Raw genomic sequence first — 56,157 nt, 5'->3', positions numbered from 1 at the left:
AGGTGCGCCAGCCCGCGGGCGAACTGCTCCGTGAGCGCACCCAGCGGCCCACCCCGGTCCCGTCCCGTCGGCGCATCATCCGGCGCGGCCCGGTGAAGCGCGGTCAGAAAGCCCGCCAGCGCCTCGCCCCCGCCACGCGTGATCGGCGCCCGATCCGCCGGCACCCCCGGCACCCAGGTCGTGACCAGCCACGGCCGCGGAAACAACACCGACGGCTCCCCGAACCGCTGCGGCACCGGAACCGGCAGCGTCAACCGCGGCGCGATCCCCGGCACCCAGGCGAACTCCTTGCGCAGCAGCCCGTCCGCCCCCTCGGTCGCCCACGGCAGCCGTACCGCCAGCTCGTCCCCGAGCCGCCACAGCTGGTTGTCCCACCCCCGCGCCCCGAGCCGCACCGGCAGCCCCGCAAGATCCGCATGCTGCTCGCGCACCAGCCCACGCACCAGTTCCGCGGTTATCTCCATGCCCCGGAACCCTAGCCTCGGCAGAACCCCGTGGGCCGACCTGCGGGGTTCGGAAGACTCCGCTTGCCTCCCGGCATCGGAGCCGGTTTCCGCTGTGGCCGGGACAAGCGCGCGAGTCCCGCTGGGCCTGCGGCCGACCATCTAACCTGCTATTTCACGAAATTTCGGGCAGCAGCTGCGCGGAGGGTCGCGTCCTGGGCGGGGCGGGAGATCGGTAAATGGCGGTCCAGGCGTCCTACCCGCATTGAGGACGCCTGGACCGCCGGTGGGATTTACAGGCCGGTGCGGCGGCGGTGGCGGCGGGGGCGGAGCGGGACCGCCATACCGCCGGGGCGCTGGCTGCCGGAACGGGGCGCGGGCGTGCGCGGGGTCGGGGGCAGGACGGCCGGGAGGACCAGGTCGGGGTCGGCGGCGAGGATGCGGCGGTGGGCGGCCTGGAGCGCGGCGCCGGGGTCGATGCCGAGCTCGTCCGCGAGGAGCAGGCGGACGTGCTGGTAGACCGCGAGCGCGTCGGCCTGGCGGCCGGCCTGGTAGAGCGCGAGCATGAGCAGCTCGTGCACGCGCTCGCGCAGCGGGTGCTCGTCGGCCAGTGCCATCAGCTCGGGGATGGCCTCGTCGGCGTGCCCGAGCTCGACCTCGGCGGCCAGCAGGTCGATGCGCGCGCCCAGGATCTGCTGTTCGAGGCGGGTGCGCTGGGCGTCGGCGTAGGGTCCGCCGGCGCCGGAGAGCGGGCGGCCCCGGTGCAGGACGACCGCGGCGCGCAGCGACTCGGCGGCCTCGGCCGTGTCACCGCGGCGGCGGGCGTCGCGCGCTTCGCTCACCTGATCGAAGAAAACGGTTACATCGATCGCCTCACGATCGACGGGAAGCGCGTAGCCACCGCCGATGGACACGATCGTGGCCGCGTCGCGCAGCAGCGTGCGCAGCCGCGACAGGTAGGTGCGGACGGTGTTGACGGCGCTGCGCGGCGGTTCGTCCCCCCAGACGGCCGCCACGAGCTCGTCCACGGTCACCATGGCGCCCTCGCGCAGCAGCAGCGCGGCCAGCACGGTCCGCTGTTGAGGCGAGCCGAGCGGCAGCTCGACGGCGCCGTCCCAGGCGCGCACCGGCCCGAGCAGAGCGAAACGTATCCCCCCAGATGCCATTTTGTCTGTATCCCCCCAAATCCCACACGATGTGTGTCCACCGGTAGTCCGGTGGACGTTATGCACGTTAAGGGGATGGACAGGTCAACCACTGAGCAAAAACTGAACGCGCCGCTCAGGGCGTACAGATCATGGGGTTGTCATGCGATCGTCGATCGGCCGATGGTGGTTTGAGGGTCATGACCATCCCGGCCGCACCGGCTCGCTCCGCCGACATCCTGACGGCTGTCCTGTCCAACGACTCGCACGCCGTCGCGTTACGGTTCGGCGATCGCGGCTGGACGTGGCGTGCGTTCGCGGCCCGGGTGCGGGCGGCCGCCGGCATGCTGGACACGCTCGGCGTGCGGCCCGGCGACCGGGTGGCGCACCTGTCCGGCAACGCCCCGGCCGTGGTGGAGATCGCGCTGGCCTGTGCCTGGATCGGCGCGGTCTACGTGCCGATCGGCGGGCGCGCGACCGAGGGCCAGGCCGCCTACATCGTGGACGACTGCGCCGCGCCGGTCCTGCTGTGCGGCGACGGGCGGGCGGACCGGATGCGGCGCGTGCGCGTGCTGATGCCGCACCTGCGCGAGCTGGTCGACATGGAGCGCAGCTACGAGATGCTGCTGGCCGACGCGCCCCCGGTCACCCACCGCGCCATGGTGACCGGCCGGGAGCCGTTCTGCCAGCTGTACGCGTCCGGCCGCAACGGCTTCCCGCGCGGCGCCGTGATCACGCACGCGTCGATGGCCGCGGTCTGCGACGCGCTCGCGGACGCGATCGGCCTGGACTCCACCGGCGTCAGCCTCATCGCCGCGCCGATGTCCCGGGTGGCCGCGTTCTCACAGGCCCTGATGGGGGTACGCCACGGCGCGCAGACCGTGATCCTGCCCGCGCCGCGCGCCGCCGCGGTGCTGGACGCGATCGAGGAGTCCCGGGTCACCCACACGTTCGTGGTGCCGACGCTGCTGGCCGCGATGGCCGCCGAGCCGGGCGTCACCGAGCGTGACCTGAGCAGCGTGGCGAACGTGGCGTACGGCGGCGCGCCCATGCCACCGTCCATGATCCGCGCCTGCGCGTCGGTGCTGCGCGTGCCGTTGCTGCAGGTCTACGGCCTGACCGAGGCCGCGGGCGCGACGACCGTGCTGGCCCCGGCCGACCACCTCGACGACACCCGGGTCGGTTCGGTCGGGCGGCCGCTGCCCGGCGTACGGCTGCGGATCGTCGACGGTGAGGTGCAGGTGTCCACGCCGCGCGCGATGACGTCCTACTGGCGCCAGCCGGAGGAGACGGCCACGGTGCTGACCGGAGACGGCTGGCTACGTACCGGTGACACCGGGCATCTGGACGCGGACGGGTACCTGTACCTCGTGTGATTTTCGGCGGTTCGGTGGGGTCCATCCGGTCCACACAGGACTTAAGATCACGTCCGCGGCCGATGTGCGACCGCGGACGAGTGCTTACGGAGGATCTCGGTGGAACGTCGTGACGAGGAAGCTCGCGGGCTCGACCTGCGGACCGACCGGGCGCACGGCGCGCGGATCTACGACTACATCCTGGGTGGCAAGGACAACTTCGCGGTCGACCGCGAGGCCGGCGAGAACTCGCTGAAGATCTGGCCCTCGCTCAAGCCGCACATGCAGGCCAACCGCGCGTTCATGCACCGGGTGGCCCGCTACCTGGCCACCGAGCACGGCATCCGCCAGTTCCTCGACATCGGCACCGGCCTGCCCACCCCGCCGAACCTGCACCAGATCGTGCAGGAGGTCGACCCGACCGCGCAGGTCGTCTACACGGACAACGACCCGCTGGTGCTGGCGCACGCGCGCGCCCTGATGCTGGGCACGACCGAGGGCCGCACGGCGTACATCGACGCGGACATGCGCGACCCCCAGACGATCATCTCCGCGCCCGAGTTCCAGGGCACGCTGGACCTGAACAAGCCGGTCGGCCTGCTGCTCATCGCGATCGTGCACTTCATCGAGGACGACGAGGAGGCCCTGCGCGTCGTCCGCCAGGTGCTCGACGTGCTGCCGTCCGGCAGCTTCCTGGCCATGTCGATCGCCACCGACGAGTTCGACCCGATCCCGCTGGCCCAGGTCCAGCGCGAGTACAACCGGCTCGGCGAGACGCTGATCTTCCGCAACCGCGACACCGCGCTGCGCTTCTTCGACGGCCTGGAGATCGTCGAGCCCGGCCTGGTCCAGGTGCACAAGTGGCGCCCGGACGGCACCGAGCCCGAGGGCGTCCGCGACAGCGACATCGCGATGTACGGGGCGATCGCCCGCAAGCCCTAGGCGTTGATGGACTGCGATATAACGGGGTGTATGTCACACCCCGTCACCATCGCGGTCACCTCCGACGACGACGACCGCCGTGACCTCCACCGGTGGTTGCGGCGCGAGCCGGAGCTACGCGGCCGCGTCCGTGAGCAGCCCGGATCGCCACGGCCCGGCACCATGGGCACCGGCGTCGAGCTGCTGCTCGTCGCGCTCGGCAGCGGCGGCGCGATCGCGGTGCTGATCCAGTCCGTGGCCGGCTGGCTCAACGCCCGCCGGCCGGACGTCACCGTGCGCATCGAGGTCACCGACCGCTGGTCCGTCGAGCTGGACGTGGCCCGCGCCCGCGACGAACGGCAGGTCGCCGCGCTCATCGAGTCCGTGCTGGCCCGCCTCGACGACCCACCGGCGCCGTGACCAGGCCGGACCCGGCACGGTCGGTCGCGGTCCTGATCGGGACCGCCACCCACCGGGCGCCGGAGCTGCCGCCGCTGGCCGCGGTCGGGAACAACCTGACCGAGCTGGCCCGGGTCCTGTCCGGGCCGGCGGTCGGCCTGGTCACCGCGGACGGCATCGCGGAGCTGCTGGACGCGGCAAGCCCGCAGGAGGCCGCGACCGCGCTGCTCGACCGCGCGGAGGAGGCGGAGGATCTGCTGCTCGTCTACTTCGCCGGGCACGGGCTGCTCGACGAGAACGGCGACCTCCACCTCGCGCTGCACGGCACCGACCCGCGGCCGGAACGGCTGGGCATCACGGCGCTGCCGTTCGCGATGGTCAACCGGGCGATCCGGGAGAGCCCGGCGCGTACCCGCGTGCTGATCCTGGACTGTTGCTTCTCCGGGCTGGCCGTGGCCGCGATGTCCAGCGCGGAGGCCGAGTCGCTGGTCGCGGACAGCACGCGGGTCGAGGGCACCTACACGCTGACGGCCACGGCGGGGAACGCGCTGGCGCTGGCCCCGCCCGGCGAGTACTACACGGCGTTCACCGGTGAGCTGATCCGGCTGCTGCGGGACACCGCGGCCACGGAGGATCTGACGCTGGCCGGGGCGTACCGGCATCTCGCCGCCGTGCTGCCCGCGCACGGGCATCCGCGTCCGCAGCAGCGCAACACCAACGGCGCCGGCGACCTCGTGCTACGGCCCGGGGAGCCGGAGGCGCCGGCGCCGGAAGACGCCCCCGTCCCCGCCGTGATCGCCGCGCCGGAGCCGCCGCCGGACGAGCTGCGCCGTCCCCGGAACCCGCTGCATCCGCTGCACTTCCGGCGTCAGGCCCTGCGCTGGTTGTGGTGTGTGCTGCCGCTGGTCGCGATCTGGGTCCTCTGGGCCGGTCTCACCATGGGCGAACAGTCCCCGCGTCTCTGGGCCGCCGAGCTCGTCGTGCTGGTCGTGCTGTTCCTGGCCGCGCTGGGGTTCATGCTGCGGACCGGCGAGACCGACGTCGCGACCAGGTTCTTCTGGGGCGTGCTGGGTTTCGGCGCCGTCGCGTTCTACGTCGCGCCGATCGTCGTGCCGCCGTTCGCGCTGCTGCTCATCAGCGCCGTGGCCTGGTTCTACGCGGTCGGCGGCCTCGCCCGCGCCTACCGCCGTCAGGTGCTGCGCCGCTTCGTGATCCGCCTCGACCGGCACGGCCTCCGGGTCACCGAGGGGCGCGACGAGTACTACCTGCCCTGGCACCGCCTCGAACGGGTGTGGACGGAACGGAACCGGCTCTGCGTCTCGTTCCGCCCCGGCTACCCCGCGATCGACGAGATCACCTACTCCTCCCGGCTGGGCGGCTACGTGCTCGCCGACCTGCGCATGTTCACCGTGCCCGCGGACCGGATCGATCTCGCGCTGGCCCACTTCGCCGGCCCCGCCTTCCGCCGCGCCGGGCGTTAGGCGCCCTGGCGGCGGGTGGCGGTGAGTGACCAGACCGGCACCAGGACCCGGCCGTGCGCGTCCGCGGTGAGCGTTCCGGAGGTGGGCCCGTCCGCCGCCTGCCCGAGGATCGCGGCGGCGCGGACGCGCAGCTCGTCGACGGTGTCCGTGGTGGTGTAGAGCGCGTTCTCGAGCCGGTCGACGGTCCAGTGCGGCGCGAGCGTGTCCCGCAGGTTCGCCTCGGTGACCAGGTATTGCGTCGGGAACAGGCCGCGCGCCTCCGGGGAGAAGCACAGCACGTGCAGCCGGGCGCCGGGCCGGGTCGCGCCGTGCAGCGTGGCCGCGTACCGCCGGCGGTCCTCGTCGCCCAGGCAGTGGTAGAGCGCGCAGTCGAGCACCGTGTCGTAGCGGGCCTCGCGCGCATCCAGCGTCAACGCGTCCGCGACGTCGAACGGGACCTCCGGCGCCCTGGTCCGCGCCTGCACGATCGCGGACGGCGCGAGATCGAGCCCGATCACCCGCACCCCACGCGACGCGAGAAACACCGTGTTCCCACCGAGCCCGCACCCGATGTCGGCCACGTCGCCGCTGAACCCGCCCGCCTCCGCCAGCCGGACCACCTCCGGCTGCGGCCCGCCGATGTCCCACGGCATCGGCGGCGCGCCCACCACGTCGTACATCCGCTCGAACGACTCCCGCCCGATCGTCATGCCCCCACCCCGTCCCTCGGGCCGCACGAGCGTCCATCGTAGACCGGCAGCCCGCCTACCAGGGGAAAGTCGTCACATTCCAATGCAAAAGATCTATATATTCCCACTTCGCGGTGGTTGCGGTCCGCACGCTCCCGCGGGCACCGGTCGTCGCTGGCGCTCCTCCCTTCCGCTCCCGCGCCACACCGGTTTCACGCAAAGACCCGCCCGGGGCCGTTCAGCGCACCATCAGGTCATCGTGCGCGGCGAGGTCGGCTTCGAGGATGTGGCCGGCGGTGCGGATGAAGAGGCGGCTGCCGCGCGCGCTGATCACACGGAAATCCTCCACCGGGCGCCCGGCCGGATCGGTCAGCGGCACGGGGCCGTGCGGGACGACGGCGTCGCCCCGGAGGCGGCACTCGGTCAGCTGGGACTGCTTCCCGTGCCCGCTGACGTAGACGACCACGTCGTCCTGGACGAGCACGGCGCGGATGCGGCTGATCGGCGCGGGCCGGTACGCCCGTACCCGGGTGTCCGTGATCCGGACCAGCGGGTAGTACGGGAAGTAGCAGGTCCAGACCGTGCGGTCGCCGACGTTCAGCGCGTAGCAGTCGGCCATGTCGGCGAGTCCGCTCGACGGCCAATGTGACCACAGCCGCCGGCCGTACTCGTCGAAGCGGGTGATCCCGCCCGCGCTCAACGGGTCCCCGCTGTAGATGCCCTCGTCGATGTATCCGGCCCAGATGGTACCCGGCGCGTCGACGAGGAGGTGGCCGATGCCGTCACCGAGCCGGAACGCGCGCAGCGGCCGACCGGCATCGTCGAACACCTGCGCGTTTTCGCGCGGCGCCTGAAACGGCGGGGTGATGCAGCGCGACTGGGCCAGCAGGAGTTCCGCTCCCGGCAGCAGGTCCACCCGGCTGGGCGCGATCGTCACCCCGTCCAGCGGGATCTCGCGCCAGCCGTCCGCGGCGGAGTGCAGGTGGACCCGCGCCCGTGGCTCCCGGAGCCGGGCGGACGGCGCCGAGACCGCGACCAGTTCACCGTGGACGGTCGCGTTGAGCGCGACGAGTTCCTCCCCCTCCGGTGAGGCGGGCAGGGCGACGCGTCGGTGGCATCGCAACGTACGCATCATGATCTTGTACCACGCCCGGGACCACGACGGCTCGGGAGGCAGGGTTCCGCTCGCACACCACACAGGCCCGGAACGCAGACCCGTGCGCAGGTGGTGGCCGGCGGGGAGAGGCTCGATGTCGTAGACGTCGAGGGCGGCACCGGCGCTGACCCGCGCGTTCACCCGCCGCGAGGGGACGAGCCCCGGCGCGTGGAGAGCGGGGCGCCCACCGGGTGCCCCGCTCCGGAACGCCTATCTGAACGTGATGTCGCTGCGGTTCACCTTGCAGTTGGCGTCGTTCCAGCCCTCGCCGAGGTAGCTCGGCTCGTCGCCCTTGCTGACGCCCTTGTACTTGCCGCAGACCGTGGCCGATCCGACGATCGTGACGCGCGTGATCGTCGCGGTGTCACCCCAGTTGCTGTTGATGCCGGCGACCATGTCGATGTCGTCCAGCAGCACGTTGTCGATCTTCACGTGCCGGGTGTACGAGCTGGTGCAGTTGCCGCAGCCCCGGTACAGCTTGCCGGAGCCCTTCAGGTAGAAGCCGCTGATGCTCACGGTGCCGTTGCCGTTGTGCTGGAACGTCTTGTCGCTGCCGTTCCGCGCGCCGCCGCCGATGACGTAGGACGTGCCGCCGCCGGTGCCCTTGAACGTCGCCGCGTCCTCGCCGATGTCGTTCCACCAGACGTTGCGCAGCGTGCAGGTGCCCTCGCAGTGCACGCCGTCGCCGGCCGGTGAGCCGAGGATGACGTTCTGCAGCGTACCCCCATTGGCGATCTTGAACATGGGGTCCTGCGACTCGCTCTGCGAGCCGTCACCGATGCAGCAGTAGGTCTTCATCCCGCCGTCGAACGTGCCGGACACGCTGACCGTCCCGGAGATGCTCACCGACCCCTGCGACGACGGCCACGAGCCGGTCGGTGTGCCGGATCCGCCGGTGGGGGTCGGGGTCGGCGCCGATGTGGTCGGCCCGCCGGTCGGGTTCGAGGTGCCGCCCGCGTAGGTCTCGAACTCCGCGATCCGCGGCGCGCCGGACGCGCCGGTGATGTCCAGCGTGACCTTCTTCAGCGACGCCGAGGAGAACGAGATCGTGCTCGGGCTGCCGCTGCCGCTGGTCAGCACGGATCCGCTGTCCGCGTTGAGCAGCCGCCACGCGCTGATCGACCCGCCGCCGGACGCCTGCTGGATGACGACGCTGCTGATCGTCGTCGCGCTGCTCCACTTGACCGAGATCTGCCCCGTCGACCCGTCCGGCGACCAGTAGGTGCTGGTGTTGCCGTCCTTGACGTTGCCGTAACTGGTGCCGCTGGCCTTGCTGGACCCGTCCGCGCCGCCGCCGAGGCTCAGGTTCGTGTCCGCGGCCCAGGCTTGCGGCAGCGACAGCATGACCGCGGCGCCCACTGCGGCGATGGCCCCTCCCGTTACCCACCGGAGGGCTACTGGTCGTCTCATCCTTGTCTCACCTTCATGATCAGGAATTGCGCCGGCGCCACACCGCTTCCAGACTGGAAAGCGCATTCCTGGGGAGAATAGATACAGCTCGATAGAAAGCGCAAGTGCTGATGCCGAGGTCGCGGGCCTGCCGGTCGCTCCGATCGCGACGGCTCGCCGCGTATCGCAGTGGAAGACCTTTTAAGGGCATATTCCCGCTTTCGCGGTGGTTCGGTTCCGCATGCTCCCGCGGGCACCGGTCGTCGCCGGCGCTCCTCCCTGCCGGGTCCGTGGGTGGCGGGGAAACCCGTACGGGCGCTCGCGTCATGCTCCCAGCCGGGCGGTCAGCAGGCTGGTCATGGCGCGGACGCCGTGGCCGATCGCGCGCTCGTCGGCGGCGAAGTCGGGGGCGTGCGGCGCGCCGTTGATCCCGGTCTCCGCGTCCGCGACGCCGAGATAGAACTGCGCCCCCGGCGCCTCGTCGAGGAACAGCGCGAAGTCCTCGCAGTTGTAGGGCCAGGACGCGCGCCCCCACAGCACCGACTCCGCCCCCAGGGCCGCGCTCAGATGCCGCCCGGCCGCGATGCTGAGCTCGGCCGAGTTCACCAGCGCCGGAAACGGATCGGCCGGGAACTCGACGCGTCCACCGGCGTCCGCGGCCAGCCGCCCGAGCCGTGCACGCAGCTCCGGGAACCGTTCCTGAGGCCAGACCCGCAGCAGCACGTTGGCGACCGGCCACCCCTCGGGCGTCCGCTCGGTCCACTGTGCGATGCCCACGGACTCCTGGATCGACGCCGCGATCCCGGGATCCAGCACCGCCCGGAAGCGCGCGTGATATTCCGCGACGCTCCGCGGGTACGCGATGGTGCCGAGCGCCGCCACCTCGGCCACGACGGCCGCGACCGTCGCGTCGTCGCTGCCCGGCAGCACCATCCGGACGTGGTCGAGCCCCGGCAGCCCGTACCCCGGCGAGACCGTGACGGTGCCCGCGGGAAACGGTGCACAGTGCAGCGCATAGAACTCACGCGGCGCGAGCCCCTGCACGATCCCGGTCCCGAGCATCGCCCGCGCGCCCCGCAGCGGCTCCTCGGCCGGCTGGAAGACGAACACGAGCCGTCCGTGTACCGGTCCGCGGGCCGGCGTCCGGGCGACACCGACGCCGATCGCGGTATGCAGGTCGTGTCCGCACAGGTGCGCGGCGCCCGGCACGCGCGAGGCGAAGCCCTCGTCGAAGGCCCGGTCGGACCTCGGGAACGGCAGTGCTCCCGTGCGTGTGTCGACCGCGTCCATGTCCGCCCGGTACGCCACCGTCGGCCCCTCCGCGGCCCCGTCGAGCACCGCGACGACCCCGTGCCCGCCGACCCCGGTCGTCACCTCGAGCCCGGCGGCCCGCAGCTGCTCCGCCACCAGCCCGGCCGTCTCCCGTTCCTCCCCGGCCGGCTCGGGGCGCCGGTGAATCTCCCGCCGCAGCGCGATCAGATCATCGTCGATATTCGTCACCGTCGAATCTTGCGCACAGCTGCCGTCCTCCCGCACCACCATTTCGGCCGGGAGGGCCGGTCAGCGGGCGCCCGGCGTCACGCCGTAGACCAGGCGCAGGATCGCGTCGGTGAGCGTGTCCAGCAGCGCGTCCTCGTCGGCGGCGCCGGGATTGGCGTAGACGTCGGCGAACATGGTGCTGCGCAGGTGGACGGCCATCTTGGCCAGCAGGTCGGCCGGGCCGTCGACGGTGAGACCGGCGCGGGCGTCCCGCCGGATGCGGGCGGCGAAGGCGGAGCAGCCCTGGTCGATCATGCGGTCGCGGACCTGCAGCACGTCGGGGCCGGGGTCGGGCGTGATGAAGGCCTCGCGCAGCCAGCGGCCGTCGACCTTCCAGCGGGCCAGGCCGGCGGCCAGGCCACGGCGCAGCGCGCCCCGGTCGAGGCCGTCGGAGGCGAGCCACTCGGCCATCTCCAGGTCGGCCTCGGCGATGTTCTGATCGACGAGCGCGGCGAGCAGCGCCTGCTTGGACTCGAAGTAGAAGTAGAAGCCGGAGCGGGCGATGCCGGCGGCCCCGGCCAGCTCGTCGACCGTGACCTGACTGATCGACTTGTCGCGGAACACGGCCCGCGCGGCGTCGACCAGGGCCTGCTCCCGCTGGTCGCCCTTGGTGGGGGCGCGGCGACTCTTGACGGCTGGCACGGCGCCGATTCTACAGGCCATCGGAAGGAATCGACGTCACATCTTTAGTTTTCGACACGGTGTTGATAATTTTCGGCGCCGGGTCTAGCTTGGGGCTCATGCCCCTCCGTACCCGCCTCGCACTACCCGTCGCCTGCTACGCCGTGCTCCTCGTCTCCGCCCTCCAGACGCTCGTCGTCCCGGTCGTCGCAGACATCCAGCACGACCTCGGCGTCTCCACCAGCGCGGCCAGCTGGGTGGTCACCGCGAACCTGCTCGCCGCTGCCGTCCTCACCCCGATGCTCGGCCGCCTCGGCGACCTCCACGGCCGCCGCCCGGTCATGCTCGGCGTCCTGACCGTGGTGCTGCTCGGCTCCGTACTGGCGGCCACCACGGAAAGCCTGCCGCTGCTGCTGGCGGCCCGCGTCGCCCAGGCCGCCAGCTTCGGACTGTTCCCGCTGGCCATCGGCGTGCTCCGCGAGGAACTACCGCCCGCGCGGCTGACCGGTGCAATGGCGCTGGTCAGCGGCATGCTCTCGGTCGGCGCCGGCTTCGGCCTGGCCGTGACCGGCCTGCTGATGCGCAACGGCGGCGACTACCACCAGCTGTTCTGGCTGGCCACCGCGCTGGTCGCGGTCGGTCTGGCCGGTGTCTGGCTGCTTCCCCGGCGCGCGGGCGCGGCCACCGGCGGCCTCGACTGGGCCGGCGCGATCCTGCTCGGCGGCGGCCTGGTCCTGCTGCTCCTGCCGCTGGAGGAGGGCAACGGCTGGGGCTGGGGCTCGGCGAAGGTCATCGGCTCGCTGATCGCGGCCGTCGTCGTACTCACCGTGTTTGTCCTGGTCGAACGCCGCATTACGCATCCACTGGTCAGCACGCGCATGCTCACCCACCGCCCGATCGTGGTCGCGAACCTGGCCGGGCTGTTCCTCGGCTTCGCCATGTTCGCCGTGTTCCTGGCCGTCTCCGCCCTGGTCCAGACCCCGCACGAGGTCGCCGGCTACGGCTTCGGCGCGTCCGTGCTCGCGGCCAGCCTGGTCTACCTGCTGCCCGGCACCGCCAGCGGCGTGATCACCGCCCCGCTCGGCGGCCGCCTGGTCTCCCGCTTCGGCGCGAAGGCGACGCTGGTGATCGCCGCCGTGCTGGCCGGCCTCGGCTTCGCCATGCTCGCGGTGCTGCACAACGCCACCTGGCAGGTCATCCTGGGCGCGCTGGTGGTCAACAGCGCGGTAACGTTCGGTTACGCCGCCCTGCCCACGCTGCTCATCGCGAACGTCACCCCCGCCGAGACCGGCATCGCCAACAGCGTCAACTCGATCGCCCGCTCGATCGGCATGTCGCTCGGCACCGCCTTCGTGGTCACCATGATGACCCGCAACCCGATCCCCGGCCCGATCCCACTGCCCGCCGAGTCCCAGTTCACAACGGTCTTCGTCATCGGCGCATCCCTGGCCGCACTGGCCGCCGCCACCGTCGCCTTCCTCCTGCCCCACCCCCGCCGCCCCAACCCCACCGTCAGCGAGGCCGAGACCGACGACGTCCTGGGCGCCGCCGGCCTCGACGTCCCGATCACCCCCACCCGCGCCTGACCTCTCGCCCCCAGCCTCCACGCAGGCATCCGGAACACCCAAAATCAACCCCTGGAAGCCCTTCGCCTGAGGTGCGGCGGCTTCCCGCCACACCCACGGCGACCTTGGCGCCGATCGCACCTTGGCGCCGATCGCACCTTGGCGCCGATCGCACCTTGGCGCCGATCGCACCTTGGCGCCGATCGCACCTTGGCGCTGACGGCACCTGGCGCCGATCGCACCTTGGCGCCGATCGCACCTTGGCGCTGACGGCACCTGGCGCCGATCGCACCCTGGTGCCGGAAGGGCCCCGGCGCCGGAAGGGCCCACGCCGTACCTGCCGGGCGACCGCCACCCTCCATCCACGGCGAACCGGTGCGACACGGCCTGTGGATCATTGACGTCGACAGAATGGCGGTCGGCGAGTGGGCTTTGACCGCCATTCTGTCGACGTCAATGATCCACACACATGCGCGGGCGGCCCATCCGAAACGCTCGCGAACCCGCGCCCCTCTTATCGCGATATTTCGGGCACAGAACACCCAGTTGATCAAGGCGGATGCGGGACTCAAGATCCTTGCGTCTCTGGTGGCCCTTTCACGGGCCGGGAAAGGGCCACCAGAGACGCAAGGATCTTGAACAGCCCTACGGCCCGTCCACCGTCGCGTCTTTTGTCCTTTATGCGCAAGCACCCACAAAGGTGACCGCCTGGTTGCCCCGTCTGCCATCGACCCGCCCGCAGGGGAGCAGATCGTCGGTAGGGCCGCCACCAACGCTTCCGGCGGCAACCCGCGAAACGCAAGCCTGAACCCAACCACGACGCTGACCGGCGCCGGCCCGCCCGACGCAACCCTCAAACCCGGACCACCCACTGGACCGCGGAAAGTGCCCGCCCAAACGCGAGAACCACGCAGCCGCCACACGACAGACCAAAGCTGGCGGCCCTGCCGATGATCTGCTCGGCTTGTCCCGGGTCGATGGCAAACGGGGCAGCCAGGCCGCACGAAACCCGACCACCCACGAACCTGGGCCCAGCGCAGCCGAAGGGTGTTGGATCCTGCCCCGGAGCCGGAGCGCTCCCGCCGGAGGCAAAACAGCAACCAACCCACCCAACGCAACCAATAACACGAAATTTCGGGCGCGTCAGTGCCCGGTTGCCCGTGCCCGGTTGCCACCACTCCTCCCGCGGCACCGGACGCGCCTCGATCAACGCGAGCACGACGGTAGCCGCGTGCCCTTCCCCGACCACGGCGGAACCGGCTCCGACGCGAAGCGGCAAGCGGAGCGCCGGCGGAGTCTTGGCGCGCAGCGAGGTTTGCCCGCGGGAGCAAACGGACCGCCACCACGCCGGAAGCGGGAAATCAAGATCTTGATCTTCAAGAACGCGCACCGCAACCGTGCGTCAGGGTGTGCCGCGCGTGGTGGCGTCGACCGCGATGGGGACGATGTCCGTCCGGAGCCAGGTTTCGTAGTAGTCGTAGGGCACCAGGGACTTGTCCCAGGTCGTGGAGCGGATGCGCAGCAGCGCCGTGGCCGGCGGGATCTCCAGGTACGCGGCGATCTCTGGCGTGGCCGCGACCGCATGCAGGACCCGTCGGGCGCCGGCGGCCGCGTACCCGCCGGCCTGTAGCGCGGTGGTCAGCGACGAGCTGCCGTCACGGACTCCGGTGGCGGCCTCGACGACCGGCGCCACCGCGGGCGGCGTCCAGTTCATGCTGTAGAGGACGGGTTCGCCGTCGATGCTGCGGACCCGTTCGAGCACGAAGCCGGCCGAGTTGCGGGGGACGCGCAGGGCGGCGGCGACCTCGTCCGGGAGTTTCTGCTCGCCGGAGTGGACGACGCGGGTGGTCAGGCGCGGGTCGCCGTGGCCGAGGCCGCTCTCCAGGAAGCCGCCGAGGCCCTCGATCAGCCAGCCCTGCGGGGCCGTGGGCTCGGCGACGAAGTATCCGCGGCGTGCGACCTTGAGCGCGTACCCGTTGGTCTCGAGCATGTCGAGTGCCTGGCGGACGGTCGGGCGGGACAGGGAGAACTCGCGGTGCAGTTCGCTCTCGCCGGGCAGGCGTTCGCCGGGCTGCAGCTCGCCGTCCTGGATCCGGCCGAGCAGGACGTCGTAGAGCTGCACGTAGTAGGGCACCGGGGAGGCGCGTTTGATGTGCTTCATCGCACCTCCATTCGGCTCTGCAGGAATCTTACGGACAGGCGGCACGGGACTATGCGAGGGCGGTGTCGTAGGACAGTGCGGCCCGCGCGGCCCGGTGCTGACTCATGATCAGGTCTTCGGTGCGGGCGCCGGGGACGTCGCGGACGGTCGGGCTCCAGTCGGGGAACGTGCCGGTGAGCGCGCCGCCGGCCTGGACCGCGGCGCCGATCGAGACGTACTCGCCGGGTTCGGGCAGCAGCAGAGGCACGTCGATGATCTGGGTCAGTATCCGCTGCACGGCGGGGCTGCGGGCCGCGCCGCCGATGAGCAGCAGGCGGTCGATGGGTACGCCGCAGGCCCGCGCCGCCTCGATCATGACGACCTGGCTGGCGAGCATGCCTTCGATGACGGCGCGGGCGAAGTTCGGCCGGGTGAAGTTGGTGAGTGTGGCGCCGTGCAGGGACGCGGTGGCCTGCGGGAGGTCGGGCGTGCGTTCGCCCTCGAAGTAGGGCAGCAACGTCAGCCCGCCGGCGCCGGGCGCGGCCTCCAGGGCCAGCGTGGACAGTTCGCCGTAGGTGCAGCCGAGCAGGTTGATGCCGGCGTCGAGGTCGCGGGCCGCGTTCAGCGTGGCGGCCAGCGGCAGGTGGTCGCCGGTCGCGTCGGCGTAGCCGCACACCACGCCCGAGTAGTCGTGCACCGGTTTGGCGCTGCGGCTGTAGACCACGCCGGACGTGCCGAGCGACATGACGGCGTCGCCGACGCGCAGCTGCAGCGCGAGCGCGGCCGCGGCGTTGTCGCCGCTGCCCGCGCCGATGACCAGGCCGGGCGGGATGCCGGGGATGCCGTCCGCGGTGACGCCGGCGCGGTCCAGCGGGCCGAGCACCCGGGGCAGGCGCACGGACCTGCCGAGCGCGTGTACGACGAGGTCGGGGCAGTAGTCGCCGGTCTCACCGGACCAGTAGCCGGTGCCGCTGGCCTCGGAGCGGTCGGTGACGAGGTGGTCGAAGCCGGCCCGGCCGGGTCCGAAGCCCATCAGGCGCCAGGTGAGCCAGTCGTGGACGACCGCGACCGCAGCGGTACGACGCGCGGACGCCGGGTCGGTGTCGCGCAGCCAGCGCAGCTTGACCACGGTGTCGGAGAGCGTGATCGGCAGCCCGGTGCGCCGGATCCACTCGTCGAAGCCGATCTCCCGGTTGAGCGCGACGACCTGCGGGTGAGACCCGGTGTCGTTCCACAGTGGTGAGTCGCGGACGACCGCGCCGTCATCGTCGAGGAAGACGGGCGTGTGCTGCTGGCCGCTGACCGACAGTGCGGAGACGTCGTGGAGGCCGCCGGCCCGGTCCACGGCGAGCAGCAGCGCCTGCCACCACTCGTCCGGGTGGATGATCTTCTGCGGCGGGTGTGCGGCCCTGCCCTCGCGGACGAGCCGGCCGGTCCGCAGGTCGCGGACCTCCACCTTGCAGCTCTGGGTCGAGGAGTCGATCCCGGCTACCAGCGTCATGAGTTACCACCGTTGTTCACCATGAGAGTTGTCCGAGGTTCCGCATGACCGGGCGCATGGATTCGCGCCATTCCCGCAGCTGGGCGTGCCGGCCCGGGTCCGCCTCCACGAGCCACGGGTCGCAGGAGTCCCAGTCGCTGGTGTGCGCGGAGGCGAGTGCCTGGGCGCCGCGGGACACCACCTCGGGGAACGTGGAGACGCTCAGGTCCGCGCCGAGGAAGTCGGCCTTCAGGTGCAGCCAGAGCCGGTTCTCACTGGCCGGGCCGATGACCTTGATGGTGGTCGCGTCGGACCGGAACAGCTCCAGAACCGTGGCGAACTGAATGGCCAGACCCAGAAAACACCCGAAAACGATGTCCTCCGCGCGTACGCCGCTGCCGAGATTCGCGATGAGGCCACGCGCGGCCGCGGACTTCTCCGGCGGCGGGCTGCCCCGGAACTGCGGCACGACGACCGGGACGGCGGCGAGGTCGATCTGCCCGGACAGGTAGCGTTCGCTGAGCGCGGCCACGCAGGTCGCCAGCATCGACTCGGACATGCCGAGCATCCGCTGCAGCGTCTCGAACGCGGAGCCGCCGGTCGGGATCGAGGCGAAGAGCGTGTAGGCGGAGCCGTCGCAGGCCAGCCCGTTCGCCAGCATCGACCGGGCCGAGTAGTCGTCCAGGCTCGGCTCGTCGCGCAGCAGCAGCACGCCTTCGGTGGTGCCGGTGGAGTTGAGCACCTCGCCCTTGCGCAGGCCGGCCCCGGCCGCGCCGACCATGTGGTCGTGGCCGACCACGTGCACGCTCACCTCCGCGGGCAGCCCGGTGTCCCGGGCGACGGTGGCGGACAGCTCCTGGCCCTGGTCCGCGCGGCGCAGGCCGGGGAAGAGCGCCGGGTCGACGCCGGCCAGCGCGCACATCTCCGGCGACCACTCGCCGGCGCGCAGGTCGAGCGCCATGGTGCGGCTGGCCAGCGAGTATTCTGCCCAGCGGTGACCGGTGAGCCAGGCCGCGACGTACTCGGACACGTTGAGCCAGCGCAGATCCTCGGTGCCGTACGTGGTGTGCGCGACCGCCCAGGCGACCTTGGACAGCGAGTAGTTGGCGTTGGCGGGCAGCCCGGTGCGCCGGTAGACGCGGGTGCGGGCCGCGTGGTCGAGGCCGTTGATCAGGGCGGCGCCGCGCTGGTCGTGCCAGAGGATCATGGGGGAGCGCAGTTCCAGGCCGGGGCCGACGAGCCCGCCGGACTCGCCCACCCCGGCGATGGCGATGCGGGCCACGGCCTCCCGGTGCGCCGGGTCGAGGCTCCGGACGAATCGCACGATGATCGCCAGGAGCGCGTCCACGTCGTAGACGACTCCCCAGGAGTCGGTCACGTTGGGCGTGGGCTGCTTGTCGGACGCGAGCTGGTGGCCGTCGCCGTCGAAGAAGCCGAGTTTGATCCTGGTGGTGCCGATGTCGATCGTGATCGTGGGTTTCATCGTCCTGGTCCTCCGCGTGATCCCGTCAGATGCCGGGGTTCAGGGTTCTGATCCGGCTCTCGACGACGTCCGTGATGGCGCCCACGGCCGCGCGGGAGACCCGGATCAGCGCGTACTCCTTCGGGTTGGCCACATAGGCCTCGCCGAACGTCCTGATCATGGCGTTGCGCAGGTCGCTGGCGACGTTGACCTTCACGACGCCGTACTCGTGGAGCCGGCCGAGCTGTTCCGCAGGCAGGCCGGAGCCGCCGTGGATGACCAGCGGCACCGCGCTCGCCTCCTGCACCCGGCGCAGCAGGTCCATGTCGATGCGCACGTCCGGCGCGTAGCCGTGCACGTTGCCGACCGAGACCGCGAGCATCTGGCAGCCGGTCGCCTCGACGAACGCGGCCACCTGCGCGGGGTCGGTGGTGGCCTCGCGCTCCGGGCCGAGGTCGTCCTCCTTGCCGCCGATGCTGCCGAGCTCGACCTCGAGCGCGTAGCGGGGCGGGGTGAGCCGGCGGGCCTGCTGGGACAGCGACACGTTCTGGTCGTAGTCGTGCCCGGAGGCGTCCATCATGATCGAGGTGAAGCCGGCGGCCAGCGACGCGCTGACGTCGTCGAGCGTGCGGCCGTGGTCCAGGTGCAGCGCCACCGGTACGTCGACCGCGGCGAGCCGGCGGCTGACCATGTCGTAGATGTAGTCGTACCCGGAGAGCACCGCATTGGTCGGCGCGACCTGGATGAACGTGGGCACGCCGGTGTTCTCGATCGCCGCGACGATGCCCATCGTGGTCTCGATGTTGGTGGTGTTGAAGGCGCCCGCCACCAACCCCCTGGACATGCACTGTTCTATGACCTCAAGTCCACTGACCAGGCCCATGGTGTTTCCTCTCGATGAGACGTCAGAGCGTCGCGGCGCCGGTCATGATCGCGACGCCCTGGGTCATGTCGTGACTGGACGACGTGATGACGCCGGCGCAGCGGCCGAGCCGCTGGATGTGGATGCGGTCCGCGATCTCCCACACGTGCGGCATGTTGTGGCTGATCAGGATCACCGGCAGGCCACGGTCGCGCAGCGCCTTGATCGCGTCCAGGACCAGGCCGGACTCGCGGACGCCGAGCGCCGCGGTCGGCTCGTCGAGGACCACCAGCTTGGAGCCGAACGCGGCCGCGCGAGCCACGGCGATGGCCTGGCGCTGGCCGCCGGAGAGCGTCTCGACGCGCTGGCCGGGGTTCTGGATGGTGCGGATGCCGAGCTGCTGGACCGCGGCCATCGACTTCTCCCGCATGGCCTTGGTGTCCAGCAGCCGGAACACGGAGCCGAGCGGGCCGGGCCGGCGGATCTCGCGGCCGAGGAACATGTTCGTGGCGATGTCCAGCGCCGGCGACATGGCCAGCGACTGGTACACCGTCTCGATGCCCACGTCCTTGGCGTCCTGCGGGCGCCTGAACGAGACCGGCGTGCCGTCCAGTTCGAGCGTGCCGCCGTCCGGGACCAGCGCGCCGGTCAGGCACTGGATCAGCGTGGACTTGCCGGCGCCGTTGTCCCCGATGATCGCGAGCACCTCGCCGGGGAAGACATCCAGGTCGACGCCGTCCAGGCCGACGACGCGGCCGAACGTCTTGCGGATGCCGCGGGCCGACAGGACCGGGCGTCGCGTGCTCTCGGTCATGACCGCACCTTCCTGATCCACTGGTCGGCGGCGACGGCGGCGATGACGAGGACGCCGACGGCCAGCACGCGGTACTCGTCGTCGAGGCCGACCAGCGTCAGCCCGATGGCGAAGCTCTGCACGATCAGCGCGCCGAGCACGGTGCCGATGACGCCGCCGCGGCCGCCGAAGAGGCTGGTGCCGCCGATGACCACGGCCGTGATGCTGGCCAGGTTGGCGTCCACGACGCCGTTCGGCGAGGCGGCGCCGGCCCGGCCGATCAGCACCCAGGCGGCGATGCCGTAGATGACGCCGGCCACGATGTAGACGCTCAGCCGGACCCGGCTGACCGAGATGCCGGCGAGGCGGGCGGCCTCGGGCGCATCGCCGACCGCGAAGACGCGGCGGCCCCACGCGGTGAAGCCGAGCGCGTAGCCGACGGCCAGGTAGAGCACCGCCACCACGATGATGCCGACGTTGAGGTCCAGGCCGAACAGCGGGACCCGGGTGCCGGCCGCGGTCATCGCGCCGGGCATCTTGCTGCCCTGCACGGTGGAGCCGCCGGTGAGCATCAGCGTGATCGCGGTGAAGATGCTGAGCGTGCCGAGCGTGACGATGAACGGCGGCAGGTTGATCCGGGACACCAGCGCGCCGTTGACCAGCCCGCAGAGCGCGCCGATGAGCACGCCGATCAGGATCGCCGCGGGCGCGGGCACGCCGTGCTGCGAGGACAGCAGCGCGGAGGACATGCAGGCCAGGATCGCGGCCGCGCCGACGGACAGGTCGATGCCGCCGGTGATGATGATCAGCGTCTGGCCGACACCGAGCGCGGCGATGACCGCGGTCTGCTGCAGCAGCAGCGAGATCGCACGGGGCTGGGCGAAGTCCGGGTTCAGCGACGTGAACACCACGATGGACAGCACCAGCAGCACCAGCGGGCTGACCCAGGGGTGCTCGTGCAGCACATGCTGTGCACGGAGGGCGGGGGAGGCCCCGCGGCCGGTGGCCGCGGGACCCTTCGTCGAGGTCTCGGTGGCGCTCATGTCACCAGCAGATCTTCGCGCCGTCGGCGGTGGAGACGGACGTGACGCCGGCCTGCGCCTTGTCGGTGATCAGCGCGGTGCCGGTGTTGAAGAAGTCCAGCCCGTCGGACGGGGACGGCAGCGCGTTGCCCGCGACCTTGTCCGCGATCGCCTTCACGCCCAGCTCGGCCATCTTCACCGGGTACTGCTGCGAGGTGGCCGCTATGACGTTCTTCGAGACGTTCTCGACGCCGTCGCAGGAGCCGTCGATGGAGACGATCGTGACCTTGTCCTGCAGCCCGGCGGCCTGCAGCGCCTTGTAGGCACCGGCCGCGGACGGCTCGTTGATCGTGTAGACGAGGTTGATGTCCTTGTTCTTGGTCAGGCAGTTCTCCATCGCGGTACGGCCGCCGTCCTCCGCGCCGGTGGTCGGTTCCTGACAGGCGATCGTGTAGGTGCCACCGCCGCCGTACGTGCCGGACTGCGCCTCGTCGCCCTTCTTGGTCCTGTCCGCCAGGTCGATGCCCATGCCCTGGAGGAAGCCCTGGTCGCGGTTCAGGTCGGTCTGGATGGTCCGGTCGCTGAACTGGTCGAGCATGGCGATCACCGCGGGCTTGCCGGCCATGAACGTCTTCGACCACTCGCCGATCAGCTGGCCGGCCTGGAAGTTGTCGGTCGCGAACGTGAGGTCCGCGGTGTCGATCGGGTCCGGCGGCGTGTCCAGCGCGATCACGGTGACGCCCTTGGCGCGGGCGTCGTTCATGGCGTTGTTGACCGCGGGGCCGCTGGGCAGGATCAGGATGCCGTCCTGGCCCTTGAGCACGGCGTTCTCGATCTCGTCGATCTGGCCCTGCTCGTCGCCGTCCTTCTTCGCGGCCACGACCGTCAGGTCCACGCCGTGCTTCGCGGCCTCGGCCTTGGCGCCGTCGGCGAGCGCGGTGAAGAACGGGTTCTGCAGGTCTTTGAGGATCAGCGTCACGGTGGCGGACCCGTCGGAGTCCCCGGACGAACCGGAGCCGCAGGCGACGAGCGAGGTGAGCAGGGCAGAGGTGGCGGCCAGCGCCGCTACGACACGGAGTGCCCGGTGGGTTCGTGGCATGGAGATGTCTCCTTGAACGGAGGCGGTGCCGCCTCGCGAGTTGACGGTGTGACTGTATGCACGGCTCGTACCTCCTGTCGAGACTGTACGTACAACAAGTACGACTGGGTTCTACCTGCGGCGGAATGCACCGCCCAGAAGATAATGATTACTGACTCGCAGGGCTGTTTGTCCCGGAATGCCCAGGTCAGACGGACAGCGCGGCCTCGACCGCGGCCGCGCAGTGCAGCCGGGTCGACGCGAAGACCGGCACGTCGCTGTCGCTCTGGTCCACGAGCAGCTCGATCTCGGTGCAGCCGAAGACGATGCCCTGCGCGCCGGCCGTGGTCAGCCGCCGGATCACGCCGCGGTACGCCGCCCGTGACTCCGGCCGGACCACGCCCCGGCACAGCTCCGCGTAGATGATGTCGCTGACCAGGCGCCGATCCTGTGCGTTCGGCACCAGCACGCGCAGGCCGTGCGCGGCCAGCCGGTCGGACAGGAACGGCTCGGCCATGGTGAACCGGGTGCCGAGCAGCCCGACCGTGCGTACGCCCGCGGCCAGCGCCGCGGCCGCGGTCGCGTCCGCGATGTGCAGCAGCGGGATCCGTACCGCCGCCTGGATCTCGGGTGCGATCTTGTGCATCGTGTTCGTGCACAGGACCAGCAGCTCCGCGCCGCCCGCCTCCACGGCCCGTGCCGCGCGGCCCAGCTCGATCGCGGCGTCCACCCAGTGCCCGTCCGCCTGCATGCGCTCGATCGGCGCGAAGTCCACTGAGTACACCAGGCAGCGCGCGGAGTGCAGCCCGCCCAGCTGCTCCGCCACCATCTCGTTGATCAGCCGGTAGTACTCGGCCGTCGACTGCCAGCTCATGCCGCCGATGAGCCCGATCAGTCGCATGCCCAGAGCGTAACCGAGGGCGTCACCACTGGCACGTTGAGTGACCTTAGGGGTCGCACTGGTACCCAGGTACCAGTCGCCCGCGGCAGGAGTCGCCTTCGGTACCACGGAACGGCCGCCGCGCGCTCCTAGCGTGGAGATCATGAGGAACGAGGAGCGGGAATCATGATCGAGGTACGGCAGGTCACCAAGCGCTACGGGCCGAAGGTCGCGGTCGACGGGCTGACGTTCACGGCGAAGCCGGGGCAGGTCACCGGCTTCCTCGGGCCGAACGGCGCGGGCAAGTCCACCACCATGCGGATGATCATCGGGCTGGACAAGGCCACGTCCGGCACGGTCACCGTCAACGGGAAACGCTACGCGGAGCACGCGGCCCCGCTGCACGAGATCGGCGCGCTGCTCGAGGCGCGCTCCGTGCACCCGGGCCGCAGCGCGCGCAGCCACCTGCTGGCGCTGGCCCGCACGCACGGCATCCCGCGCTCCCGCGTCGACGAGGTACTGGACCTGGCCGGTCTCACCGCGGTCGCGGGCAAGCGGGCCGGCGCGTTCTCGCTCGGCATGGGACAGCGGCTCGGCATCGCGGCCGCGCTGCTCGGCGACCCGGCCGTGATCATGCTGGACGAGCCGGTCAACGGCCTCGACCCGGAGGGCGTGCTGTGGGTGCGCGGGCTGCTGTCCGGCCTGGCCGCGGAGGGCCGCACCGTGCTGCTCTCCTCGCACCTGATGGCCGAGACCGCGCTGATCGCGGACCACCTGGTCGTCGTCGGCAAGGGCCGGCTGCTGGCCGACACCAGCGTGGCCGAGCTGATCACCAGCGTGGGCGGCGGCGTGCGGGTCGGCAGCGACGAGGCGGACCGGCTGCGCGGCCTGCTGGCCCGGCCCGGCGTGAGCGTCTCCTCGGGCGCGGACGGCGAGCTGGACGTGACCGGCATGGACGCGCGCGAGATCGGCGCGATCGCCGGCGCGCACGGGGTGCCGCTGTTCCAGCTGACCACGCGCACCGCGTCCCTGGAGGACGCGTTCATGGACCTGACCAGAGACAGCGTCGAGTACGGGAGCGTGCCCGCATGACCACCATGACCGCCGAGCGCCCGGTAACGGTAGAAACAAGAAAACACACGGGAAAGCTGACGTTCCGCGGCGTGATGGCCGGGGAGTGGACCAAGTTCTGGTCGCTGCGCTCCTCATGGATCACGCTCGGCGTCTCGCTGCTGCTGATCGGCGCGCTGGGCGCGATCGCGGCGTTCGCCTACACGGCGAACCCCGGCGGCGACGAGGTCGGCCCGCCCGGCCCGCTCGGGCCGGACGGCATGGACGCGGTCTCGATCGCGATCTCCGGCACCACATTCGCCTCGCTGGCGCTGGGCGTGCTCGGCGTGCTGGTCAGCGCCGGTGAGTACAGCACCGGCCTGATCCGGGCCACGTTCGCGGCCGTACCCGCACGGCTTCCGGTCCTCTGGGCGAAGGCGCTGCTCTACGGCCCGATCGCGCTGATCGTCGGCGCGGTGGGTGCGCTCGCCGCGTTCGCCGTCGGCCTGCCGATCCTGGACGGCGAGCCGGTCGCGATGGCGTTCTCGGACGACAACGTGCTGCGCAGCCTGCTCGGCGTCGGCCTCTACCTGGGCCTGGTCGGCGTGCTGGGCGTGGCGCTCGGCGCGCTGGTGCGGTCCAGCGCCGGCGGCATCGCGATCCTGGCCGGTGGCCTGCTGATCCTGCCCGGCCTCGCCATGCTGCTGCCGTCCGACTGGTACGACGCGATCGACGGCTACCTGCCCAGCAACGCGGGCAGCGAGATCATGTCCACCACCTCGGACCGGCCCTGGATCGGCCTGGCGATCTTCGCGGGCTGGGTGGCCGCCACGCTCGCCGCGGCCGCGTACCGGCTGGTGAAGACGGACGCGTAAGACAGAATGAGCGCGATGAGCGACACCTGGCTGCTGCGGGCGCAGCAGAGGATGGCCGCCGCCGTTCGGCGGCGGCCCTGGGTGCTGGACCTGTTGGTGCTGGTCCCGGTCGTACTGTCCGGGCTCGGCGACGTGTTCGGCGACCGGCACGCCGCCGAGGGCGGCCCGTTCGGCGGCGACGAGTTCGGCACGCTGCCGCCCACGGTCACCGGTGCGCTGGTCGGGCTGCTGGTGTTCACGCTCTTCTGGCGGCGGCGGGCCCCCGCGATCGTGCTGGGCGTGGTCCTCGCGGTCGAGTTCGGCGTCTGGCTGGCCGGCGCGTGGCTGCAGGCCGGCATGGCGATGCTCCTCGCGCTGTACGCGCTGGCCCGGCACGGCAACCTGCGTACCCTCGCCTGGTTCTGCGGGGTGGTGGTGGCCCTGGTCGGCGTCGGCATGCACCTGCTGCTGCCGGTCGCGCACCCGTGGACCGGCATGTTCTTCATGATCGGTGTCGGGACCGCCGCGGTGGCGCTGGCGCTGACCGTGCGGACCCGGGCCGCCTACCTGGCCGCGCTGGAGGACCGCGCCCACCGCCTCGAGGTCGAGCGCGATCAGCGCGAGCGGCTGACCGCGGCCGCGGAACGGTCCCGGGTGGCGCGCGAGATGCACGACATCGTCGGTCACAATCTCTCCGTGATGATCGGTCTCGCGGACGGCGGCGCGGTGCTGGCGGCCAGCCGCGGCGAGTCCACGGCCGAGCCGCTGCGCCTGATCGGCGAGACCGGCCGGCAGGCGCTCGGCGAGCTGCGGCGCGTGCTGGGTGTGCTCCGTGACGGCACGACCGCGGCGCGGCTGAGCCCGCAGCCCGGCGTCGCGGACCTGGACGACCTGGTCCGGCGGGTGCGCGCGGCGGGGCTGACCGTCGACTACCGCACGACCGGCGAGGTGGGCGCGCTCGGCAGCGGCCTGCAGCTGACCGTCTACCGGATCGTGCAGGAGGCGCTGACCAACACGCTCAAGCATGCGGGCGCGGGTTCCGCGGCCACGGTCTCGGTGACCGCAGAGGATCACACGGTACGGGTGAGCGTGCGCGACACCGGCCCGTCCGCCGGGTTCGTGCCCGCGCCCGGTGACGAGCCCGGCCACGGCCTGGCCGGCATCCGTGAACGTGCCGGTCTCTACGGCGGCGAGGTGAGCGCGGGCCGCCACGGGTCCGGCGGCTGGCAGGTCGAGACGCTGCTCAACGACCGCCCGGCGGCGCTGGCATGACCACCGTCCTGATCGTCGACGACCAGCCCCTGCAGCGCCTCGGATTCACGATGCTCCTGGAGGGTACGCCCGGGATGTCCTCGGTCGGCGAGGCCGGGCACGGCGCCGAGGCGGTACGGATGGCCGCGGAGCTGCGCCCGGACGTGGTGCTGATGGACGTGCGCATGCCCGGCATGGACGGCATCGAGGCCACCCGGCGGATCGTGGCGCTCGGCGGGCGCACCCGCGTGCTGATCCTGACCACGTTCGACCTCGACGAGTACGTCTACGCCGGGCTGCGCGCCGGCGCCAGCGGCTTCCTGCTCAAGGACGCCCGACCGGAGGAGCTGATCGCCGGCATCCACGCGGTCGACGCCGGGGACGCCGTGGTCGCGCCGCGGCTGACCCGCCGCCTGATGGAGGCCTACACCCGCGATGCGACGCCGGCGCCCGGCGGGGACGCGCGGCTGACCGCGCTCAGCGAGCGTGAGCACGAGGTGCTGGTCGCGATCGGCCGCGGCTGGACCAACACCGAGATCGCGGAACGCCTGGTGCTGACCGAGTCGACCGTGAAGAAGCACGTCGGCCGGGTGCTGGCCAAGCTCGGCGCCCGCGACCGCGTCCAGGCCGTCATCATCGCCTACGACACCGGCCTGGTCCGCCCCGGTGACGCCGCCTGATCAGCGGAACGCGGCCACGTTGCGCACCGCCCACTCCGCGAACGTGCGCGGGGCGCGGCCGAGGACGCGCTCCACGTCCGGGCTGACGCGGACCTCGTCCGGGCTGGGGTTGCCCAGGATGTCCAGCGTGTCGTCGGCGACCTCGGGCGGCATGTTCGCGACCATGGCGGCCTTGGCCTCCTCCCGGGTCAGCTCGTGGAAGCGGACCGGCTCGCCGAGCGCCGCACCGATGGCCGCCGCCTGTTCCCGTGGTGTGATCGCCGACGGGCCGGTCAGCGCGTAGACGCCGCCGGTGTGCCGCTCGTCCAGCAGGCAGGCGGCCGCGACCTCGGCGATGTCCGCGGGGTCGATCGCGGGCACACCGACGTCGCCGAACGGCGCGGGCACCACCCGCCGCGTGCGGATGGACTCGGCCCACCACAGCACGTTGGAGTCGAAGCCGCCCGGCCGCAGGATCGCCCAGTCCGCACCGGAGGATCGCAGCGTGTCCTCGACCGCGCGGGTCGCGATCCGGGTCGTGCCGTACGGCCGGGTCACCACGCCCAGCGTGGAGAGCATGACGATCCGGCGGACGCCGGCGTCGACGGCCTGGCCGATCAGGTCCGCCGGGCGGGCCCCGGGCGCGTGCAGATCGCCGGAGAGCAGCAGGAACAGTGCCTTCGCGCCGTCCAGTGCGGGTGCGAGGCCGTCCGGCACGGACAGGTCGGCCGCGACGTGCCGCACGCCGTCCGGCACCGGTGCCGCGGTGCGGGACACGGCGGTCACCTGCTGTCCCTGCGAGGCCAGCGCCTGCGTCAGCGGCCGGCCCACGTTGCCGGTCGCCCCGGTGATCACGATCATGACGTACTCCCTGTGTCGGTGGGTTGCGGTGCCCACGACGCTAGGGGCCAGGCTTACTCTCGGTAAGGACGTACCTCTGGGTAAGCTCATGACATGGTGGACAGTGAGCAGGTCGCGGTGGCCGGCGTCGGGGCGCGTTATGAGGTCTTTCACACGGACTGCCCGGCGCGGGACGTGGTCGACCACGTGACCAGCCGGTGGGGCATCTGGGTGCTGATCTCGCTGCTGACCACCACGCGGGGCGACGGGCTGCGGTTCTTCGAGCTGCGCGAGAGCATCCACGGCATCAGCGAGAAGATGCTGGCCCAGACGCTGCGCGGGCTGGTCGCGGACGGCCTGGTCTGGCGCGAGGTCACGCCCGCGACGCCGCCGCAGGTCACCTACGGGCTGACGCCGTTCGGCCGTGACCTGGGCGAGCCGCTGACCGACCTGTTCGACCGGATCACCCGCGGGCTGCCGCCGGAGCTCAAGCCCGCGCGGACCGCCGGATCGAGTGCGGCATCATGGGCGCGTGGCGGATCTGTGGATATCAAGGCCGGGGGCGGAGCTGGCGTGCTGGGTGCGGGGTGACGGACCGCCGGTCGGCTACGCGCACGGGATGCTGCTGAGCCGGGGCGCGGAGGACACGCGCGGCCTGCACGACTGGTCGCCGGTGATCACAGAGCGACGCCTCGTCCGGTACGACGCCCGCGCGCACGGCGCATCGACCGGTCGGCCCGTTGCCGAGGACTACACCTGGTCACATCTTGCCGACGACCTGATCGCGGTCGCGGAGACGGTGGGGGAGGGCGCGCCGATCGACTTCATGGGCGCGTCCATGGGGTGCGGCACGCTGCTGTGGGCCGCGAGCCGGGCGCCGGAGCGGTTCCGCCGCCTGGTGCTGATCATCCCGCCGACGACCGGCGCGACCCGGGTCAACGCGCGGCTCTATCTGGCCGAGGCCGCCGCGGTTGAGCGCGGGACGCCGGCGCCGCCGTCCGCGCCTCCGCCGATCTTCGCGAGCCTTCCGTCGTACCCCCAGAAGGCCGCCGTTGATCTGGATCTTCTTCCCTCGGTGCTGCGCGGTGCGGCCGCGTCCGACCTGCCCGATCGTGACGTTCTGGGCCGGGTACAGAACGACACGTTGATTCTCGCCTGGGAGACCGATCCGGTGCACCCGGTGAGCTCCGCGCACCTGCTCCACGAGGTGCTCCCGCACGCGAAACTGCAGGTGGCGACCGTCGAGGCCGAGGTGCGCAGGTGGCCGGAAGATGTTGCTGAATATTTGAATTCTTGACGGACCCGCGCCAGCGGCGGTCGTCACCCTGTGGTAGGAAATCTCATCGACACGACGACATGATCCACTGTGGCCACCCAGAGTGGACGAGTTGTGTTGTTCTTTCCATGACCATGAGGTGAGGCGTCATGCAGGCGTTCAGGGCTAAGGCGGTGACCGCGGCCGTGGCAACGGCGGCCGTGCTGCTCTCCGCGGGCTGTGCGGAGAGTAAGCGGGGTGAGACGACCGAGGGTGACCAGACGCTGGTCTTCGGCGTCGCGGCCGACCCCAAGATGCTCGACCCGTCGTTCGCGAAGGACGGCGAGACGCTGCGGGTGGCGCGGCAGATGTTCGAGACGCTGGTGCAGCCGGTGCCGGGCGGCACCGAGGTCGAGGCCGGTCTCGCGGAGAGCTGGCAGGCCAGCCCGGACGGTCTGACCTGGACGTTCAAGATACGGCAGGGCGTGACGTTCCACGACGGGACCACGCTGGACGGCGCCGCCGTGTGTGCGAACTTCGACCGCTGGTTCAACGCGACCGGCGTCATGCAGAGCCCGGACGTGACCGGCTACTGGCAGGACGTGTTCGGCGGGTTCGCGAAGAACGAGAGCGAGTCGCTGCCGCCGAGCCTCTACAAGTCGTGCGCGGCGACGGACGCGGCCACCGCGGTGCTGACGCTGACCCGCACGTCCAGCAAGATTCCGTCCGCGCTGGGCCTGCCGTCGTTCTCGATCCACAGCCCGGCCGCGATGCAGAAGTTCGGCGCCACGATCGGCGGCACCACGCAGTCCGTGGAGTACCCGGAGTACGTGAAGGCGCACCCGACCGGCACCGGGCCGTACAAGTTCGTCTCCTGGGACGTGGCCGCGAAGCGCGTGACGCTGGAGCGCTACGACGGCTACTGGGGCCAGAAGGCGAAGATCAAGACGGTCATCTTCACGGCGATTCCGGACGAGGCCGCGCGCAAGCAGGCGCTGCGCTCCGGTGACATCCAGGGCTACGACGCGGTCGCGCCCGCGGACCAGAAGCCGCTGGCCGACGAGGGCTTCAACGTGCTCATGAAGCCCGCGTTCAACATCCTCTACCTCGGCATCGACCAGGCCGCGAACCCGAAGCTGAAGGATCTGCGGGTCCGCCAGGCGATAGCGATCGCACTCAACCGGCAGGCGCTGGTCGACTCGAAGCTGCCGCCGGGCGCGGAGGTCGCCACCCAGTTCATCCCGCCGACGCTCGCGGGCTGGAACGCGGACGTGACGAAGTACCCGTACGACGTCACCAAGGCGAAGGCGCTGCTCAAGGAGGCCGGCGCGGAGGGCCTGACGCTGAAGTACTACTACCCGACCGAGGTCCAGCGGCCGTACATGCCGAGCACCAAGGACCTGTTCGAGATCCAGAAGGCGGACCTCGAGGCGGCCGGCATCACCATTCAGCCGGTGCCGCTGAAGTGGACGCCGGACTACCTGGCCGCGATCCGCACCACGTCCGACCACGACCTGCACATGCTCGGCTGGACCGGTGACTACGGCGACGCCTACAACTTCATCGGCACGTTCTTCGACCGGCCGCGCAAGGACTTCGGGTTCGAGGACCAGGCGCTGTTCGACCTGTTCAAGACGGCCGACGCGGAGCCGGACGCGACCAAGCGCACCGAGCTCTACAAGCAGCTCAACGCGAAAATCATGGAGACGCTCCCGGCGATCCCGATCTCGCACACGCCGGCCGCGCTCGTGCTCGGCAAGAACCTGACCGGCATCAAGACCAGCCCGCTCAGCAGCGAGCTGCGCCTCTACACCGCGGAGTACACGAGCTAAATGGGTCGCTTCATCGCCCGGCGGCTGATGCAGCTCGTACCGACGCTGTTCGGCCTGTCGATCCTGCTGTTCATCTGGCCGCGTCAGCTGCCGGGCGGTCCGGAGACCGCGCTCCTCGGGGACCGGGGCACGCCGGAGCAGCTCGTGCTGATCCGGCAGAGCCTCGGCCTCGACGAGCCGCTGATCGTGCAGTACGGCAAGTTCCTGGAACGGCTTGCCCGCTTCGATCTCGGCACGTCGATCTCCACCCGGCGGCCGGTGCTCACCGAGTTCGCCGACCGGTTCCCGGCCACGGTCGAGCTGACCGTCACCGCCATGATCATCGCGATCGGGCTCGGCATCCCGCTCGGCTACCTGGCCGCACGGCACCGCGGCTCGATCCTGGACCAGCTCTCCGTGGGCTGGTCCCTGCTCGGCGTCTGCGTGCCGATCTTCTTCCTCGGCTACGTGCTCAAGGCGGTCGGCGCGGAGAACCTCGGTTGGTTCCCGTCCACCGGCCGCCAGGACCCGACCATCGACGCCACGCACGTGACCGGCTTCTACGTGCTCGACGGGCTGCTCACCCAGGAGTGGGACGCGTCGCTCGACGCGCTCTGGCACCTGGTGCTGCCCGGCCTCACGCTGGCCAGCATCCCGCTCGCCGCGATCGTCCGGATCACCAGGGCAAGCGTGATCGAGGTGCTCGGCACCGAGCACGTACGCACGGCCGAGGCCAAGGGCCTCACCGACGCGGTGCTGCGCCGCCGGCACGTGCTGCGCAACGCCATGCTGCCGGTCTCGACCACGATCGGCCTGATGACCGGCACGCTGCTGTCCGGCGCGGTGCTGACCGAGACCGTGTTCGCGTTCGCCGGCATCGGGGCGTTCCTCGCGCAGGCCATCTCCGAACTGGACTATCCGGTGCTGATGGGCTTCATCCTGTTCATCGCGCTCATCTACGTACTCGTGAATCTGGTGGTGGACGTGTCCTACGGCCTGATCGACCCGCGGATCCGGGTCCGGTGAGCGTCCTGACCCGCAAGGCCGATCGCATCGACCGGCTCGCCGACCAGCACGGTCTCAGCCTGTGGCAGGAAGCGCTCCGGCGTCTGCGCCGCAGCCCACCGGCGATCATCGGCGCGGTCATCGTCGTGCTGTTCGTCGTCATCGCGCTGGTCGGACCGCTGCTCGTGCCGCACGACCCGCTCAGCCAGGCGTGGCGCGGCGAGATCAGCGAGGCGCGCGGCGCGTTCCCCGGCCCGCGCGCGGAGAACTGGCTCGGCGTCGACCACCTCGGCCGCGACGAGTTCAGCCGGCTCATCGTCGGCGCGCGGCAGACGCTCATCGTCGGCGTCGTGTCCACACTGCTCGGCCTGGCCGTCGGCGTGCTGATCGGCGGCATCGCGGGCGCGGCGGCCGGTCTCGGCGGACGTGCCGGACGCTTCCTCGACTCGTTCATCATGCGGATCATCGACATGCTGCTCGCGGTGCCCAGCCTGCTGCTCGCGGTCAGCGTCGCGGCCGTGCTCGGGCAGAGCCTGGCCACCGTCATGATCGCGATCGGCCTGGTCTCCGTGCCGATCTTCGCCCGGCTGCTGCGCGGCGCGATGCTGGCCCAGGCCGAGAGCGAGTACGTCACGGCGGCGGTCGCGCTCGGCGTACCCCAATGGAAGATCGCCTGGTCGCACCTGCTGCCGAACTCGGTCGGACCGGTCATCGTGCAGGCCACGCTCACGCTGGCCACCGCGATCATCGAGGCGGCCGCGCTGTCCTTCCTCGGCCTCGGCAACGCGGACGCGGCGATCCCGGAGTGGGGCGTCATGCTCGCGGACGCGCAGCGCTACCTCTCGGTACGCCCGGAATGGGCGATCTACCCCTCGGTCGGCATCATCGTCATCGCGCTCGGGTTCACGCTGCTCGGCGAGTCGATGCGTGAGGCCCTCGACCCGAAGCTGCGAAGGTGACCATGCCGTTGCTCGACGTCTCCGACCTGGCCGTCACGTTCGCGCCCAGGGGCCGTCCCGCCGTCAACGCGGTCGACGGAGTGTCCTTCCAGGTCAACGCCGGCGAGGTCGTCGGCCTCGTCGGCGAGTCCGGCAGCGGCAAGTCCGTGACCGCGATGGCGATCCTCGGACTGCTGCCCAAGGGCAAGGAGGTCCAGGTCACCGGCCGGGCCTCGCTCGACGGCACCGACCTGCTGAGCCTGGACCGGCGACGGCTGCGCGACGTGCGCGGCCGGGACGTGGCCATGGTCTTCCAGGACCCGCTCTCCTCGCTCAACCCGGTCGTGCCGATCGGCACGCAGGTCACCGAGGTGCTCACCCGGCACCGCGGCCTGTCCGGCTCGGCTGCTCGGAAAGAGGCCGCGGACCTGCTGGAACGCGTCGGCATCCCGGACCCGACGCGGCGGCTGCGCGACTATCCCCACCAGCTGTCCGGCGGCATGCGGCAGCGCGTGCTGATCGCGATCGCGGTCGCCTGCCGGCCCCGCCTGATCATCGCGGACGAGCCCACCACCGCGCTCGACGTCACCATCCAGGCGCAGATCCTCGACCTGCTCTCCGGCCTGGTCAAGGACTCCGGCACCTCGCTGCTGCTGATCACGCACGACCTCGGCGTGGTGGCCGGGCTGTGCGACACGGTCAACGTCTTCTACGCCGGACGGCTGGTCGAGACCGCGAAACGCCGGCAGTTGTTCGGGGCGCCGCAGCATCCGTACACGCTGGGCCTGATCGGCTCGATTCCGCGTCTGGACACGCCACGCGGCGACCGGCTGGCCGCCATCCCCGGCTCGGTCCGCGACGTGCTGCCGTGGCCGACCGGCTGCGCGTTCGCGCCGCGCTGCGCGCTGAGCGCGGACGAGTGCGTGGCCGGGCCGCCCGCGCTGCACGTCGTCGACGAGGGCCACACACACCGCTGCGTGCGAGCAGGAGCACCGTCATGAGCCTCTTACAGGTGGAAGACCTGTCCGTGCACTTCCCGATCACCCGGGGCGCGCTGCTCAACCGCACGGTCGGGCACGTGCGCGCGGTCGACGGGGTCTCGTTCTCGATCCCGCGGCACGGGGCCTACGGCCTGGTCGGCGAGTCCGGCTGCGGCAAGTCCACGCTCGGCCGCGCCATCATGCGGCTGAACACGCCGACGTCGGGCACGGTCACCTACGACGGGACCGACCTCACCGCGCTGCACGGTCGTCGCCTGCGCGGCATGCGCCGCCACGTGCAGATGGTGTTCCAGGATCCGATGTCCAGCCTCGACCCCCGGCAGAACGTCGAGACGATCCTGCTCGAAGGGCTCCACACCCACAACATCGGTTCGGGTACGGCGGCGCGCCGCGCCCTGGTGGCGGACGTGCTGGACGCGGTCGGCCTGCCACGGAACTCGCTGTCCCGCTACCCGCACGAGTTCTCCGGCGGGCAGCGGCAGCGCATCGGCATCGCCCGCGCGCTCATCGTCGAGCCGGACCTGATCGTCGCGGACGAGCCGGTCTCCGCGCTGGACGTCTCCATCCAGGCGCAGATCCTCAACCTGCTCGCCGACCTGCAGGCGTCCCGGGGGCTGACCTACCTGATCATCGCGCACGACCTGGCCGTGGTCCGGCACGTGTCCCGGACGGTCGGCGTGATGTATCTGGGGTCGCTGGTGGAGGAGGCAGACAGCGACGACCTGTATGCGACGCCGCTGCATCCGTACACGCGGGCTCTCGTCTCGGCCGTCCCGGTTCCGGACCCCGACGTGGAGGACCGGCGCGAGCGGATCATCCTCCGCGGCGACCTGCCGTCCGCGGCGGCGCCGCCGTCGGGGTGCCGCTTCCACACGCGCTGCCCGTGGGTGCGCGACACGCGCTGCAAGGACGAGCGCCCGCTGCTGCGCACCATCTCGACCGGCGCGACGAACCACCGGGTGGCGTGCCACTGGGCGGAGGAGATCGCGGCGGCTCCGGCTCCGGCTTCCGTGTGACTCGTCCGCCGGGGTCCGGACCGGCGTCAGGTTCGGACCCCGGTCGCGACCTGGTGAGTGTCGTGCTCTTGCGGTGCTGTGCCAGCCTCTGGGGATGAGGCTGAACGCGGAGCAGGCCGAATTGGTGACGGGGCTGGCGCGGGACTGGCGGGCGGCGGCCGCGGTGTCCTGGCCGCTGGACCGGGAGGCGACCGAGGTGGTGATCCGGTCGGTCTACGAGGACATGGCGGCCCCGATGCCGCGGATCGCCTGGGTCGACTCGCCGCGTGCGGCGGCGCGGCTGCTGGGCGATCTCGGTGAGCGGGCGGGTGACGTCCTGCCCAGGAAGGATCAGCCGCAGGGCATCACCGGGTGGGTGGATCCGCGGGGCGTGATCTGGGTCGACGCGTCCCTGCTGCACCAGGTGGGGTTCGACCTCGAGGACGTCGACGCCGATCTCCTCGCGGAGATCGCCGAGCCGTTCGGGGTCACCGTCTACGACTGGTACGGGCCGCCGGTGGAGGGCACCCACGGCTACGAGGCCGACGCGTGGCTGCGGGTGTCGGTGCGCGGGGCGGTGCGCTCCGATCGGTCGGTGCCCGCGCCCTTCGAGGCGTGGACCGCCGCGATGTGGGTCGGCTTCTACGATGCGGTCCTGCGGCTGGGTCTGCTGGGTCCGCTGAAGGACGCGCCCGGCTACGTGCGGTACTTCGGCCAGATCGCCGACCTGGGCCGCTGCGGCGCCGGCTGGTGGTGGCCGCGCACCGACGTGTGTGTGGTGTCGCGCCGGCCGGTCTCGATGTCGGTCGAGCCGGAGGCCGTGTACGGACCCCAGGTCGTCCATCGGGGCGAGGCACACCGCCTGCACCGCGACGACGGCCCGGCCCTGGTGTTCGCGGACGGCTCGGCCTACGACGTCCGCCACGGCGAGCCGCAGGCCGGGCCACGGTGACCCGGGGTCACCTAGCCCGAAGGTGTGGGGCCGTACCGAAACAGCGTTGATGAACTTGTCATGAGAACACCTGGCGGACCAGGTCGCGCAGTCCGGCGAGCGGATCCCCGTCCGGCTGCCGGCGCAGGTGCTCCACCAGGTCGCTGCGCACGGCCGCGAGCAGCGCATGGGCCAGGAATCCGGCGTTCTCCGGCCCGCGTCCCCGGGTGATCAGCGAGACCAGGTCCGCGTGCAGCCGGTCGTATCCGGCGCTCTGGTACGGGCTGCCCTGTCCTTCCCGTTCCAGTGCGAGCGTCAGGCCCCGGTGCTGCTCCTTGAACGTCCATACCCGGGTCAGCAGCTCGACGGCGGCGTCCGAAGGGGATTCGGCGGTCGGCGGCGTCGGCGCGAGTGACTGCGCCACCCGGTCGTCGTAGAGCGTGCGGATCAGGCCGCGGCGGTCGCCGAAGCCGCGGAAGATCGTGCCCTTGCCGACGCCTGCCGCGGCGGCGACCGCGTCCATCGAGACCTCGTCGGGGTCGTCGGCCTCTTCGAGCAGGCGTGCCACGGCGGCGAGGACGGCCTCCCGGTTGCGTGCCTTGTCTGCGCGCACGACGACACCTGCCCTTCCTAAGCGGACCGATAGTCCGCTATGGTGAAGCGGACCGGCAGTCCGCAGTCTAAAGGAGAAGCCATGAGTCCATCAGAGGTGTTCCGGCGTGCCACCGATGCGCTGCTCGCACACGACATGGCGGCATTTATCGCGCTTTATGCGGATGACGCGGTGATGGAGTTCCCGTTCGCGCCGCCCGGACGGCCGCAGCGGCTGAACGGGCGCGCCGAGGTCGAGGCCTACCTCGACGGCTACACGGACATGGTGAACATCCAGCGCATCCACGACGTGATCGTGCACGAGACCGCGGACCCGGACGTGATCGTCGCGGAGATGGCGGCCAGCGGGCTGATCGTCGCCGGCGGCGCGCCCTACACGGCCCGCTACATCGCGGTGCTGACCATCGTCGGTGACCGCATCCGGCACTACCGTGACTACTGGAACCCGCTGATGCTGCAGCAGGTCGCCGCATGACGGTGCTGGTCACGGCCGCGAACGGCACCACGGGCAGCCGGGTGGCGAGACGGCTGGGCGCGCGGGGTGCCGCGGTGCGCCGGGCCGGGCGGTCGGCGGACGTGCGGTTCGACTGGTCAGCGCCGGACACCTACGCGCCCGCGCTGCACGGCGCGCACGGCGTCTATCTGGTCCTGCCGCCGGGTGTCGCCGATCCGGACCCGGTGGTGGAGCCGTTCCTGGCCGAGGTTGCGCGGGCGAAGCTGCAGCGTCTCGTACTCCTGAGTTCTTCTGCAGTGCCGTTCGTCGACTACCTCGGGAAGTACGTGCCGGACTGGCTGGTCCTGCGCCCGAGCTGGTTCGCCAGCAACTTCACCGGTACGCACCTGCACGCGGCGTCCGCCCGCCGCGACGGTGAGATCGTCAGCGCCACCGGCGACGGCCGCGTCCCGTTCATCGATCCGGACGACATCGCCGCCGTCGCCACCATGTTCCTGTCGGGGGAGGCGGAGGGCGGGCGGGACGTCGTCCTGACGGGGCCGGAGCCGCTCAGCTTCGACGACGTGGCTGCGGTGCTGACCGAGGTGACCGGGCGTCCGGTCCGGCATCGCCGGGTCGGCGAGCGGCAGCTCGCCGCACGTCTGCGCGACCACGGCACCCCGGCTGGGTTCGCGGATCTGCTGGCCGGCATGGACACGGCGATCGCGGCCGGTGCGGAGGACCGGACCACGCGGCTCGTCGAGGAGATCACCGGGCGCCCGCCGCGATCCTTCCGCGCATTCGCTCTAGCCTCACTTGGGATCCACAGTTAAGGTCTTGGTATCCAATCTGAGGATGGAGCGCCATGACCCTCGCCAACCGCCCGCTGGACGCGACCGACCTCGCGGAGAAGCTGCTCGGCCCGCCCAGCGCCGCACCGCTCGGCGGCGACATAACCGTCCGCAGCCGCGTCGACTTCGCCACCGACGACCGCCGCCTGATCTCCGGCGTCTGGGAGTCCGAGCCGGGCACGTCCCGCTGGGAGTTCCTGACCCGCGGCGAGATCATCCACGTGGTCGCCGGGCGCATGGTCGTCACGGAGGACGGCGGCGAGCCGGTCGAACTGACCGCGGGCGCGACCGCCTACTTCCCGATCGGCTGGGAAGGCGAGTGGACCGTCACCGAGCGGCTCCGCAAGGTCTACGTCGTCTACAAGGCGTGACCGTGCACGAGCTGATGGTCCGCGGTCTCGTTCTCGAGTCCGACGACGTCCTCGCGGTCGAGCTGGTTTCCGCCGTGGGACATCTGCCACGGTGGGAACCGGGCGCCCACCTCGATCTGGTGATCGGCGACGGCAGCGTCCGGCAGTACTCGCTGTGCGGTGACCCGGACGCGCCCTCGCTGACGATCGCGGTCCGGCACGAGCCGGCCGGGCGTGGCGGCTCCGCCTGGCTGCACCGGGAGGTACGTCCCGGCGACCGGGTCACCGTGCGTGGCGTCAAGAACCACTTCGCACTGGAGGAGGCGCCGGAGATCGTGCTGATCGCGGGCGGGGTCGGCATCACGCCGCTGCTGCCGATGGCGGAGCGGCTCGCGCGTGGCGGCACGCCGTGGCGGCTGGCCTACATCGGTCGTACCCCCGCGAAAATGCCTTTTCTGTCCCGGATTCACGCGCTCGGCACGCGAGCGGTCGTCCATGCCACCGCCGCCTCCGGCCGGCCTGACGTTGCCGCGCTGCTCGACGGCGCGCGCCCCGACGCGCTCGTCTACGTCTGCGGGCCTGTCTCGCTGATCGACGCCGTGCGGTCCACGCTGGAGTCACGCGGGCTCGCCGACCGGCTGCGAGCCGAGTACTTCGAGGCTCCGGACCTGCCTGCCGCGGAGCCCGGCGCCTTCACGCTCCGGCTCGAACGGTCCAACCTGGACCTCACGGTGCCCCCGGGCAGCAGCGCGCTCGAAGCGGTCACGGCCGCGGGCATCGACGTCCTCACCGACTGTGAAGAGGGCATCTGCGGCAGCTGCGAGACCACAGTCCTGGCCGGCGCGGTCGACCACCGCGACTTCGTGTTGACCGCCCGGGAGAAGTCCGCCAACACGTGCATGATGCTGTGCGTCTCCCGCGCGATCACACCTTGCCTGGTCATCGACCTTTGAGAGTGCTGCGGAACGCGATCGGGGTGTGGCCGGTGCGCACGTGGAAGTACTTGGTGAAGTTGGTGGCGCTGGTGAAGCCGAGGCGGGTGGCGATCTGGGCGGCGGTGTGGTCGCTGTGCGCGAGCAGGCGTTTGGCCTCCAGGACGATGCGCCGGTCGATGAACTCCTTGCCGTTGACGCCGGCCGCGGCCTGGGTGGCGCGGGAGAGGGTGCGGGTGGAGTAGCCGAGCGTGCGGGCGTAGTCGTCGAGCCGGTGGCTGCGGGTGAAGTCGCGTTCGAGGGTGTCGCGGAAGCGCACGAAGACGGTCTCGGGCACGGCCTCGGTATGCGGGGAGCCGAGGTGGGTCAGCTGCGTGACGAGGACGACGAGCAGTTGCCGCAGCACGGCCTGGCGCACGTCGAGCGGCAGTGAGCCGGGGTCGGCGAACACGCCGGCGAGGTGGCCTGCGGACACGGTCAGGCGCCGGCGGTCCTCGGCGGAGAAGTCGTACCGGGCCGGGCCGGTGTGGGTGGCGTCGAGGAACGTGGGCTCGACGAGGATCAGCATGCCGTCGACGTCGCCGAGGTCGCCCCACTGCTGGACCTGGCCGGGCCGTACCCACAGCCAGGAGCCCGGGGTCAGCTCGTGCCGGGTGAAGTCGACGGTGTGGTGCAGCGTGCCGCGGTCCAGGGTGAGCAGGTGGTGGAACGTCGGCCGCTGCGGCGAGCCGAGCAGGGCGCGGTCGGTCCGGGACCGCAGGTCATGCAGGCTCATCACCTCGACCGCGTGCGGGATCCCGGCCGGTGCGGCGAACTCCAGATCGCGGATGCCACCTTGTCGCTTTTTGACCATCACGAGTCGTCACCGTACCCCGTCGGAATGCTGGTGGGCTTTTAGGTTTTACCTGCAAGGCCACAACGAGAAGGACGAGGGTCAATGAGCGCCAAAGAGACAGTGCTGTCAGCAGCGGGCCAGCTGTTCGGGGACAGGGACCCGAGCGCGGTCGACCGCTGGGCGGCGCCGACGTACATCCAGCACAGCGCGCTGGCCGCGGACGGCCCGGCCGGGCTGCGCGCCCTGGTCGAGAGCCTGCCGGCCGGGTTCCGCTACGACCTGCACCGGGTGATCGCCGACGGTGACCTGGTCGCGTTGCACGGCACCTATCACGGATTCGGGCCGGCGCCGCTGGTCGCGTTCGACGTCTTCCGGGTCGCCGACGGCAGGCTCGCCGAGCACTGGGACGCGCTGAGCCCGGTGGTGGAGACGACCGTGTCCGGCAGGTCGCAGACCGACGGCCCGACCGAGGTCACCGACCTCGACAGGACCGAGGCCAACCGCGAGCTGGTCGCCGGGTTCGTCGAGACCGTCCTCAAGGGCGGCAAGGTCGACACCCTGACCGACTACCTGAGCACCGAGTCGTACGCACAGCACAACGTGGGCATCGGCGACAACCTCGACGGCCTCGGCGCCGCCCTCACCGCGCTCGCGGAGCAGGGCGTCACCATGGTCTACGACACCGTGCACAAGGTGATCGCCGAGGGCAACTTCGTGCTGACCGTGTCGGAGGGCTCGTTCGGGCCGACGCCGACCGCGTTCTACGACCTGTTCCGGGTCGAGAACGGCACGATCGTCGAGCACTGGGACCTCACCCCGGAGATCAGGACCGACCTCCCGCACGGCAACGGGCTGTTCTGATCACTGAGCGATGGACCGGCCGCTCACACCGGCGGCCGGTCCTGCCTGCGGCGGCGTCTTCCCCCTGGCCGAGCGGTTCGAGGCCGAGAACAGCCCTGTCCAGCCGATCGATCCTGTCGTGCCGCGGATCGGCCGGGGCTGAGTGTGAGCTGCCCGGGGCGCGGGCGTTCAGCGGGGCGGGGCCCAGCCGGTGGATCGGATCCACTCGGCCAGGTCCCGGGTGGCAGGCTCGATCGCCCGCACCACCGCAGGATCCGAGGGGTATGCCGCCGCCTCCGCGAACTGGCGGAACATCGCCCTGTCGAGTTCGCTGGGAAGCACGCTCAGGGGCAGGGCCTCGTACCGTGCCGGAAGCCCGGCGCGTGCGCCGAACGCCGCGGCGATCTGGGGGCCGGTCAGCTCGTCGCCGACCAGCTCGACGGCGCCGCCGGGTGCCTCCGCGGTACCGAGCAGGAGCGCGGCGGCGACCCGGCCGATGTCCCTGATCGAGATCATCTTCAGGGCGACGTCCTCCGGCAGCGGCAGCCTCAGCACGATCTCCCCATGCTCCAGACTCGGTGCCATCACGGTCGCGAAGTTCTCCATGAAGGCGGTCGGGCGCACCATCGTGGCCCGCAGGCCGGACTTCCGCAGATGCTCCTCGATCCGGTGCTTCGAGTCGTGGTGCGGCACGCCCGACTCCCGGTCCGCTCCGAAGACCGAGTTGAACACGACGTGCGGGACGCCCGCGTCGGCCGCGGCGTCGACGAGCGCGGTGCCGACGCGGATCTCCGCCTCGACCTCGTCGAGGCTGTTCGCCTCCGGGGTCATGAAGTAGAACCCGTCGACCGCCGTCAGCGCGGCGGCCGGCGACGCCGGATCGTCGATCCGGACGGCCGTCAGCTCGACGCCGCGGGCGGCCAGCGCCTGAGCCCGGCCGGACTGCGGGTCGCGGACCAGAGCCCGCACCCGCGCCTCGTGCTCCAGCAGCGCGTCGACCACCGCCCCGCCCTGTTGTCCCGTCGCGCCGAAGACTGCGATCTGTGTGTTCATCGCTGCCACCCTTCAGTAGTTCATGGCATGAACGAAAATAGTTCATGCCATGAACGTCGTCAAGGTGAGCGCGGGAGCAGGGCGTTTTCGTAGGCGTAGATGACGGCCTGGATGCGGTCGCGGAGGCCGAGTTTGGTGAGGACGTGGGAGACGTGGGTCTTCACCGTCTGTTCGCCGACGAAGAGGTGGGTGGCGATCTCGGCGTTGGAGCGGCCGCGGGCGATCTCGAGGAGGATCTCGCGTTCGCGAGGGGTGAGGCGGTCCAGGGCGGCGGGCGGGCGTGTGGCGGAAGCGGAGGCGGGGGCCAGTCCGGCGCTGAAGCGGGTGACGAGGCGGCGGGTGACGGACGGGTCGATGAGGGCGTCGCCACGGGCGGCGATGCGGATGGCGCCGAGGAGCTCGTCGGTGGGCATGCTCTTCAGGCAGAAGCCGCTGGCACCGGCCTGCAGGGCGCGATAGACATAGCCGTCCTCGTCGTAGGTGGTGAGCAGGACGATTTTGCAGCCGGAGCCGGAGGAGAGGACGGACTCGGCCGCGGCCAGGCCGTCCATGCGGGGCATGCGGACGTCGAGGACGGCCACGTCGGGGCGGAGACGCGCGATCTCGCGGACGGCGGCCAGGCCGTCGCCGACGTCGGCCACGCATTCCAGGTCGGGCTGGGTCTCCAGCGCGCTGCGGAAACCGGACCGGTAGAACTCGTGGTCGTCGGCGAGCAGGACACGGATGGTCATCGGGTCTCCTGGAGCGGGAAGATCACGGTGGTACGCCACCGGCCGGTACCGTCCGGGCCGGTGTCCACGGTGCCGCCGAACATGGCGGTGCGGTGGCGGATGCCGTCGAGGCCTCTACCCGTACCCAGGCGGGGTCGTGGGTGTGATGAGACCGGGTTCGCGCCACTCACACGCAGGCCGGCCACCGTCTGGATGATCTCCAGGTCGAGCGTGCCGTCGCCGTGGCGCAGCGCGTTCGTCATGATCTCCTGGATTATGCGGTAGGCGGCCAGGTTCAGCGAGTCCGGCAACCGCTGCGGGTCCAGGCCGGTCAGGTGGGGGCGCACCGCAAGGCCGGCGCGCGCGATCAGGTCGTCGAGCGCGCCGAGGCCGGGTTGCTGCACGCCGTCGGTGTCGGTGCCGTGCAGCAGGTCGAGCATGCGCCGCAGGTCGGACAGTGCGGCCCGGCTGGACGTCTCGACCTGCTGCAGTGAGCCGGTGACGCGGGCCGAGCCGGCGCCGATCGCGAGCCGGGCGGCGGAGGCGTGCATGCCGACGGCGCTGACGTGGTGCGAGATCGTGTCGTGCAGGTCGCGGGCGATGGCGGTACGTTCCGCCTCCATCGCCTCGGCGGCGGATCTGCGCTGCTCCTCGGCGCGGCGGCGGACGTCGCCGATGTGGCCGGCGAGGCCGGTGGTGTGCCGGCCGAGGAGCCACGGCAGGACCGTGTTGGAGAAGGTGAGCAGGATGTTCGGCGCGGTCGCGCTGAAGCCCTGGAGGGCCTGCGTGACGAACAGGCCGGTGATCAGCACGGCCAGCGTGGCGTACGAGCGTGGTCCGCGCAGCCACGCGCCGGCCCGGTAGGCGGACACGACCAGGCCGGTCGCGTTGCCGATGCCGTTGTCGCGCTCGCCGGTGAACGTGAACAGCAGCGCCATCACGCCGATCCGGACCACCGCGTGCAGCACCGCGACCGGCCCGGCCGTGCGTGCGGGCAGCGCCAGCGCCAGGTCCGCGGCTACGATCGCCAGGCCGGCGATCCAGACCGCGGGGTGCTGCGGCGCGGACGCGGCGTGCAGCAGGAACGGTGCGCCGTCCCCGATCACGCAGCCGAGCGCGATCAGCAGCGACTGCCGGCGCAGCGCGGGTGTGTCGTCACGCATGGCGATCCTCAGCGGTGGTCGTTGATGAACCGGATGATCGCCTCGGCGCCCTCCGCCGTGGACGCGGGCGTGTGCCCGGCCCCGGCGATCTCGACGAACGTCGCGTGCGGGAATTGTGCCGCAGCGGCCCGGCCGGAGTCGCTCGGGGTGTTCGCGTCAAGATCACCAGAAAGCACCAGCACGGGTACGTCCGGGAGCGCCGCGCCCGGGGCGAACGGGGATCCCGCCGTGGGGTCGTTCGGCCAGTGCAGGCAGGCGCCGGTGTCGTAGTTGGCCCGGGTCGACCAGGCTTCCGCGGTGAACGGGGCGAAGTCCGCGTCCGGCTGCGCGGCCAGCACGGCCTCGTAGTCCGCGGTGCGCTGCGCGACCGGGTCGGCGTAGTCGAAGTCGCGCAGGTAGTCGTGGCAGGTCGTGGCCCAGCTCTGCGCGTCGGAGAGCGCGAGCGGGCCGTACGAGTAGATCTCCACCTCGGCGAGGATGCTCTGCGTGGCCAGGTCCCGGATCGGGGTCAGGTCGCCGTCCCGCGCTGCGGCGGCGGCCGTGGCCAGGGCGAGCTGCTTGGTGGTGTCCGGGCGGTTGGAGTAGAGGCGGCCGGCGACGGAGGCCAGCTGCCAGTCGTCGAGCGTGACGCGGTGGGTGGCGTCGATCTGCAGCGTTTCCGGCGTGTGCCGCAGCCTTGTCGCGAGTGCGGCCAGGTCGGCCAGCACGGCGCCGCCGTCGCACCGCCTCGTCGAGAGACAGACCAGGCCCACCGCCCGGCGGAACGCGGCCGCACCGACCGCGCCGGTCGTGTCCTCGTTCACCGCGTACGCGCCCGCCATCGTCACGGTCCGCACGTGATCGGGGTAGCGGTGGGCGTACGCCGGCATCAGGTAGCTGCCGTAGGAGACGCCGAGCAGGTCGAGCCGGTCCAGCCCGAGCGTGGCCCGGACCGTGTCGATGTCGTCCGCGACCGCGTTCGTGGCGTAGTCGGCCACCCGGTCGCCGAGCTGCGCACCGCACTCGCCGATCATCTCCCGCTGCCGGGCCGGCGGCGCGTAGACGCGCTCCGGGCCGTCCAGCGCGGGGCAGGACAGCGCGGTCGACCGGCCCACGCCGCGCGGGTCGATCAGCAGCACGTCGTGCCGGTCCAGCGTCGGCGCGAGCGCGTCCGTGAAGTACCTGCCGGTCAGGTCGATCGTGGAGCTGCCGGGGCCGCCCGGGTTCGGCACGATCGTGCCCAGGCCCGGCCGGGACACGTCGGTGTGCGGGACCAGCGCGAATCCGACGTCGATCGTGCCGGCCGCCGGGCGGGTCCGGTCGCGGGGCACGGTGATCAGGCCGCAGCGTGCGGTCGGCAGGCTGGGCAGCTCCGGGCAGTCGGCCAGCGCGGCCAGCGTCTCCGCGGTGACCGTGGGCGTGGTCTGTGCGCCGGCGACCGGCGCGGGCGGGGCGGCGCATCCGGTGGCGATCGCGGTGACCGCGGCCAGGGCGGCGGCGAAACCGTACCGTCTCATGGGTTTGTCCTTCGGGGTTGGCTCTTTCCGGCAGGGCAAACATTCGCAGCCCGGTTCGCCAGGATCGTCACGCCGACGCGGGAGACGTTTCTCCCTCTCGCGGGGGAGGGGAAAGGCCTCGCGGGGTGAGGATCCGGCGCGGCACGGCCGGAAGGCTCGACGCCGTGAAGACACACCAGATCGCACAGTGGAGTACGCGCCGGCCCTGGACAGCCGTGGCGCTGTGGCTCGCGTTCGTCGCCGCCTGCCTCGCCGTCGGCGCGCTCGTGCCGGCCCGGACCGTGACCGCCGCGGAGACCGCGGTCGGCGAGGCCGGCCGTGCTGCCGTCATGCTGCGGGACGCCGGGCTGGGCGCCGCGGCCACCGAGAGCATCCTGATCACCGGGCCGTCCCTGGAGGCCGCACGGGCCGCGGCGGCCGATGCGGCCTGGCGGCTGGGCGGGCTCGACGAGGTCGCGCAGGTCGGCGTCGCGGTCACCGCGGACACGAACGACGCGGTCGTGCTGCCGGTCGTGCTGAGCGGCGACCCGGAGACCGCGGACCTGCGGCTCGCACCGCTCCAGGCGGCGGTCGCGGCGGTCGCGGCCGACTTCCCCGACCTGCGTGTGGAACAGACCGGCAGCGTGTCGCTGCGCGCCGGGCTGGCCGCGCAGAGCACCGAGGATCTCGACGTGGCCGCGCTGGTCAGCCTGCCGATGACGCTGATCATCCTGCTGGTCGTGTTCGGGGCGCTGGTCGCGGCCGGCGTGCCGGTGCTGCTCGGGCTGTCCGCGGTGGCGGCCGCGTTCGGGCTGTCCGCCCTGGTGTCGCAGCTGATCCCGAGCACGGGCACGACCTCGGCGATGGTGCTGCTGATGGGCATGGCGGTCGGCGTCGACTACTCGCTGTTCTACGTCAAGCGCTACCGGGAGTCACTTTCCCAAGGCCACATCCCGGCGGTACGGATAGCGGTCGAGACATCCGGCCACTCCGTGCTGATCTCCGGCATCGCGGTGATCATCGCGATGCTGGGGCTGTTCCTGGTCGGCGACGTGACGTTCTCCTCGCTCGCCGCCTGCTCCGCGCTGGTCGTGGCCGTGGCGATGCTGGGCTCGCTGACCGTGCTGCCGGCGCTGCTCACCGCGCTCGGACGGTGGATGCGGCCCTCGTCCAGGATCTCCCGCGAGCCGCGCCTCTGGCCGGCGTTGCTGCGTCCCGCGCTGCGCCGTCCGGTGTGGACGCTGGTGGGGTCGGTCCTGGCGATGACCCTGCTGGCGGTGCCCGCGCTCGGGATGACGCCGCGCAATCCGGACGTGGACGACCTGCCGCGCGGAATCCCGGCCGTGGCCGCGCTGCACCGGTTGATCGCCGCGTTCCCGGACGCGCGGTCGAGCCACGTGGTGGTCGTGTCGCTGCCCGCGGGCTCTTCTGCTTCTGCCTCGACGGAGGTGGCGGCGCGATTGCGGACGCTGGGTGACGGCACGCCGCGCGTCTCCTCCGACGGCCGGGTGCACGAGCTGGTGATCTCCTCGGACGTCGACTCGGAGTCGGCACAGGCCCGCCAGGAGGTTCTCGATCTGCGGAGACGTCTGCCGGAGGTGCTGCGCGGCCTGGACGCGTCGTGGGCGGTCGGCGGCGACGCCGCGCTCTCCGTCGACTACGCGGACAACCTGGCCCGCGCGCTGCCCTGGGTGGTGACCTTCATCGTGCTGGCCACCTCGGCCGTCATCGTGGTCGCGTTCCGCTCGCTGGTGCTGGCCCTGGTCACCGCCGTCAGCAACCTGATCTCGGTCGGCGCCGCGTTCGGCGTCATCACGCTCGTCTTCCAGACCGTCGGCGGCGGCCACATCGTGACGTTCGTGCCGCTCTTCGCGTTCGCCGTGCTGTCCGGCCTCTCCATGGACTACCACGTGTTCGTCCTGACCCGCGTCCGCGAGCTGGTCTCCGACGGCGTCCCGACCCGCGAGGCCGTGGCCCGCGGCATCACCGGCTCGGCAGGCACCGTGACCAGCGCCGCCGTCATCATGGTCTCGGTCTTCAGCGTCTTCGTCCTCGGCCACGGCATCGAGTTCACACAGCTCGGCGTCGGCCTGTCCACCGCGGTCCTCATCGACGCCCTGATCATCCGCGCCTTCGTCCTTCCCTCGCTGCTGACGCTGCTCGGCCGGTGGACGTGGTGGCCCGCCCGCCCGCAGCCGTCCCCGCCTCCTGCCCCGTCGCTGGTCACGGCCGTCTCGTAACATCTCGGCACGTGCTCGGGAGGCCCGGCCTTCCTGCCGGGCCTCCCGTCCGTCGTGCTCCCGTCCGCCTTTGTCGCCCCTTCGCGCCGAACGCTGTGAACCACGAAGCCCCGCAGCGCGGCGGGCCGAATTCCGGATATTTCATGTCATGTCGCCCGAACACGGAAAGCAACGAGCCTTGATCAACGGTCGTATGTACGTTTCCACGGTCTCAGGCACTCGAAGCGTGGAAAACGTACAGACGGTCATGATCACGACTGGAAGCCGCGGCCTGTCCGTGGTGCAAAAGCCGCAAGACGGGCCTGCCGCCCACCCGAGAGCGCACACGGAGAGTCGGCAGGGGAGTCTCGCCGTCGAATGGGAACGGCGGTGCTCCCGGACCCGGTTATATATGCCGAAATTTCGGGCGCGGAGCGCCCGACGGCTGCTTCCGGCCTGGTCCTCGATCCCGGCCTGGTCCTCGATCCCGGCCTGTCCTCGCGACGTGCGGAGCGCCAGCGGAGCCCGTCGCGAGGTTTGCCCGCGGGAGCAGCGCTGCCGGACCACGCCGGAAGCGGGAAAGGAATTAGATCTGATCTGGGTTGTCGCCTCCCGGTTGTCACGAATTCCGGCGGCGGGGCGCGGGCCGGGGCCGTCGCGCGAGCGGGATCGGGGTCTGGGGCCGCCCCCAGGCAAACTCAAGGGCCCGCGGGAGCGGCGCTGCCGCACCACGTCGGAAGCGGGCAAGCAAGATCTTGAGCTGGATCTAGGGTTTTGGGCGTGACGTATTGGGATCCGATGCCGACCGTGGCCGCCTCTGCGGGATTGGAGGTGGCGAATCTTCCGGAGCGGCTTCTCGGGGCGCCGGAGGCGTATCTGCGCGGGCTGTGGGAGCACCGTGATTGGCGGAACGTGCCCGGTCCGTTCTACGGCGCGTGGACGGATTCCTGCTGGGTGGGGCGGGAAGTGGCGCCGATGAACGTGGTCTATGAGGACGATTTCGGCGGGGAGGTGGTGTATCGGCAGCCGGAGAACGCGGCCGAGGTCCGGCTGGTGCTGACGGCGGCGTGGAGCGATCCGTATCGCAGCTATGCGGCGGACGGTGACGCGCATTGGACGCCGGCCCTGGTGAGGGAGTGGTGGGCCGCGCGCGGACGGCTGGCGGCGTGGATCGACGGTCTGGAGGGGCGCTGGGCGGTGAGTGAGCGCGCCGACGAGCGGGAGGCCGCGGGCGGGCTGCGGGACTTCCGGCGCTATCTGGGCGGCGGCCTCGAAGCACAGTTGCGGGGCTACGCGTTCTGGCTGGAGCGCCGGAGGGCGCCGGAGCCGGGGGAGGCCCTGCCGCTGCTTCGTTGACTTTCCAAGACGGAATGTGATTGAGTTTCCGTCATGGAAAACGATGCTGCCGCGCAGCTTGCCGCGATCAATGACACCCGCAGTGCCGTGGCCGACCGGCTGATCACCCCGTGGTGGTACCACCCGGCGCTCGGGACCGCGCTCGCCGTCTACGTGGTCGGGCTCAGCCTGGGCAACACGGCGGTGCGGCTGGCGACGGTGGCGGTGTTCGTCGCGTTCTGCGTGGTGCTGACCAGGACGTACCGGCGGATGACCGGCGTCTGGGTCTCCGGCGCCGACGCGAAGGGCGTGGCCGGCCGGTGGGCGACCGCGATGGGCGCCATGGTCGGCGTGATAGCGATCGCGGGCTGGCTGATCGGCGCCTATACGGACCTGGACTGGCCGGTCTGGTGCCTGGCCGTGGTCGTGCTCGCCGGGACGATCGTGCTGGGCCGGCGGTTCGACGCGGCGCTGCGTGCTCAGCTGCGTGCGGCCGCATGACCGCACCGTTCGACGAGGTGATCCACGCGCCGCACCGGCTGCGGATCTGCGCGTTCCTGGACGCGACGTCGAGCGCCGAGTTCGGCGTGCTGCGGGACCTGCTCGGCGTGGCTGACTCGGTGCTCAGCAAGCACGTGAAGGTGCTGCAGGACGCCGGGTACGTGGTGGTGACCAAGCCGACCGGCCGCGGGCGGGTCAAGACGTGGCTGAGCCTGTCGGCCGAGGGTAAGCGGGCCTACGCGCGGCACGTGGCGGCGCTCCGTGCGCTGATCGGCGGCGCGTAGTACAGTTCCGGGCGAGGGAAAAACGCTCTGACGAGCGCGCACACGCAGCAGCCCCACGCTCTGCCACTTCATGACACATGGAGTGGGCAGATGACGAGAACAACACCGGCGATCGCCGCACTGGCCGCGGTCTTCCTCTTCGAGATGCTCGACAACTCGATCCTCACCGTCGCGCTGCCGGCGATCGGCCGCGACCTCCACGCCTCCACGTCGGCGCTGCAGTGGGTGACCGGGTCCTACGCCGTCGTCTTCGGCGGGCTGATGCTGCTCTTCGGCGCGATCGCGGATCGTTTCGGGCGGCGCCGGGTGATGCTGGCGGGGCTGGTGCTGCTCGGCGTGGCCAGCGCCGCCACCGCGGCCGTCACCACGTCCGGGCAGCTGATCGCGGTGCGGGTCGTCATGGGGGTCGCCGCGGCGATGACCACGCCGGGTGCGATGGCGCTGGCGTTCCGGCTGTTCGACGACGACGCGCGGCGGGTGCGGGCGCTCAACATCATCACGACGGTCGGCCTGGTCGGCCTCGCGGCCGGGCCGATCGCGGGCGGCCTGGTGCTGCGGGTGGCGCCGTGGCAGGTATTGCTGTTGATCAACGTACCGATCGCCCTGCTGGCGTTTGCCGGGATCTGGCGGGGCATCGCGCCGGACGTGCCGGAGGACCTGCACCGGGCGCCGATCGACGTGGCCGGCGCGGTTCTCGGCACGCTGGCGATCGTGCTCGTGCTGGCCGCGCCCACGTTCCTCGTCGAGCACGGGGCCTGGGCGCCGGCGGCCGCGGCGGTGATCGCCACCGCGGCGTTCGTGGGCCGGGAGCGCCGGGCGGCCCATCCGCTGCTCGACCTGACGCTGGTGGCCCGGCCGCTCGTGTCCAGCGGGCTGGCCTACAAGGCGGCGCAGGGGCTCGGGACGGCGGCGCTGACCTACCTGGTGACGCTGCAGTTGCAGCTGGACTGGGGCTGGTCGGCCGCCGAGGCCGCGCTCGGCATGCTGCCGCAGGTCGTGGTGCTGCTCGCGGGCGGGGTGGTGGTCTCGCCGTTCGTCGCGCGAGCCGGTCTGGCCGCGGCGGCCTGGATCAGTTCGGTGTCGATCGTGCTCGGCCTCGGGGTGTACGCGGCGCTGGGCACGTACAGCTACGGCTGGGTGGCCGTTGCGCTGGTCCTTGTCGCGTTCGGGACGCGCATGGTGGGGATCGTCGCCGCGACCAATGTCATGCGCGGGCTTCCCGCCGACCGGACCACGATGGGGGCGGCGCTGATCGACACGGCGTCGCAGGTGACGACCGGGGTCGGGATCGCGGGCGCGGGCACCGTCCTGGCCGCGATCTTCACCGGCAGCATCGTCGCCGGCGATTGGAGTGCCGCGCAGACGCACCAGTTCGAGGTGGCGGTGCGCGTGGCCGGGCTGGCGGTCACCGGGCTCGCCGGGGGTCTGGTGCTCTGCGGCTTCCTGCGAGCACGGGGCGCTTCGCACTAGCGGCCTCGCGGCCGGTCTCTCGCGCCTCCACCGGGACGCCGCGCGGAAACGAGCCCTCCTCCCACCGCTTCAACGCCGCCACCAGCACAAAGCTCACGCTCACCAGTAGCGCCCACGACCCGAACTTCGACAGGTGCACCATCCGCCACACGTCCCCCTGGTCCGGGTACTGCCACGCGCCCAGGAACGTCGCCCCGTTCTCCGCCAGCCACAGCGCCCCGCCGATCAACAGGAACGACACCGCCAGCGGCATGCGGTATCGTGCCTCCCCGACCCGGAACGTGACCGTGGTCCGCCACGTCGCCGCCAGCAGTGCCACCGCACCGACCAGCCGCAGGTCGGGCAGCCAGTGGTGGGTGAAGAAGTTCGCGTACACGAACACCGCGGCCGCGGCCGTCGGCCACACCCGATAGCCGATCAGCCGCAGATCCAGCCGCCGCCAGGCCTGGCACATGTAGCTGCCCACCGCCGCGTACATGAACCCGCTGTATAACGGCACCCCGCCGATCTTGCTGAACGCCTCACCCGGATACGTCCACGACCCCGTCCGCACCTTGAACAGCTCCAACGCGAGCCCGACCAGGTGAAACAGCCCGATGACCAGCACCTCCCGCCCGGTCTCCACACGCAGCGCCCACAGCAGCCCGGTCAGCACCAGACACCCGATCAGCAACGCGTCGTACCGCGCGATCGGCAACGGCACCACACTCGTCACCGCCAGCAACCCGAACACCGCGCCCGCGAAGACGCAGCTCGCCGCCTCCTGATACCCGAACCGCCACAGCTGCCGCATGCCGATCAGTGTGTTGCCGACGCCGGTGACGACGGGATTCCTTTCCCGCTTCCGGCGTGGTCCGGCAGCGCTGCTCCCGCGGGCAAACCTCGCGACGGGCTCCGCTGGCGCTCCGCACGTCGCGAGGAGCCGGTTTCGCGTCGCACGGTCAAGAGCCCGGACTCGTCGGGGCTGATCTCGTGGGCCACCAGGATCAGGATCTCCCGCTCGCGTGCGGTGACGAGGCCGAGTTCGCGCGGTGGTGGCGAGGGCGGCGACGGGATGCGGTGGATCAGCCTGCTGGTGGCGCGCGGTGAGAGCAGTGCCTCGCCGCCGGCGGCGAGCAGGACACGGTGTCTCCTGCACGATGCGGTAGGCGGCCAGATTGACGACGGCCGGGAGCTGCCGTCCTGCTGTTCGAGGACGTCGAAGCCGGTGGCACGCAGGCCGGTGATCAGGTCCGGCAGGCGTTCCAGGCCGCCGACCGGCTCGGCGCCGTGGGCGTCGCCCGGATCGCGCAGCATCCCGACCACGGTCTTGATCTCCTCCAGTACGGCGTCGGCCGCAGTACGGATGTGCCGGGGTGGCTCGACAGGATGCTGCCGCACATCGACGTCGAGGGAGAGCGGCTCGGCGCACATCCACGGTGGGAACTCAGTCCGGCAGGAGGGGCACGGGCTGGTGGAGGTCGCGGCCCAGCCGGGTGGCGCGGGTGACCGAGGAGGCGCCGAACCGGTCCCGGATCGCGTCCAGCGCGGAGTCCAGGCCCGCGTCGTGCGGGTCGTCGAACGGCAGTTCGGGCTGCACGGCGCCGCCGCCGTCCAGGTTGCCGACCGCGACGCCGACCAGCGTGAGGCCACGCCGGGCGATCAGCGGGCGGGAGTCGGTGAGCAGCCGGCGGGCGGTGTCCAGGATCGCGCGCGTGCTCATGGTGGCCTTGAGCAGGCTGCGGGACCGGCTGGCGCGGGTGTAGTCGGCGAACCGCAGCCGCAGCGTCACGGTGCGCCCGGGGCGCCCGGCGGCGCGCATCCGCCGGGCCACGCGGTCGACCAGCGCGGCGAGCACGGCGTCGACCTGCTCGGGCGGGTGCGGGCCGCGGCCGAGCGCGTTCTGGGAGCCGATCGAGCCACGGCGGGTGCCGACGCGTACCCGCCGGGGGTCGTGGTTGTGGGCCAGCGCGTGCAGGTGGCGGCCGGCGTGCGCGCCGAGCATCGAGACCAGCGCGGCCTCGCCGATGCGGGCGACGTGCCCGACCGTGTGGATCTGCCGGTCGCGCAGCTTGGCGGCGGTGACCGGGCCGACGCCCCACAGCCGTTCGACCGGCAGCGGGTGCAGGAACTCCAATTCGCCACCAGGGGGTACGACGAGCAGGCCGTCCGGTTTGCCCACGCCGCTGGCCACCTTGGCGAGGAACTTCGTGGCCGCGACGCCGACCGTGATCGGCAGGCCCACCCGGGTGCGGACGTCCGCGCGGAGCGTCGCCGCGATCTCCTCCGGGCCGCCGCGGATGCGGCGCAGCCCGCTCACGTCCAGGAACGCCTCGTCGATGGAGATGCCCTCGACCAGCGGCGTCGTGTCCCGGAAGACCTCGAAGACGCGCTTGCTGGCCTCGGCGTACGCGCTCATCCGCGGCGGGACCACGATCGCGTCCGGGCACAGCGCCCGCGCGGCGGCCAGGCCCATCGGTGTCCGCACGCCGCGTGCCTTCGCCTCGTAGCTGGCGGCCAGCACCACGCCGCCGCCGACCAGCACGGGCCGCCCGCGCAGCCGCGGGTCGTCGCGCTGCTCGACGGACGCGTAGAACGAGTCCAGGTCCGCGTGCAGGATTACCACCGCGACAGTAGAACACACGTTCGAAGACGCAGCTAGAGGTGCGGATGATCTCGGAGTTGGGCGCGGGACGTGATGCCGAGCTTGCGGAAGATGTTGCGCAGGTGGGCGTCGACCGTGCGCTTGCTGATGAACAGGTGGATGGCCACCTCCTTCGAGGTCGCGCCGGCCGCGACCAGCCGCCCGACCGCGATCTCCTGCATGGTGAGCGTCTCGTAGTCCGGCCCGGAGCGGGGCATCACGCGCTCGCCGGTGGCGCGCAGCTCGGTGGCGGCACGGCGGGCGAACGCGTCCGCACCGGTGGTGACCAGCAGGTCGTGCGCGATCCGCAGGTGCACCACGGCGTCCCGGCGGCGGGTCCGGCGGCGCAGCCACTCGCCGTAGAGCAGGTGGGCGCGCGCCCGGTACGGCACCAGCGGGCTCCCGGACATCCGGTCGACGGCCTCGCGGTAGTGGTCCTCGACGCCGGTCACCAGCCCGCGCGCGTACGCGGCGACGCCCAGCCCGGTCACGCTGCCGCTCGCCTCCGTCTGCGCGGTCAGCGCGTCCAGCGCACCGGCCGCGATCTCCGGCTCCTGGCAGCGGACCGCGGCCTCGATCAGCTCGGGCAGCACGGGCCCGCTGAGGAAGAGCTCGTCACGGTGCCGCGCCGCGGCCAGCGCGGCCGGGTAGTCGGCCAGGCCGTTGTGCAGGACCGCCGTCACCCAGTGCAGGTTCGTCACGTGCGCGGCGCCGCGGGTGGCGGCCTCGGACAGCGCCAGCACCTCGTCGCGCCGGCCGCGGTGGGCCGCCAGGTGCAGCCGGTGGTAGAGCAGCGGGTCGCCGCCGACGGCCTGCGCGATCGCCTCCTCCTCCGCGCCGGCGACGAGCGCGCGGCCGACGTCGCCGACCAGGACCGCGTCCACGACCTGCTGGGCGAGGCCGAGCCGGAGCGTGGCCGGGGAGCCGGACTCGCGGCCGGTCTTCACCAGCCAGGCCGCGATCGGGGCGAGCGCCTCGGTGTCCCAGAGCTCACCGGCGATCATCGAGGCGAGCGCGGGACGGCTGGCCCAGAGCGGAGCCGGGTCGCCGTGCAGGACGCCGCGCAGCAGCGGTACGGCCGCGCGGTGCCCGTCCGCGTCCAGCACGGTCAGCGCCTCCAGCACGTCCGGCGCGGTCGGGGGCGGGGCCTCCGTCCGTACCGTGGCCATGATCCGGGTCATCAGACCACCGGCGCGGCCGACGACCAGGCTCATCTCGACCGCGTCCAGGAGACATTCCCGGGCCGCGTCCGGGTCCGATGTGGACAGGCGGCGGGCGGCGCGCACCATGAGCGCGGGGCCGGTCTCGTCGCCGGGGCGGGTGAACGCGATCCGGCCCCGGAGCACGTCCGCGCGGGCGAGCTGGTGCGCGTCGAGCGTGGACTCGTCCAGCGTGTGCAGCAGCGTGGCGGCCGCGTCCGCACCGCCGGCGTCGACGTGTGCCTGCGCCGCGGCCAGCGTCCGGGCGGTGCGGGCGGCCCGGTCGAGCGACAGCGCCGCGGCGTGTTCGAGGAAGGCCGCGGCCGCGGCGACACCGCCCCTGGCCTGCGCGCGGGCGGCACATCGTTCCAGGCCGTCGGCCACGTCGTCGTCCGGGCCGCCGCAGGCGCGGGCGCGGTGCCACGCCCGCCGGTCCGGGGCCTGCACGGGATCGGTGACCTCGGCCAGCGCGCCGTGCGCCGCGCGCAGCTGCGCCGGTGCCGCGGCCCGGTAGACGGCGGAGCGGGCGAGCGGATGACAGAACCGGACCCGCACGTCGAACTCGGCCAGCCCGGTCGCGGCCGCGTCCGCACCGGCGCGGGACACGTCCAGGTCCAGGTGCCGCGCGGCCGCCCAGAGCAGGCCGGGATCGCCGGTCGGATCCGCGCCGGCGATCGTCAGCAGCAGGCGCGCGTCCTCCGGCAAGGGTTCCAGCCGGGACCGGAAGCCCTGCTCGACGCGGGCCGGCACGGTGTCCGGCGGCGCGAAACCGCCGGCGCGCGGCAGTTCGAGCAGCGCGAGCGGGTTGCCGTGCGCCTCGGCGACCAGCCGGTCCCGCACGCGCTCGTCCAGCGGGAACGGGCTGCGCGCGGCCAGCAGCTCCCGCGCGCTCGCGTCGCTCAGGCCGCCGACCGCGAGCGCGGGCAGCGTGTCCAGCTCGCCGGGCGCCCGCGGGGACCGGGCCGCGACCACCATGGCGATCGGGTCGGCACCGATCCGCCGCGCCAGGAACACCAGCGCCTTCGACGAGGCCGTGTCCAGCCACTGCGCGTCATCGACCAGAAAGAGCAGCGGGTGTACGCGCGCGGCCGCGGTCATCAGCTCCAGCGCGGCCAGCCCGACCCTCAGCAGGTCGGGCTGGCCCTCCATCAGCCCGAACGCGACGGTCAGAGCCTCGCGGTGCCGGTCCGGGATCTCGGTGAGCAGCCCCAGGAACGGCTGGCACAGCTGGTGGAGGCCGGCGAACGGCAGCTCCTGCTCGAACTCGGCCCCGGACACGCGCGTGATCGCCCAGCCGGACGCGGTCCGCGCCGCGTGGTCGAGCAGCACGCTCTTGCCGATGCCGGCCTCGCCGGTGAGCAGCAGCGCGCCGCCCTCACCGGCGCGGGCCGCGTCCAGCAGGGCGGTGACGCGGTGGTGCTCGTCGGTCCGGCCGATGATCAGGCCGGGTTTGACGGCGTATGCGCGCATACCAGCGACGGTAGAGGATGCGGGTGAGGTAGCGCCGCGCGGGCGGTTTACCGAGCCTCCGGGCCGGGCCTGCCTCGATCGACGGGACCGCGTCGATCAACGGGCACTCCGTGCCCGAAATTTCGCGAAATAGTGGCCCGCCGCAGGTTCTGGGCCCAGCGCCCTTCCGGCCGCGCCCCGGCGGCGTGGTTCACCGCGACGCGGACACAAGCAGCCACCGCCCTCGGCGACCGCCCGCGGCCACGGCCTCGTACGCGGTCGCGGCCTGCTCCAGCGGCACCCGCCCGGCCACCCGCAGCTCCAGCACGCCCTCCGCCGCCAGTTCCAGCAGCTCCGCGAGCCGCGGCCCGTCCGGCACCGAGGCGACCAGTCCTGTCCGGACACCGCGCTCCGCCGTCGCCGGCCGCGCGGACGTCAGCGCTGCCAGGGCACCGCCGTCGCGGACCGCGCCGAGCGCGGCGGACTCCAGCACGGCCGCGTCGAGCACGGCGTCGAAGACCGGGCCGGGCAGCGTGGTGACCAGCTCCCGGGCGCCCGCGCGCAGCACGAAGCCGCGGTCGGACGCGCGGGCCAGCGCGGTCACGGTCCAGCCGGCGCGGGCCGCGAGCGCGACCGCGTACCCGCCGACGCCGCCGGCCGCGCCGGTGACCAGCAGCGTCCGCCCGTCCGCCGGGCCGAGCACGTCGAGCAGTTGTGCCGCGGTGAGCGCGTTGAGCGGCAGCGAGGCCGCGTCGACCGGGTCGAGGCCGTCCGGGAGCGGCGCGGCGGCCTCGGCCGGGACGACCGTCTCCTCCGCGTGGCCGCGGGCGGGCG

General features: G+C 71.9%; 55 protein-coding genes (2 of these 55 only partly in view). 28 read left to right on the top strand and 27 right to left on the bottom strand.

Annotated elements, in window-relative coordinates:
• On the bottom strand, window positions 1-464 hold the 5' portion of the coding sequence (locus tag OP04_RS07445; RefSeq protein WP_033338786.1) for an aminoglycoside phosphotransferase family protein. Its footprint begins 421 nt before the window's first position; 464 of the gene's 885 nt are visible here — the first part of the coding sequence; it begins with the start codon at window positions 462-464; its stop codon lies off the left edge, out of view.
• A gap of 272 nt (window positions 465-736) precedes the next feature.
• Complete coding sequence (locus OP04_RS07440) at window positions 737-1,570, bottom strand: AfsR/SARP family transcriptional regulator (protein ID WP_051797238.1); 834 nt, start codon at window positions 1,568-1,570, stop codon at window positions 737-739.
• 218 nt (window positions 1,571-1,788) lie between these two features.
• Between OP04_RS07440 and OP04_RS07435 the strand changes: the two genes are divergently transcribed.
• The 4 genes from OP04_RS07435 to OP04_RS49270 all read left to right on the top strand — a co-directional run bounded on the left by OP04_RS07435 (window position 1,789) and on the right by OP04_RS49270 (window position 5,744).
• The gene (locus OP04_RS07435; RefSeq protein WP_051797237.1) at window positions 1,789-2,964 is read left to right on the top strand and encodes an AMP-binding protein; all 1,176 of its coding nucleotides are present in this window, start codon (window positions 1,789-1,791) and stop codon (window positions 2,962-2,964) included.
• A gap of 99 nt (window positions 2,965-3,063) precedes the next feature.
• Entirely contained in the window at window positions 3,064-3,885 is an 822-nt protein-coding gene (locus tag OP04_RS07430) for an SAM-dependent methyltransferase (protein ID WP_051797236.1), read from the top strand.
• Window positions 3,886-3,915: 30 nt separating this feature from the next.
• Window positions 3,916-4,284 (top strand): effector-associated constant component EACC1, encoded by a 369-nt coding sequence (locus OP04_RS49275; protein ID WP_051797235.1) that lies wholly within the window; start codon window positions 3,916-3,918, stop codon window positions 4,282-4,284.
• Window positions 4,281-5,744, top strand: coding sequence for a caspase family protein (locus OP04_RS49270; protein WP_051797234.1), 1,464 nt, complete (start codon window positions 4,281-4,283; stop codon window positions 5,742-5,744). Before OP04_RS49275 ends, OP04_RS49270 begins: the two co-directional genes overlap by 4 nt.
• Here the strand turns inward: OP04_RS49270 and OP04_RS07415 are convergent.
• From OP04_RS07415 to OP04_RS07395, 5 genes are all read right to left on the bottom strand, one after another.
• Complete coding sequence (locus OP04_RS07415) at window positions 5,741-6,433, bottom strand: class I SAM-dependent methyltransferase (protein WP_033338785.1); 693 nt, start codon at window positions 6,431-6,433, stop codon at window positions 5,741-5,743. The two genes, OP04_RS49270 and OP04_RS07415, sit on opposite strands and share 4 nt — an antisense overlap.
• Window positions 6,434-6,650: 217 nt before the next feature.
• Window positions 6,651-7,709 (bottom strand): hypothetical protein, encoded by a 1,059-nt coding sequence (locus OP04_RS07410; protein WP_033338784.1) that lies wholly within the window; start codon window positions 7,707-7,709, stop codon window positions 6,651-6,653.
• A gap of 69 nt (window positions 7,710-7,778) precedes the next feature.
• Window positions 7,779-8,978, bottom strand: a complete 1,200-nt coding sequence (locus OP04_RS07405) for a pectate lyase (RefSeq protein ID WP_033338783.1) — start codon at window positions 8,976-8,978, stop codon at window positions 7,779-7,781.
• A 303-nt stretch (window positions 8,979-9,281) separates the two neighbouring features.
• Complete coding sequence (locus tag OP04_RS07400; RefSeq protein WP_033339060.1) at window positions 9,282-10,457, bottom strand: M20 metallopeptidase family protein; 1,176 nt, start codon at window positions 10,455-10,457, stop codon at window positions 9,282-9,284.
• Between the two features lie 60 nt (window positions 10,458-10,517).
• Window positions 10,518-11,138, bottom strand: a complete 621-nt coding sequence (locus tag OP04_RS07395; protein WP_033338782.1) for a TetR/AcrR family transcriptional regulator — start codon at window positions 11,136-11,138, stop codon at window positions 10,518-10,520.
• Window positions 11,139-11,236: 98 nt separating this feature from the next.
• Between OP04_RS07395 and OP04_RS07390 the strand changes: the two genes are divergently transcribed.
• The gene (locus tag OP04_RS07390) at window positions 11,237-12,703 is read left to right on the top strand and encodes an MFS transporter (protein WP_033338781.1); all 1,467 of its coding nucleotides are present in this window, start codon (window positions 11,237-11,239) and stop codon (window positions 12,701-12,703) included.
• Window positions 12,704-14,084: 1,381 nt separating this feature from the next.
• On the opposite strand, the gene OP04_RS07385 is transcribed toward OP04_RS07390, so the two are convergent.
• The 8 genes from OP04_RS07385 to OP04_RS07350 form a co-directional block, all read right to left on the bottom strand.
• Window positions 14,085-14,843 carry a GntR family transcriptional regulator gene (locus OP04_RS07385; RefSeq protein WP_033338780.1) on the bottom strand — a complete coding sequence of 253 codons (759 nt, stop codon included), beginning with the start codon at window positions 14,841-14,843 and terminating at the stop codon, window positions 14,085-14,087.
• A gap of 49 nt (window positions 14,844-14,892) precedes the next feature.
• Window positions 14,893-16,323: an FGGY family carbohydrate kinase gene (locus OP04_RS07380; RefSeq protein WP_033338779.1), complete on the bottom strand. Its 1,431-nt coding sequence runs from the start codon at window positions 16,321-16,323 to the stop codon at window positions 14,893-14,895.
• Window positions 16,324-16,339: 16 nt separating this feature from the next.
• Complete coding sequence (locus OP04_RS07375) at window positions 16,340-17,785, bottom strand: FGGY-family carbohydrate kinase (RefSeq protein WP_033338778.1); 1,446 nt, start codon at window positions 17,783-17,785, stop codon at window positions 16,340-16,342.
• Between the two features lie 25 nt (window positions 17,786-17,810).
• On the bottom strand, window positions 17,811-18,647 hold the full coding sequence (locus OP04_RS07370) for a class II fructose-bisphosphate aldolase (protein ID WP_033338777.1): 837 nt from the start codon (window positions 18,645-18,647) through the stop codon (window positions 17,811-17,813).
• A gap of 22 nt (window positions 18,648-18,669) precedes the next feature.
• A complete protein-coding gene (locus OP04_RS07365; RefSeq protein WP_033338776.1) occupies window positions 18,670-19,440 on the bottom strand; it encodes an ATP-binding cassette domain-containing protein in 771 nt (256 codons plus the stop codon).
• A complete protein-coding gene (locus OP04_RS07360; protein ID WP_033338775.1) occupies window positions 19,437-20,462 on the bottom strand; it encodes an ABC transporter permease in 1,026 nt (341 codons plus the stop codon). The genes OP04_RS07365 and OP04_RS07360 overlap by 4 nt, the downstream gene beginning before the upstream one ends.
• 1 nt (window position 20,463) lies before the next feature.
• Window positions 20,464-21,540, bottom strand: a complete 1,077-nt coding sequence (locus tag OP04_RS07355; protein WP_033338774.1) for a substrate-binding domain-containing protein — start codon at window positions 21,538-21,540, stop codon at window positions 20,464-20,466.
• Between the two features lie 187 nt (window positions 21,541-21,727).
• Window positions 21,728-22,420 carry an aspartate/glutamate racemase family protein gene (locus OP04_RS07350; protein WP_033338773.1) on the bottom strand — a complete coding sequence of 231 codons (693 nt, stop codon included), beginning with the start codon at window positions 22,418-22,420 and terminating at the stop codon, window positions 21,728-21,730.
• Window positions 22,421-22,585: 165 nt separating this feature from the next.
• Between OP04_RS07350 and OP04_RS07345 the strand changes: the two genes are divergently transcribed.
• From OP04_RS07345 to OP04_RS07330, 4 genes are read left to right on the top strand one after another with little or no spacing between them, the layout of a single operon-like run.
• Window positions 22,586-23,491 carry an ATP-binding cassette domain-containing protein gene (locus tag OP04_RS07345; protein ID WP_033338772.1) on the top strand — a complete coding sequence of 302 codons (906 nt, stop codon included), beginning with the start codon at window positions 22,586-22,588 and terminating at the stop codon, window positions 23,489-23,491.
• Window positions 23,488-24,324, top strand: coding sequence for an ABC transporter permease (locus OP04_RS07340; protein ID WP_033338771.1), 837 nt, complete (start codon window positions 23,488-23,490; stop codon window positions 24,322-24,324). Before OP04_RS07345 ends, OP04_RS07340 begins: the two co-directional genes overlap by 4 nt.
• Window positions 24,325-24,339: 15 nt before the next feature.
• Entirely contained in the window at window positions 24,340-25,575 is a 1,236-nt protein-coding gene (locus OP04_RS07335; protein WP_232323504.1) for a sensor histidine kinase, read from the top strand.
• Entirely contained in the window at window positions 25,572-26,234 is a 663-nt protein-coding gene (locus tag OP04_RS07330; RefSeq protein ID WP_033338770.1) for a response regulator, read from the top strand. The genes OP04_RS07335 and OP04_RS07330 overlap by 4 nt, the downstream gene beginning before the upstream one ends.
• Here OP04_RS07330 and OP04_RS07325 read toward each other — a convergent pair whose 3' ends face one another.
• Window positions 26,235-27,074 (bottom strand): NAD(P)H-binding protein, encoded by an 840-nt coding sequence (locus OP04_RS07325; protein WP_033338769.1) that lies wholly within the window; start codon window positions 27,072-27,074, stop codon window positions 26,235-26,237.
• Window positions 27,075-27,167: 93 nt separating this feature from the next.
• Between OP04_RS07325 and OP04_RS07320 the strand changes: the two genes are divergently transcribed.
• The 8 genes from OP04_RS07320 (at window position 27,168) to OP04_RS07285 (ending at window position 35,010) form a co-directional block, all read left to right on the top strand.
• Window positions 27,168-27,644 (top strand): winged helix-turn-helix transcriptional regulator, encoded by a 477-nt coding sequence (locus tag OP04_RS07320; protein WP_085066293.1) that lies wholly within the window; start codon window positions 27,168-27,170, stop codon window positions 27,642-27,644.
• Window positions 27,586-28,350 (top strand): alpha/beta fold hydrolase, encoded by a 765-nt coding sequence (locus OP04_RS07315; RefSeq protein WP_033338768.1) that lies wholly within the window; start codon window positions 27,586-27,588, stop codon window positions 28,348-28,350. Before OP04_RS07320 ends, OP04_RS07315 begins: the two co-directional genes overlap by 59 nt.
• 128 nt (window positions 28,351-28,478) lie before the next feature.
• Entirely contained in the window at window positions 28,479-30,140 is a 1,662-nt protein-coding gene (locus OP04_RS07310; RefSeq protein ID WP_033338767.1) for an ABC transporter substrate-binding protein, read from the top strand.
• Window positions 30,141-31,145: an ABC transporter permease gene (locus OP04_RS07305; protein WP_033338766.1), complete on the top strand. Its 1,005-nt coding sequence runs from the start codon at window positions 30,141-30,143 to the stop codon at window positions 31,143-31,145.
• Complete coding sequence (locus OP04_RS07300) at window positions 31,142-32,083, top strand: ABC transporter permease (protein WP_033338765.1); 942 nt, start codon at window positions 31,142-31,144, stop codon at window positions 32,081-32,083. Before OP04_RS07305 ends, OP04_RS07300 begins: the two co-directional genes overlap by 4 nt.
• Window positions 32,084-32,085: 2 nt before the next feature.
• On the top strand, window positions 32,086-33,063 hold the full coding sequence (locus tag OP04_RS07295; RefSeq protein ID WP_033339057.1) for an ABC transporter ATP-binding protein: 978 nt from the start codon (window positions 32,086-32,088) through the stop codon (window positions 33,061-33,063).
• Window positions 33,060-34,079 (top strand): ABC transporter ATP-binding protein, encoded by a 1,020-nt coding sequence (locus tag OP04_RS07290; protein WP_033338764.1) that lies wholly within the window; start codon window positions 33,060-33,062, stop codon window positions 34,077-34,079. The genes OP04_RS07295 and OP04_RS07290 overlap by 4 nt, the downstream gene beginning before the upstream one ends.
• A 94-nt stretch (window positions 34,080-34,173) precedes the next feature.
• Window positions 34,174-35,010 (top strand): DUF6745 domain-containing protein, encoded by an 837-nt coding sequence (locus tag OP04_RS07285; protein ID WP_033338763.1) that lies wholly within the window; start codon window positions 34,174-34,176, stop codon window positions 35,008-35,010.
• A gap of 58 nt (window positions 35,011-35,068) precedes the next feature.
• Here OP04_RS07285 and OP04_RS07280 read toward each other — a convergent pair whose 3' ends face one another.
• Window positions 35,069-35,602, bottom strand: a complete 534-nt coding sequence (locus OP04_RS07280; protein ID WP_033338762.1) for a TetR/AcrR family transcriptional regulator — start codon at window positions 35,600-35,602, stop codon at window positions 35,069-35,071.
• An 81-nt stretch (window positions 35,603-35,683) separates the two neighbouring features.
• Between OP04_RS07280 and OP04_RS07275 the strand changes: the two genes are divergently transcribed.
• Genes OP04_RS07275 through OP04_RS07260 form a run of 4 tightly spaced genes read left to right on the top strand, consistent with a single transcriptional unit; the run spans window position 35,684 to window position 38,188 of the window.
• Complete coding sequence (locus OP04_RS07275) at window positions 35,684-36,076, top strand: nuclear transport factor 2 family protein (protein ID WP_033338761.1); 393 nt, start codon at window positions 35,684-35,686, stop codon at window positions 36,074-36,076.
• Window positions 36,073-36,867 carry a Rossmann-fold NAD(P)-binding domain-containing protein gene (locus OP04_RS07270; protein WP_033338760.1) on the top strand — a complete coding sequence of 265 codons (795 nt, stop codon included), beginning with the start codon at window positions 36,073-36,075 and terminating at the stop codon, window positions 36,865-36,867. Before OP04_RS07275 ends, OP04_RS07270 begins: the two co-directional genes overlap by 4 nt.
• 32 nt (window positions 36,868-36,899) lie before the next feature.
• Window positions 36,900-37,256, top strand: coding sequence for a cupin domain-containing protein (locus tag OP04_RS07265; protein ID WP_033338759.1), 357 nt, complete (start codon window positions 36,900-36,902; stop codon window positions 37,254-37,256).
• Complete coding sequence (locus OP04_RS07260; protein ID WP_033338758.1) at window positions 37,253-38,188, top strand: PDR/VanB family oxidoreductase; 936 nt, start codon at window positions 37,253-37,255, stop codon at window positions 38,186-38,188. The genes OP04_RS07265 and OP04_RS07260 overlap by 4 nt, the downstream gene beginning before the upstream one ends.
• Here the strand turns inward: OP04_RS07260 and OP04_RS07255 are convergent.
• Window positions 38,175-39,020, bottom strand: a complete 846-nt coding sequence (locus OP04_RS07255) for a helix-turn-helix domain-containing protein (RefSeq protein WP_033338757.1) — start codon at window positions 39,018-39,020, stop codon at window positions 38,175-38,177. The genes OP04_RS07260 and OP04_RS07255 overlap by 14 nt on opposite strands.
• Before the next feature lie 84 nt (window positions 39,021-39,104).
• Between OP04_RS07255 and OP04_RS07250 the strand changes: the two genes are divergently transcribed.
• Together OP04_RS07250 and OP04_RS56400 are read left to right on the top strand one after the other, a co-directional pair.
• A complete protein-coding gene (locus tag OP04_RS07250; RefSeq protein ID WP_033338756.1) occupies window positions 39,105-39,863 on the top strand; it encodes a nuclear transport factor 2 family protein in 759 nt (252 codons plus the stop codon).
• Between the two features lie 10 nt (window positions 39,864-39,873).
• Window positions 39,874-40,005: a hypothetical protein gene (locus OP04_RS56400; RefSeq protein WP_269746666.1), complete on the top strand. Its 132-nt coding sequence runs from the start codon at window positions 39,874-39,876 to the stop codon at window positions 40,003-40,005.
• A 26-nt stretch (window positions 40,006-40,031) separates the two neighbouring features.
• Here the strand turns inward: OP04_RS56400 and OP04_RS07245 are convergent, their stop codons facing one another.
• The 4 genes from OP04_RS07245 to OP04_RS07230 are packed head-to-tail and all read right to left on the bottom strand — an operon-like array spanning window position 40,032 to window position 44,264.
• On the bottom strand, window positions 40,032-40,895 hold the full coding sequence (locus OP04_RS07245; RefSeq protein ID WP_033338755.1) for an NmrA/HSCARG family protein: 864 nt from the start codon (window positions 40,893-40,895) through the stop codon (window positions 40,032-40,034).
• Window positions 40,896-40,954: 59 nt separating this feature from the next.
• On the bottom strand, window positions 40,955-41,626 hold the full coding sequence (locus tag OP04_RS07240) for a response regulator (protein ID WP_033338754.1): 672 nt from the start codon (window positions 41,624-41,626) through the stop codon (window positions 40,955-40,957).
• On the bottom strand, window positions 41,623-42,768 hold the full coding sequence (locus OP04_RS07235; RefSeq protein ID WP_033338753.1) for a sensor histidine kinase: 1,146 nt from the start codon (window positions 42,766-42,768) through the stop codon (window positions 41,623-41,625). The genes OP04_RS07240 and OP04_RS07235 overlap by 4 nt, the downstream gene beginning before the upstream one ends.
• 8 nt (window positions 42,769-42,776) lie before the next feature.
• Window positions 42,777-44,264, bottom strand: coding sequence for an alpha/beta hydrolase (locus OP04_RS07230; RefSeq protein WP_033338752.1), 1,488 nt, complete (start codon window positions 44,262-44,264; stop codon window positions 42,777-42,779).
• Between the two features lie 164 nt (window positions 44,265-44,428).
• On the opposite strand from OP04_RS07230, the gene OP04_RS07225 reads away from it, so the two are divergent.
• The 5 genes from OP04_RS07225 to OP04_RS07205 all read left to right on the top strand — a co-directional run bounded on the left by OP04_RS07225 (window position 44,429) and on the right by OP04_RS07205 (window position 50,052).
• On the top strand, window positions 44,429-46,483 hold the full coding sequence (locus OP04_RS07225) for an MMPL family transporter (RefSeq protein ID WP_033338751.1): 2,055 nt from the start codon (window positions 44,429-44,431) through the stop codon (window positions 46,481-46,483).
• Window positions 46,484-47,242: 759 nt separating this feature from the next.
• Window positions 47,243-47,818 carry a ferredoxin gene (locus OP04_RS07220; protein ID WP_198153761.1) on the top strand — a complete coding sequence of 192 codons (576 nt, stop codon included), beginning with the start codon at window positions 47,243-47,245 and terminating at the stop codon, window positions 47,816-47,818.
• 33 nt (window positions 47,819-47,851) lie between these two features.
• Entirely contained in the window at window positions 47,852-48,298 is a 447-nt protein-coding gene (locus OP04_RS07215; RefSeq protein WP_033338749.1) for a hypothetical protein, read from the top strand.
• On the top strand, window positions 48,295-48,582 hold the full coding sequence (locus OP04_RS07210; RefSeq protein WP_033338748.1) for a transcriptional regulator: 288 nt from the start codon (window positions 48,295-48,297) through the stop codon (window positions 48,580-48,582). Before OP04_RS07215 ends, OP04_RS07210 begins: the two co-directional genes overlap by 4 nt.
• A gap of 90 nt (window positions 48,583-48,672) precedes the next feature.
• On the top strand, window positions 48,673-50,052 hold the full coding sequence (locus tag OP04_RS07205; protein WP_033338747.1) for an MFS transporter: 1,380 nt from the start codon (window positions 48,673-48,675) through the stop codon (window positions 50,050-50,052).
• On the opposite strand, the gene OP04_RS07200 is transcribed toward OP04_RS07205, so the two are convergent.
• From OP04_RS07200 to OP04_RS54545, 5 genes are all read right to left on the bottom strand, one after another.
• Window positions 49,988-50,845: a DUF817 domain-containing protein gene (locus tag OP04_RS07200; RefSeq protein WP_063746564.1), complete on the bottom strand. Its 858-nt coding sequence runs from the start codon at window positions 50,843-50,845 to the stop codon at window positions 49,988-49,990. The genes OP04_RS07205 and OP04_RS07200 overlap by 65 nt on opposite strands.
• Window positions 50,846-50,850: 5 nt before the next feature.
• Window positions 50,851-51,465, bottom strand: coding sequence for a hypothetical protein (locus OP04_RS07195; RefSeq protein ID WP_033338746.1), 615 nt, complete (start codon window positions 51,463-51,465; stop codon window positions 50,851-50,853).
• Between the two features lie 13 nt (window positions 51,466-51,478).
• Window positions 51,479-52,657 (bottom strand): DNA polymerase IV, encoded by a 1,179-nt coding sequence (gene dinB / locus OP04_RS07190; RefSeq protein ID WP_033338745.1) that lies wholly within the window; start codon window positions 52,655-52,657, stop codon window positions 51,479-51,481.
• A gap of 32 nt (window positions 52,658-52,689) precedes the next feature.
• Window positions 52,690-55,344 carry an AAA family ATPase gene (locus OP04_RS07185; protein ID WP_033338744.1) on the bottom strand — a complete coding sequence of 885 codons (2,655 nt, stop codon included), beginning with the start codon at window positions 55,342-55,344 and terminating at the stop codon, window positions 52,690-52,692.
• A 190-nt stretch (window positions 55,345-55,534) separates the two neighbouring features.
• Window positions 55,535-56,157: the 3' portion of a zinc-binding dehydrogenase gene (locus OP04_RS54545; protein WP_198153760.1), read on the bottom strand. The gene runs 1,318 nt beyond the window's last position; 623 of the gene's 1,941 nt are visible here — the last part of the coding sequence; its start codon lies beyond the right edge, outside the window; the stop codon is at window positions 55,535-55,537.

The organism is Catenuloplanes japonicus, assembly GCF_000717135.1.
GTDB lineage: Bacteria > Actinomycetota > Actinomycetes > Mycobacteriales > Micromonosporaceae > Catenuloplanes > Catenuloplanes japonicus.
The sequence above is the reverse complement of the archived record's forward strand: the minus strand, read 5'-3'. Positions and strand labels throughout refer to the sequence as shown.

Excerpts from the sequence above, each read along its gene's own strand:
- OP04_RS07435 (WP_051797237.1), top strand. The coding sequence starts at position 1,789 with ATGACCATCCCGGCCGCACCGGCTCGCTCCGCCGACATCCTGACGGCT.
- OP04_RS49275 (WP_051797235.1), top strand. The coding sequence starts at position 3,916 with ATGTCACACCCCGTCACCATCGCGGTCACCTCCGACGACGACGACCGC.
- OP04_RS07415 (WP_033338785.1), bottom strand. The coding sequence starts at position 6,433 with ATGACGATCGGGCGGGAGTCGTTCGAGCGGATGTACGACGTGGTGGGC.
- OP04_RS07405 (WP_033338783.1), bottom strand. The coding sequence starts at position 8,978 with ATGAGACGACCAGTAGCCCTCCGGTGGGTAACGGGAGGGGCCATCGCC.
- OP04_RS07390 (WP_033338781.1), top strand. The coding sequence starts at position 11,237 with ATGCCCCTCCGTACCCGCCTCGCACTACCCGTCGCCTGCTACGCCGTG.
- OP04_RS07385 (WP_033338780.1), bottom strand. The coding sequence starts at position 14,843 with ATGAAGCACATCAAACGCGCCTCCCCGGTGCCCTACTACGTGCAGCTC.
- OP04_RS07380 (WP_033338779.1), bottom strand. The coding sequence starts at position 16,323 with ATGACGCTGGTAGCCGGGATCGACTCCTCGACCCAGAGCTGCAAGGTG.
- OP04_RS07375 (WP_033338778.1), bottom strand. The coding sequence starts at position 17,785 with ATGAAACCCACGATCACGATCGACATCGGCACCACCAGGATCAAACTC.
- OP04_RS07370 (WP_033338777.1), bottom strand. The coding sequence starts at position 18,647 with ATGGGCCTGGTCAGTGGACTTGAGGTCATAGAACAGTGCATGTCCAGG.
- OP04_RS07365 (WP_033338776.1), bottom strand. The coding sequence starts at position 19,440 with ATGACCGAGAGCACGCGACGCCCGGTCCTGTCGGCCCGCGGCATCCGC.
- OP04_RS07360 (WP_033338775.1), bottom strand. The coding sequence starts at position 20,462 with ATGAGCGCCACCGAGACCTCGACGAAGGGTCCCGCGGCCACCGGCCGC.
- OP04_RS07355 (WP_033338774.1), bottom strand. The coding sequence starts at position 21,540 with ATGCCACGAACCCACCGGGCACTCCGTGTCGTAGCGGCGCTGGCCGCC.
- OP04_RS07350 (WP_033338773.1), bottom strand. The coding sequence starts at position 22,420 with ATGCGACTGATCGGGCTCATCGGCGGCATGAGCTGGCAGTCGACGGCC.
- OP04_RS07345 (WP_033338772.1), top strand. The coding sequence starts at position 22,586 with ATGATCGAGGTACGGCAGGTCACCAAGCGCTACGGGCCGAAGGTCGCG.
- OP04_RS07340 (WP_033338771.1), top strand. The coding sequence starts at position 23,488 with ATGACCACCATGACCGCCGAGCGCCCGGTAACGGTAGAAACAAGAAAA.
- OP04_RS07335 (WP_232323504.1), top strand. The coding sequence starts at position 24,340 with ATGAGCGACACCTGGCTGCTGCGGGCGCAGCAGAGGATGGCCGCCGCC.
- OP04_RS07330 (WP_033338770.1), top strand. The coding sequence starts at position 25,572 with ATGACCACCGTCCTGATCGTCGACGACCAGCCCCTGCAGCGCCTCGGA.
- OP04_RS07325 (WP_033338769.1), bottom strand. The coding sequence starts at position 27,074 with ATGATCGTGATCACCGGGGCGACCGGCAACGTGGGCCGGCCGCTGACG.
- OP04_RS07320 (WP_085066293.1), top strand. The coding sequence starts at position 27,168 with ATGGTGGACAGTGAGCAGGTCGCGGTGGCCGGCGTCGGGGCGCGTTAT.
- OP04_RS07310 (WP_033338767.1), top strand. The coding sequence starts at position 28,479 with ATGCAGGCGTTCAGGGCTAAGGCGGTGACCGCGGCCGTGGCAACGGCG.
- OP04_RS07305 (WP_033338766.1), top strand. The coding sequence starts at position 30,141 with ATGGGTCGCTTCATCGCCCGGCGGCTGATGCAGCTCGTACCGACGCTG.
- OP04_RS07295 (WP_033339057.1), top strand. The coding sequence starts at position 32,086 with ATGCCGTTGCTCGACGTCTCCGACCTGGCCGTCACGTTCGCGCCCAGG.
- OP04_RS07290 (WP_033338764.1), top strand. The coding sequence starts at position 33,060 with ATGAGCCTCTTACAGGTGGAAGACCTGTCCGTGCACTTCCCGATCACC.
- OP04_RS07285 (WP_033338763.1), top strand. The coding sequence starts at position 34,174 with ATGAGGCTGAACGCGGAGCAGGCCGAATTGGTGACGGGGCTGGCGCGG.
- OP04_RS07275 (WP_033338761.1), top strand. The coding sequence starts at position 35,684 with ATGAGTCCATCAGAGGTGTTCCGGCGTGCCACCGATGCGCTGCTCGCA.
- OP04_RS07270 (WP_033338760.1), top strand. The coding sequence starts at position 36,073 with ATGACGGTGCTGGTCACGGCCGCGAACGGCACCACGGGCAGCCGGGTG.
- OP04_RS07265 (WP_033338759.1), top strand. The coding sequence starts at position 36,900 with ATGACCCTCGCCAACCGCCCGCTGGACGCGACCGACCTCGCGGAGAAG.
- OP04_RS07255 (WP_033338757.1), bottom strand. The coding sequence starts at position 39,020 with ATGGTCAAAAAGCGACAAGGTGGCATCCGCGATCTGGAGTTCGCCGCA.
- OP04_RS07250 (WP_033338756.1), top strand. The coding sequence starts at position 39,105 with ATGAGCGCCAAAGAGACAGTGCTGTCAGCAGCGGGCCAGCTGTTCGGG.
- OP04_RS56400 (WP_269746666.1), top strand. The coding sequence starts at position 39,874 with ATGGACCGGCCGCTCACACCGGCGGCCGGTCCTGCCTGCGGCGGCGTC.
- OP04_RS07245 (WP_033338755.1), bottom strand. The coding sequence starts at position 40,895 with ATGAACACACAGATCGCAGTCTTCGGCGCGACGGGACAACAGGGCGGG.
- OP04_RS07240 (WP_033338754.1), bottom strand. The coding sequence starts at position 41,626 with ATGACCATCCGTGTCCTGCTCGCCGACGACCACGAGTTCTACCGGTCC.
- OP04_RS07235 (WP_033338753.1), bottom strand. The coding sequence starts at position 42,768 with ATGCGTGACGACACACCCGCGCTGCGCCGGCAGTCGCTGCTGATCGCG.
- OP04_RS07230 (WP_033338752.1), bottom strand. The coding sequence starts at position 44,264 with ATGAGACGGTACGGTTTCGCCGCCGCCCTGGCCGCGGTCACCGCGATC.
- OP04_RS07215 (WP_033338749.1), top strand. The coding sequence starts at position 47,852 with ATGGAAAACGATGCTGCCGCGCAGCTTGCCGCGATCAATGACACCCGC.
- OP04_RS07210 (WP_033338748.1), top strand. The coding sequence starts at position 48,295 with ATGACCGCACCGTTCGACGAGGTGATCCACGCGCCGCACCGGCTGCGG.
- OP04_RS07205 (WP_033338747.1), top strand. The coding sequence starts at position 48,673 with ATGACGAGAACAACACCGGCGATCGCCGCACTGGCCGCGGTCTTCCTC.
- OP04_RS07200 (WP_063746564.1), bottom strand. The coding sequence starts at position 50,845 with ATGCGGCAGCTGTGGCGGTTCGGGTATCAGGAGGCGGCGAGCTGCGTC.
- OP04_RS07195 (WP_033338746.1), bottom strand. The coding sequence starts at position 51,465 with ATGTGCGCCGAGCCGCTCTCCCTCGACGTCGATGTGCGGCAGCATCCT.
- OP04_RS07185 (WP_033338744.1), bottom strand. The coding sequence starts at position 55,344 with ATGCGCGCATACGCCGTCAAACCCGGCCTGATCATCGGCCGGACCGAC.